General features: G+C 47.5%; 42 protein-coding genes (2 of these 42 cut by a window edge). 31 read left to right on the top strand and 11 right to left on the bottom strand.

Annotated elements, in window-relative coordinates; translation table 11 throughout:
• A protein-coding gene (locus LI015_RS03085) for an AraC family transcriptional regulator (protein ID WP_117625462.1) crosses the window boundary here: on the top strand, positions 1 to 551 show its 3' portion. Its footprint begins 550 nt before the window's first position; only the last 551 of its 1101 coding nucleotides appear in the window; its start codon lies beyond the left edge, outside the window; it ends in the stop codon at positions 549 to 551.
• A gap of 96 nt (positions 552 to 647) precedes the next feature.
• Here the strand turns inward: LI015_RS03085 and LI015_RS03090 are convergent, their stop codons facing one another.
• The gene (locus tag LI015_RS03090) at positions 648 to 2495 is read right to left on the bottom strand and encodes a putative bifunctional diguanylate cyclase/phosphodiesterase (RefSeq protein ID WP_118018369.1); all 1848 of its coding nucleotides are present in this window, start codon (positions 2493 to 2495) and stop codon (positions 648 to 650) included.
• A gap of 381 nt (positions 2496 to 2876) precedes the next feature.
• On the opposite strand from LI015_RS03090, the gene LI015_RS03095 reads away from it, so the two are divergent.
• The 3 genes from LI015_RS03095 to LI015_RS03105 all read left to right on the top strand — a co-directional run bounded on the left by LI015_RS03095 (position 2877) and on the right by LI015_RS03105 (position 9433).
• A complete protein-coding gene (locus LI015_RS03095) occupies positions 2877 to 4769 on the top strand; it encodes a sensor domain-containing diguanylate cyclase (RefSeq protein WP_002568695.1) in 1893 nt (630 codons plus the stop codon).
• 448 nt (positions 4770 to 5217) lie between these two features.
• On the top strand, positions 5218 to 8118 hold the full coding sequence (locus tag LI015_RS03100; RefSeq protein WP_227124123.1) for a response regulator: 2901 nt from the start codon (positions 5218 to 5220) through the stop codon (positions 8116 to 8118).
• Between the two features lie 16 nt (positions 8119 to 8134).
• Positions 8135 to 9433, top strand: a complete 1299-nt coding sequence (locus LI015_RS03105; protein WP_118018363.1) for an ABC transporter substrate-binding protein — start codon at positions 8135 to 8137, stop codon at positions 9431 to 9433.
• Between the two features lie 94 nt (positions 9434 to 9527).
• On the opposite strand, the gene LI015_RS03110 is transcribed toward LI015_RS03105, so the two are convergent.
• The 5 genes from LI015_RS03110 to LI015_RS03130 form a co-directional block, all read right to left on the bottom strand.
• Positions 9528 to 11087 carry an ABC transporter substrate-binding protein gene (locus LI015_RS03110; protein WP_227124126.1) on the bottom strand — a complete coding sequence of 520 codons (1560 nt, stop codon included), beginning with the start codon at positions 11085 to 11087 and terminating at the stop codon, positions 9528 to 9530.
• 5 nt (positions 11088 to 11092) lie between these two features.
• On the bottom strand, positions 11093 to 13675 hold the full coding sequence (locus tag LI015_RS03115; protein ID WP_227124128.1) for a hybrid sensor histidine kinase/response regulator: 2583 nt from the start codon (positions 13673 to 13675) through the stop codon (positions 11093 to 11095).
• 131 nt (positions 13676 to 13806) lie between these two features.
• Positions 13807 to 18621 carry a CheR family methyltransferase gene (locus LI015_RS03120; protein WP_227124130.1) on the bottom strand — a complete coding sequence of 1605 codons (4815 nt, stop codon included), beginning with the start codon at positions 18619 to 18621 and terminating at the stop codon, positions 13807 to 13809.
• 616 nt (positions 18622 to 19237) lie between these two features.
• Complete coding sequence (locus LI015_RS03125; RefSeq protein ID WP_227124133.1) at positions 19238 to 20710, bottom strand: GntR family transcriptional regulator; 1473 nt, start codon at positions 20708 to 20710, stop codon at positions 19238 to 19240.
• Between the two features lie 464 nt (positions 20711 to 21174).
• Positions 21175 to 22437, bottom strand: coding sequence for a Glu/Leu/Phe/Val family dehydrogenase (locus LI015_RS03130; protein ID WP_227124135.1), 1263 nt, complete (start codon positions 22435 to 22437; stop codon positions 21175 to 21177).
• Positions 22438 to 22618: 181 nt separating this feature from the next.
• Here LI015_RS03130 and LI015_RS03135 point away from each other — a divergent pair, with 181 nt between their 5' ends.
• The 7 genes from LI015_RS03135 (at position 22619) to LI015_RS03165 (ending at position 29699) form a co-directional block, all read left to right on the top strand.
• Positions 22619 to 23314 (top strand): GntR family transcriptional regulator, encoded by a 696-nt coding sequence (locus LI015_RS03135; RefSeq protein WP_227124137.1) that lies wholly within the window; start codon positions 22619 to 22621, stop codon positions 23312 to 23314.
• 103 nt (positions 23315 to 23417) lie between these two features.
• Positions 23418 to 24749, top strand: a complete 1332-nt coding sequence (locus LI015_RS03140) for an aminotransferase family protein (RefSeq protein ID WP_002568686.1) — start codon at positions 23418 to 23420, stop codon at positions 24747 to 24749.
• Between the two features lie 18 nt (positions 24750 to 24767).
• Complete coding sequence (locus LI015_RS03145) at positions 24768 to 25250, top strand: TRAP transporter small permease (protein ID WP_002568685.1); 483 nt, start codon at positions 24768 to 24770, stop codon at positions 25248 to 25250.
• The gene (locus LI015_RS03150) at positions 25251 to 26540 is read left to right on the top strand and encodes a TRAP transporter large permease (RefSeq protein ID WP_007036014.1); all 1290 of its coding nucleotides are present in this window, start codon (positions 25251 to 25253) and stop codon (positions 26538 to 26540) included.
• A gap of 66 nt (positions 26541 to 26606) precedes the next feature.
• A complete protein-coding gene (locus LI015_RS03155) occupies positions 26607 to 27680 on the top strand; it encodes a TRAP transporter substrate-binding protein (protein WP_002568683.1) in 1074 nt (357 codons plus the stop codon).
• A 73-nt stretch (positions 27681 to 27753) separates the two neighbouring features.
• On the top strand, positions 27754 to 29100 hold the full coding sequence (locus LI015_RS03160) for a four-carbon acid sugar kinase family protein (protein ID WP_002568682.1): 1347 nt from the start codon (positions 27754 to 27756) through the stop codon (positions 29098 to 29100).
• A 2-nt stretch (positions 29101 to 29102) separates the two neighbouring features.
• Positions 29103 to 29699 carry a class II aldolase/adducin family protein gene (locus LI015_RS03165; RefSeq protein WP_002568681.1) on the top strand — a complete coding sequence of 199 codons (597 nt, stop codon included), beginning with the start codon at positions 29103 to 29105 and terminating at the stop codon, positions 29697 to 29699.
• 195 nt (positions 29700 to 29894) lie between these two features.
• Here LI015_RS03165 and LI015_RS03170 read toward each other — a convergent pair whose 3' ends face one another.
• A complete protein-coding gene (locus LI015_RS03170; RefSeq protein ID WP_002568680.1) occupies positions 29895 to 30977 on the bottom strand; it encodes a threonine aldolase family protein in 1083 nt (360 codons plus the stop codon).
• A gap of 213 nt (positions 30978 to 31190) precedes the next feature.
• Between LI015_RS03170 and LI015_RS03175 the strand changes: the two genes are divergently transcribed.
• On the top strand, positions 31191 to 32069 hold the full coding sequence (locus tag LI015_RS03175; RefSeq protein WP_002568679.1) for a LysR family transcriptional regulator: 879 nt from the start codon (positions 31191 to 31193) through the stop codon (positions 32067 to 32069).
• 67 nt (positions 32070 to 32136) lie between these two features.
• Here LI015_RS03175 and LI015_RS03180 read toward each other — a convergent pair whose 3' ends face one another.
• Positions 32137 to 33204: a sugar diacid recognition domain-containing protein gene (locus LI015_RS03180; protein ID WP_002568678.1), complete on the bottom strand. Its 1068-nt coding sequence runs from the start codon at positions 33202 to 33204 to the stop codon at positions 32137 to 32139.
• A gap of 284 nt (positions 33205 to 33488) precedes the next feature.
• Here LI015_RS03180 and LI015_RS03185 point away from each other — a divergent pair, with 284 nt between their 5' ends.
• The 11 genes from LI015_RS03185 (at position 33489) to LI015_RS03235 (ending at position 46527) form a co-directional block, all read left to right on the top strand.
• Positions 33489 to 34604 (top strand): M20/M25/M40 family metallo-hydrolase, encoded by a 1116-nt coding sequence (locus tag LI015_RS03185; RefSeq protein ID WP_002568677.1) that lies wholly within the window; start codon positions 33489 to 33491, stop codon positions 34602 to 34604.
• Between the two features lie 26 nt (positions 34605 to 34630).
• Complete coding sequence (locus tag LI015_RS03190; protein WP_002568676.1) at positions 34631 to 36028, top strand: YfcC family protein; 1398 nt, start codon at positions 34631 to 34633, stop codon at positions 36026 to 36028.
• A 148-nt stretch (positions 36029 to 36176) separates the two neighbouring features.
• Positions 36177 to 37352: a M20 metallopeptidase family protein gene (locus tag LI015_RS03195; RefSeq protein WP_021894243.1), complete on the top strand. Its 1176-nt coding sequence runs from the start codon at positions 36177 to 36179 to the stop codon at positions 37350 to 37352.
• A gap of 196 nt (positions 37353 to 37548) precedes the next feature.
• Entirely contained in the window at positions 37549 to 38559 is a 1011-nt protein-coding gene (locus LI015_RS03200; RefSeq protein WP_227124139.1) for a LacI family DNA-binding transcriptional regulator, read from the top strand.
• 225 nt (positions 38560 to 38784) lie between these two features.
• Complete coding sequence (locus LI015_RS03205) at positions 38785 to 39987, top strand: CaiB/BaiF CoA transferase family protein (protein ID WP_002568673.1); 1203 nt, start codon at positions 38785 to 38787, stop codon at positions 39985 to 39987.
• A 30-nt stretch (positions 39988 to 40017) separates the two neighbouring features.
• Positions 40018 to 41070, top strand: a complete 1053-nt coding sequence (locus tag LI015_RS03210) for a TRAP transporter substrate-binding protein (protein ID WP_002568672.1) — start codon at positions 40018 to 40020, stop codon at positions 41068 to 41070.
• Positions 41071 to 41081: 11 nt separating this feature from the next.
• A complete protein-coding gene (locus LI015_RS03215) occupies positions 41082 to 41585 on the top strand; it encodes a TRAP transporter small permease (protein WP_002568671.1) in 504 nt (167 codons plus the stop codon).
• Positions 41582 to 42847, top strand: coding sequence for a TRAP transporter large permease (locus LI015_RS03220; protein ID WP_002568670.1), 1266 nt, complete (start codon positions 41582 to 41584; stop codon positions 42845 to 42847). Before LI015_RS03215 ends, LI015_RS03220 begins: the two co-directional genes overlap by 4 nt.
• Before the next feature lie 27 nt (positions 42848 to 42874).
• Positions 42875 to 44059: a CaiB/BaiF CoA transferase family protein gene (locus LI015_RS03225; protein ID WP_002568669.1), complete on the top strand. Its 1185-nt coding sequence runs from the start codon at positions 42875 to 42877 to the stop codon at positions 44057 to 44059.
• A gap of 1 nt (position 44060) precedes the next feature.
• A complete protein-coding gene (locus LI015_RS03230; RefSeq protein ID WP_002568668.1) occupies positions 44061 to 44843 on the top strand; it encodes an enoyl-CoA hydratase/isomerase family protein in 783 nt (260 codons plus the stop codon).
• Between the two features lie 25 nt (positions 44844 to 44868).
• Complete coding sequence (locus LI015_RS03235; protein ID WP_227124140.1) at positions 44869 to 46527, top strand: FAD-binding protein; 1659 nt, start codon at positions 44869 to 44871, stop codon at positions 46525 to 46527.
• Positions 46528 to 46553: 26 nt separating this feature from the next.
• Here the strand turns inward: LI015_RS03235 and LI015_RS03240 are convergent, their stop codons facing one another.
• Positions 46554 to 47933, bottom strand: coding sequence for an aminotransferase-like domain-containing protein (locus LI015_RS03240; RefSeq protein ID WP_227124141.1), 1380 nt, complete (start codon positions 47931 to 47933; stop codon positions 46554 to 46556).
• A 156-nt stretch (positions 47934 to 48089) separates the two neighbouring features.
• Between LI015_RS03240 and LI015_RS03245 the strand changes: the two genes are divergently transcribed.
• Positions 48090 to 49268, top strand: a complete 1179-nt coding sequence (locus tag LI015_RS03245; protein ID WP_054355058.1) for an aminotransferase-like domain-containing protein — start codon at positions 48090 to 48092, stop codon at positions 49266 to 49268.
• Positions 49269 to 49334: 66 nt separating this feature from the next.
• Here LI015_RS03245 and LI015_RS03250 read toward each other — a convergent pair whose 3' ends face one another.
• Together LI015_RS03250 and LI015_RS03255 are read right to left on the bottom strand one after the other, a co-directional pair.
• Complete coding sequence (locus LI015_RS03250; protein WP_227124142.1) at positions 49335 to 51314, bottom strand: sensor histidine kinase; 1980 nt, start codon at positions 51312 to 51314, stop codon at positions 49335 to 49337.
• A 28-nt stretch (positions 51315 to 51342) separates the two neighbouring features.
• Positions 51343 to 52029, bottom strand: coding sequence for a response regulator transcription factor (locus tag LI015_RS03255; protein ID WP_054355060.1), 687 nt, complete (start codon positions 52027 to 52029; stop codon positions 51343 to 51345).
• Between the two features lie 303 nt (positions 52030 to 52332).
• Here LI015_RS03255 and LI015_RS03260 point away from each other — a divergent pair, with 303 nt between their 5' ends.
• The 7 genes from LI015_RS03260 to LI015_RS03290 all read left to right on the top strand — a co-directional run.
• Entirely contained in the window at positions 52333 to 53067 is a 735-nt protein-coding gene (locus LI015_RS03260; RefSeq protein ID WP_227124143.1) for a LytR/AlgR family response regulator transcription factor, read from the top strand.
• 19 nt (positions 53068 to 53086) lie between these two features.
• The gene (locus LI015_RS03265) at positions 53087 to 53737 is read left to right on the top strand and encodes a sensor histidine kinase (RefSeq protein ID WP_119204960.1); all 651 of its coding nucleotides are present in this window, start codon (positions 53087 to 53089) and stop codon (positions 53735 to 53737) included.
• 161 nt (positions 53738 to 53898) lie between these two features.
• The gene (locus LI015_RS03270) at positions 53899 to 54147 is read left to right on the top strand and encodes a hypothetical protein (protein ID WP_227124144.1); all 249 of its coding nucleotides are present in this window, start codon (positions 53899 to 53901) and stop codon (positions 54145 to 54147) included.
• A gap of 16 nt (positions 54148 to 54163) precedes the next feature.
• Positions 54164 to 54460 (top strand): STAS domain-containing protein, encoded by a 297-nt coding sequence (locus LI015_RS03275; RefSeq protein WP_227124145.1) that lies wholly within the window; start codon positions 54164 to 54166, stop codon positions 54458 to 54460.
• A 25-nt stretch (positions 54461 to 54485) separates the two neighbouring features.
• On the top strand, positions 54486 to 56216 hold the full coding sequence (locus LI015_RS03280) for an MATE family efflux transporter (protein ID WP_227124146.1): 1731 nt from the start codon (positions 54486 to 54488) through the stop codon (positions 56214 to 56216).
• 51 nt (positions 56217 to 56267) lie between these two features.
• Positions 56268 to 56864 (top strand): cell wall hydrolase, encoded by a 597-nt coding sequence (locus LI015_RS03285; RefSeq protein ID WP_117625448.1) that lies wholly within the window; start codon positions 56268 to 56270, stop codon positions 56862 to 56864.
• An 18-nt stretch (positions 56865 to 56882) separates the two neighbouring features.
• Positions 56883 to 57671, top strand: partial view of a hypothetical protein gene (locus LI015_RS03290; RefSeq protein ID WP_227124147.1) — the start only. The gene runs 4494 nt beyond the window's last position; 789 of the gene's 5283 nt are visible here — the first part of the coding sequence; the start codon lies at positions 56883 to 56885; its stop codon lies beyond the right edge, outside the window.

A 57671-nucleotide genomic window follows, 5' to 3' on the forward strand; every position in this document is an offset into this window, starting at 1 on the left:
TTATTCCGGCCAGGGGTGACCAGGTGCTTAAGGAATATGTTCTTTCCATGTTTCTGGAATACCTGGGAAAGAGCCGGTACTATGAAAAGATACTCAGCAATCAGCTGATGATACTGTTTGCCAAAATACTTCAAAGCTACGAAGATCGTATTCAGCTGCCTTCCGTTATGCGCAGGGCCACAGAGGAGAGCATAAGAATCTTAAGCTATATTGAGGACAACTACCAGAGTGTCACCTTAAAGCAAACCGCTGCGCAGTTTCATTTTTCCCAGCCCTATTGTTCCAAAATCATAAAGGAATACACCGGTAAATCATTTACACAGATTGTACAGGAAATCCGATTTCAGAAAGCTGCCATCCTTTTGAAAAATACAAATATCAGCATAGCGGAGATAAGCAGCCGGGTGGGATTTGAGAATGTGGAGCATTTTAACAGGATGTTCAGGAAGCTGTATGAAATGCCGCCTGGGAAGTACAGAAAGGGGAATACAGGGAGCCGTCTTTTCACCGGGCCGGGCGGGGAGAGCCGGACAGGGCCGCAGGCACTGTAATACGCAGAGAGGATAAGATGACGGTTTTTCCAAAACATCATCTTATCCTCTCTGTTTCATGGTGGCAGCGCATATATAAAAATGTAGCTTATTTGCTCAGCATCCCTGTATAATCAGTGTTTCATAGTCAGACTGGGGCATGGGGCGGTAGAAAACATAGCCCTGTACATAGTCACAGCCAATCTGCTTCAGATATTCGACCTGGTCCATGGACTCGATTCCTTCTGCCACTGTGCGGATGTCAAATTTTTTCACCATATCAATAATACCCTCAACCAGTGCCATATCCTTGTTCTGGTCCGGTCCTTCATCAAAGAACAGGCTGTCAATTTTCAGTACATCAATAGGCAGATTTTTCAGCAGCCCCAGAGAAGAATAACCTTTTCCAAAATCATCAATTGAGCAGGAGAAGCCTGCCTTTTTAAGCCGGGCTACTGTCTGCAGCAGCAGGGCAGTGTTGTCAAATGCAATGGATTCCGTAAATTCCACTTCAAGAAGCTCAGGCGGTATGGCATACTGGTCGCGTATACTCACATAACGGTCAACAAAGTGCTGATCATAGAATTGAAGCCGGGATACATTGACCGACACGGGAAGGGGGGTTCTACCCGAGTCAAGCAGACTCCGGAGCCAACGGCAGACCTCCTCGTATACATACTGGTCAAGGCGGTCAATCATATATTTTCTCTCGAATACAGGGATGAAGCGGTCCGGAGGAATGATGGCGCCGGCCTGGGACTGCCAGCGGACCAAAGCCTCTGCACAGCCGATTTTTCCTGTTGCAAGGTTGACCTTTGGCTGGTAATAGACCGTGAACTCTCTGTTTTCAAGGGCAGTCAGCATTCTGTTTTCTATGTCTTTTTCTTCTCTGAGGTGGCTGCGGATACTCTCATCATAATAAACATAATTCTGCTTGTTTCCTGTTTTAACTGTTTTTCTGGCAAAATTGGCCCGGTCCAGAAGACCGTCGATGGTCAGTGACTCTATGACATCCTCTATGCAGCAGATACCGCAGTTTGTGGGGAGCATCTGGCCGTCATGGGCCGTATGCATGAAGCGGAGAATTTCGTAATCCGCGTCAGCCTGGCGGGCCGCTATCTCGCTTTTTTCGTTGTAATGGAGAAGCAGTACAAAGTTATCTGCTGATACACGGCCGCATAATTCATATTCATGCAGCCCCTTTAGCAGGAGTTTTCCGTATTGGGACAGCAGAAGGTCGCCGTAATCATAGCCGAACACATCATTAATATACTTGAAGTCAGAGAAATCAGTATAGACAACAGCAAACTTTTCCGGCCTGGTGTCCAGAAGCTGCTGGGCTTTTTCCTTGAAAGCGCTAAACAGGTAAACCCCGGTAAGAGTGTCGCGGGATGCCAGATCATTCAGCTGTTCATTCTGGACTTCAAGCTTCAATAGATTTTTAGAGTTGGCCCACAATATAAATATCCAGGTGAGTGACATGACTCCCATCATGACCAGACAGCCGGTCAGAAGAAAACGCATCTGCCGGGCTGAGTAGGCATCGGCGGAAAACACGGTATGATTGGCCTGTTCAAAAAAGTCCTCGCTGAGGGAAAGCAGTCTGGAACTGTCAGCGGACCCGCTGCGGTAGGCAGAGATTTCGTCCTTGACCTGACTCCACATCAGCTCCAGCTTTGCCAAATCCCTCTGATAGGCCGGATCGTCAGGTGAAGGAAGACCATATGTGGCCTCTCCGCCCTGTAATTCCAGAAGAATGCTGTCCAGATAGGCAATCATATCGTCATCGGGCTGGCCGGAAAGTTCTAACTTTATGAGCCGCTGGCTGGCACCGCGGACAATTCCTACATAGTTGATGAGCCTTCCGTTTGTCTGGGTTTGGATTACCGTTTGAATGGTAATACTGCCGAACAGGAAAAGTAAAATAAACAGGGAGATCAGTCCGCCTCTAAAAAACCGCTTCATATGGGGTGCCTACAACAGCTATTGCTGCCTTTCCGGATTCATTGTGCTAACCATACAGCGGGTTTGCAATGATATCAATAGCTCAATTGTATCAAACTATGCATTTTATTTCAATATACGAGAGATAAATAATATTATTTTGTAATTTATTACAAAAATTTAAAGGAGAAGCGGGGAACGGAAAAGAAAGAGTCTGTTCAGTCAGCATATAAGTGAAATAAAAGAAACTGGAAATAGGGTAGACGCGGGTGTATAATGTTCTGTATCAGGCAGACCCGTAGACGTTAACAGTAAAGCCGTGGCAGCGCGCCAGGAGAGGCTGAATCCGTCTTAAAATAGATAGTAAGAGTTGTTTCGCACAGAGAATAGAGGAGGTATCGAATGAAAAACAATAAGTTGTTTCAGACGAACCTGTTAGTCAGCAGTATACTGGTGGTAGGATTTATCCTTACAGCGTTTTTCAGCTACCGCGCCAATTACCGTGCATCATTAGAGAACATAGAACAAGTATCCTCCCTGACAGCGGAGGGAATTTATTACCAGCTGAAGGCAATGCTTACAAAGCCGGTGAACATTTCGCTGACAATGTCTCATGACAGCCTTTTGGTGGACCATCTTCTTGCAGAAAACAGCCGTATGGATGCTTTGGATTTTGCGGAGACTACAAAAACGTATCTGGAGACATACCAGAAGAAATATGGCTTTGATTCCGTGTTCCTGATATCCGCAAATTCCGGCCGCTACTATAATTTTAATGGCCTTGACCGTGTAATGGAAAAAGGGGATCCGGAAAACGAATGGTATTATGAACTTCTTGGCAATGATTTGGAGTATTCCCTTAACGTGGATAATGACCAGGTAGAGGGAGCGGATAACAGGATAACTGTCTTTGTGAATTGCAAGGTTACTGCGCCGGACGGGGCGGTGATTGGCATCGTGGGAGTGGGAATTCAGATAGATTATCTGGAAGAGCTGCTGCAGGAATATGAAGACAGCTATGGCAATCAGGCCAGCCTGATTAACCAGGATGGTTTTATAGAGATATCCACCACCTATAATGGATATGAAAAGAAGGACTGGTTTGGAGTATATGGCCAGGAACATATACGGGAACAGGTACTTGATTTCCGGGAGTCGGATAACAGTATGGAATTCTGGACTGATACAGGTCCAAAGGAAGGAAAGAGAAGCTTTATTGTGGAGCGGTATATTCCGGAGCTCTCCTGGTATCTGCTTGTGGAACAGAATACCGGACCCATTGTGGAGGCCATGAACCGCCAGCTTTATCAGACTGGTTTTATACTGACTGTGGTAATTCTCACTGTTCTGATTGTCATTACTGCTGTAATCCGGAAGTACAGCAGCCAGGTGACGGAGCTGGTTGAGGAGCGGCAGGCTCTTTTTAAAAAGGCCACGGAACAGCTTTACGACAGTATTTACGAATTGAATCTGACAAAGAACAGCTATGTGGGGAAACAGACAGAGGAATACTTTAAGAGTCTGGGAGCCGGAGGGCTTCCCTTTGACCAGGGATTGTGTGTCATTGCCCGGGAACAAATTAAAGAGGAGTTCCGGGAAGGCTATGTTTCCATGTTTACCCCGGAAAATGCCATCCGGGAGTATAACGCCGGAAATAACCATCTTCAGTATGACTTTATGATTTCGCAGAACGGTGAGGATTATCATTGGATTCGTGTAGAAACCTTCCTGTTTTATTCGGAAGAAGACAGTTCCGTCCACATGTTCTCTTACCGGAGAAACATAGATGCGGAAAAGAAACGGGAGTGGCAGGCTGCTATTGATGAAATGACAAAGCTTCTTTCCAAAAAGGCAACCGAGCGTCTGATTGATAAACAGCTGTCTGAGAGTCCGGACAAAATGTATGCGTTTTTTATTTTTGATATTGATGAATTCAAGATGGTAAATGACAGGTACGGCCATTCTTTTGGAGATTTCTGCATCTGCAGTTTTTCAGATATCCTTAAGAGTCATTTCAGGGAAGGGGATATCCTTGGCAGGATTGGCGGCGATGAATTCGCGGCGTTTATTCAGGTATCGGATACGGAATGTGTAGAAGAAAAAGTAAAGATTCTCTCCTCCGCCCTCCATACGGTAATTGGAAGGGGAGACATAAGATGCAGTGTCACGGCCAGCATCGGTATTGCCCTATACCCCAGGGACGGGGCAAACTTTGAGGATTTATACCAGCAGGCTGACCGTGCCCTTTATGAGACAAAGCAGCGGGGGAAGGACGGGTTTACCATTGTTTCTTAGGTCAGACATGAGAGCAGGATTGCTATAATGAAAGGGGATATCGGGACGCAGTAAGAACCCATCGGGTGAATATCAAACAATCAAATAAGCAGTTTTTAAATGCTCATGTTCCTTTTAGAGGGGAATTATGGGCATTTTTAAATTTGTTAAGCTTGTTGTGGCAAACATTTTCATAAGGTAATCAGAATAAGCAGCAGTTCAGTATTTTATGAAATACTGGAAAAAATACAATCCAATGATTGATTCATATAGTTTGTGGTGATATAATTATTTTGAATATATGGTTGAGGTACCAAGATTAGAAGGCAATCTATTTGATAACTATATAAACGATACCTCTGTGTCTGAACTGCTTCGTATTGATTATCGCAAACACATTATTTAGCAAAGTGTTGCGATATCTTTTTGGGCTTATAAAGCAGTATTTAGATATTTAAGGGAGATAAAAATGAAAACAAAGCCGAAAAAAAAATCAATTGCAATGTTGGCAGTTCCGGCTGGGATTTGTGTGACTGCTTTATCAATCTCTGTATTTTTTCTTGTGCAGATTACCGGCAGAATGAACCTCAGCGCAAACCAGAATCTTCTTACTTCCAGCAAGGTTATCAGCGAGGGACTGAATAATAAAATTAGTCTCGACAGGGAGCTTTTGTTTACCCTGGCCGATATGCTCGCATCGGAGCAGGAGAGTGCAGTTGGAGAGACTTTGCTGGGATATGTAAAATCCACTGATTTTTTTCACTTTACATATATAACCATGGATGGAGAAGGTGTAGATAGTGATGGGAATTTAGTCCATGTATCTGATCTGCCCTTTGACGATCTGGCCCTTTCCAGTGGAAAGGACGGGATGTCGGCTCCTTATTATGGTGCAAGCGGACGGCTTCAGATTACATACCAGTCCCCTGTCAGAAAGGATGAAAAACAGATAGGGGCAATTTATGCGGACCGGGTTATTAATGATTATAATCTTCCAACCTTATTTACCTTTAATAACGGGGAGGGGTATGCCTATGTGGTGGATAAGAACGGAAATTACATTATCGAATCCAGAGGTACAGCAGAACAGCCGGATATTTACAGCTATCTGGCAATGCAGGGGAACAGCAGGGCTGTACAGAATACGCTTTGTGAGGTGATTCAGGAAGGAATAAGCGGTACCCTTGTCGTAATAAACGAGAACCAGAAATCCCTTCTCGGCTTTCTTCCATTAGACGAGCCGGAAGGGAGCTATCTGATTACCATGATTCCACGGGCAGTCCTTCAGCGGGAGTCAACACCTATCATCATTATGCTTTATACTATGTTTACTTTTCTTCTGATTGGTGCGGTTGCGATTGCTAATCTTGTAACTGGAAGACAGTCTATGAGGGAGGAGGCAAGGCAGAGGGAGTATAGGGAAAAGCTGTTCCGAAATCTTTCCGCCAATATAGATTTTGTGTTTCTGCTCTACACACCGTCTACACAGAAGGTGGAGCTTGTGTCTGACAACCTGCCGGTGCTTCTTGGAATTACTGCAAAGCAGGTACAGGAAAGGCCTAAGCTGGTATTTAGTGCCAGCGGAATGGCGCCGGATGATCCTGCGGGAAACAGTTTCCTGGACGGAACATTGAATAAACAGGTGACCAGGGAAGCCATGGTGGGGGATGGCCCCAATGAAGTGAAGCGCTGGTTTGCAGTCCATATGATTCCGGCGGATTACGGCCAGTATCTTGCCGTGTTTCAGGAGACAACCAAAGAACATAATATGCGTGAGCATCTGGCAGATGCCCTCAAGCAGGCGCAGAACAGCAACCAGGCCAGGACCGCATTTTTTTCTTCCATGTCGCATGATATCAGAACTCCAATGAATGGTATCATAGGAATGACCAATGTCGCGCTGAACAGCCTGGACAATATGGAAAAAGTAGAGTCCTGTCTGAATAAAATTACAGCGGCTTCCGGTCATCTGCTGCAGCTGATTAATGAGGTGCTTGATATGTCCAGGATTGAGAGCGGGAAAATCAGCCTTAAGGAAGAAAATGTGCATTTACCCAGTATGATGGCGAACCTGATTTCATTCATCAGACCGGATATGGATAAAAAAAGGCAGTCATTTGAACTGAAATCACAGATTTTGGAACATGACACGGTTATCAGCGATGGGCTCCACCTGCAGAAAATACTGCTCAATCTTCTGTCAAATGCCATGAAATATACACAGGCGGGCGGTACAATCAGTATGCAGATTACAGAGACGAATGTTGATGCAGACACCATACGGCTGCGCTTTGTGGTTGAGGACAATGGAATCGGCATGACTCCTGAATTTCTGGAGCGCGTATTCGCGCCATTTGAGCGGGCGGAGGACAGCAGGATGAGCCAGGCAACGGGTACCGGGTTAGGACTTGCTATTACAAAGAGCATAGTGGACATGATGGAGGGTGATATATATGTTGAAAGTGAGAAAGACATGGGCTCACGGTTTACAGTGGAACTTCCACTTAAACTGCCAAAACTGCAGATGCAGGAATTACCGGATCTGGCCGGCTATTCTGTTCTGATTGTGGATGACGATCAGGATGCGTGTGAAAGCATCAGCTTAATCCTGCAGGAGACGGGTATCCGCGCGGATTGGGTTATGAATGGGATGGAGGCAGTGGAAAAAGCATGGCAGGCCCATGTAATGGAAGATGATTACTGTATCGTCATCGTGGACTGGAAGATGCCGGAGATGGATGGGGTGGAAACTGCCAGACGGATTAGAGCGCGGCTGGGCAGCGGAATGCCGATTCTTCTGTTGTCCGCGTATGATTGGGAAAATGTAAAAGAGGAAGCGATTCAGGCAGGGATTAACGGTTTTCTGACAAAGCCGATTTTTAAAGCTGACATTTTGGAACAGATGAAGCAATACATCCAGGGCGGATACCAGGAATACGAAGAACAGCAGATTCAGGAAACAGAAAATCTGGAAGGCGTCAGAAAACTGGAAGGTGTCAGGATTCTGGTGGCGGATGACAATGAACTGAATCTGGAAATCATGTTTGAGATTTTGAACAGCAGCGGGGCTGAAGTGGATTGTGTCCATAATGGCAAAGAAGCCTTAGACACCTATCTCAAGAGCAGTCAGGGATATTACCAGATCATACTGATGGATGTACATATGCCGGAAATGGATGGGCTGCAGGCTACGAAAAAAATCCGTAATTCGGGCCGGCCGGATGCCTCCATTGTTCCAATCATCGCCATGACAGCGGATGTATTTAAGGAAGATATACGCAGGTGCAAGGATGCAGGTATGGATGCTCATATAGGAAAACCTGTGGAGCTGGATAAGCTATATAGTATGGTCCGGAAGTTTATAAATTAAGACTGGGGGAGACAGAATGAAGAAGATTAGGACAAAAAGGGGATTATTGGGGACTCTTATGATAGCTGCCATTTTGGGGACTGGCTGCAATACGGAGCAGTCGGTTCCGGAGCTGTATGTAGACGATAACATCCGGGAAACACCGGTTACCGCCTTTACAGAGAATATTGAGGTTTCAAAGGCAATAGAGGAGCGCTGCAAAGCAGTGCTGAATCAAGACGGAAATACGAATATAGCGGTTTACAGCGACTCTGCGGATTATTATGCAGCGGAGGGATTATCATACCGGGAGCTTCTTTTGAAGCGCCTGGCTTCAGGAAATGCGGATGACTTATACACGATACATGCAGAAGATGTCCTGGAGTTTGATGAGAAAGGTTACATATATGATATGTCCTCTCTGGAGTTCACCGGTAACCTGTCCCATGATGCGCTGTCGCAGAGTACCTATAACGGAAAGGTATTTTCGATTCCATTATCTTATACTGGTTTCGGCTTTATATGGAATGTTGATATGCTGAAACAGTATGGTTTGAAGCTGCCGGAGAATCTGGATGAATTTCTCGATGTATGCGAAACACTGAAAGAAAATGGAATTCTTCCCTATGGAGCAAACAAGGATTTTGCCTTGACAGTTCCGGTTATGTGCGCCGGCCTTTATGATGTTTACCAGAGTGACGATTGTAATCAAAAGCTGGAAGCATTGTCAAATGGTACGGTGGCAATCAGTGAATATATGGAAAAAGGCTTTGACTTTCTTCAGATGATGATTGATAAAGGATATATGAATCCGGAGCGGGCACTTGACACGCTTCCAAAAAAAGAGGAGGAAAAGTCGTTTTTTGCCAATGGAAACTGCGCTTTTATTTGCGCAATCTACAGCGGCAAAGCGTTAGAAGGCTATCCGTTTGAAATCGCAATGACACCTTTACCTGTGCTTAAAAATGGCTCTATCTGTGTTGTGGGGGCTGATCAGAGAATGGCAATCAATCCAAAGTCAAAACATTTAGACTCGGCTATTGCCATTGTAGAAGCGCTGGGGCAGGCTGAAACACTTGATTCCCTGGCCAAAAGCCAGGGAAGAATATCCTCTTCAAAAAATGCCACAGCGCCTGATATACCTCAGACAAATTCATTTATTGCCTGTATAGCAGAAGGCAGACAGATTCCTAATCAGGATTTCAGCCTGAATTTCAATGTGTGGGAAAATGTGCGGGACTTAAGCCAGCAGCTCTGCAGAGGGAAGAGTGCCGCACAAGTGGCGGCAGAATACGATTCCATACAGATAGAGGAAATTTCAAAATACGGGAATTAACGATAAAAACGAGTGTACTTTGAATGATAAAGCGCTATATCTGCCTACTGGTAAAAATCCATGAGACCCTGATATGCATAAGTGCCAATCATTTTCAGTCTTTTGTAATATCATAATAGCTGACACATGTCTGATAAGCCGGGTTTTCGTATACACCGTGGATTGCATTATTTACAGCATAGTATTGAAGCGTGTTATAAGCAAAAATCATATAACATTGGTCCAGAATTTCCTCCTGCATCTCAATATAAAGTTTTTCCGCCTCGTTTTTATTGGTCGCTGTCAGCCTGACGGCGTCGCGATTCTTTTCACCAAATATATCATCATCCAGATAACAGAAGTTGTAGCCCACTGAATCCCCGCTGCTCATCAGCAGCGGAGAGAACCAGCCAGCCGGATCCGCGTAATCCGGCCACCATTTCATTAGTAATATATCCTGGCAGTCATCCGGATTGGGACTCTTTGCAAGAGCTAACTGGGCATCCCAGTCCATGTTGAGAAGTTTCAGGGTAACACCTATTTGGGCAAGGTTTTCTTTATACAGTTGAAGAATCTCACGATATACGGCATCATTTACTATGAAGGTAACCGTAACAGTAGCATCCATTAATCCTGATTTTTCAAGGTACTCCGCTGATTTTTTCAGGTCGCAGTGATACTGCGTTAAATTGTCTTGATGGCCCCAAAGGCCTTTCGGTATCATACCGCAGGATTGAGCCGCATTTCCCTGTAAAATATCATGAACCGCTTCTTCATATGGGAAAGCATATGCCAGCGCTTTTCGAAAATCTGCATTAGAACAGGGGGAGCTTTTTGTGTTCAGCATCAGGATTACATTGGTGAACGAATCAGCGGGCAGGATGGTGACTCCATCGTTCTCGCTTAATGCTCCAAGATCCTCTGCTGATAATTCAGAAGTAAGATGGGCCTCGCCGGCCTCAAGAAGTCTGCGCCGTGTACCTGAGTCGGAAATCTCCTGGATATAGACGTTCTTATACTGATTATCCTCCCAGCCGCCGCGATAGCCTTCATAGGAGGAGAGGGTAACCGCTCTTGCTGAAACCGTAGCAATGGTATAAGGTCCGCTTCCTCCGTCATTTCCTGCATTAAACCATTCGGTATCCTTATCAGCCGCATTCGGGCTCATAATATAAGCGGCATAGCCTGCTGACGCAATGAGGGGGATTGAGGCACCGTAGCGGAGATGAAAGGTCACTTCATATTCCCCGGTCACCTCGATGGAATCCACACTGTCCCAGATATAAGCAGCGCCTTTATTAAGGGCAATGGTCCGGTCAATGGATTTCTTGACGGCCTCCGCATTCATTTTTTCTCCATCATGAAATTGGACATCGTTGCGCAGTTTGAAAACCCATTCAGTGGCATCGGCATTGGATGACCACTCAACAGCAAGTTTAGGTATGACTTCTCCGGTCTTATCATCGTAATGCGTCAGGGTTTCATATACATTATACAGTATCCTGATACCATTCGACTGCTCTGCACTTGGGTCTAACGTCACGTATGGTTCTGAATAGCAGGCATGGTATAAGACGTCTGCGTCCCTGCTTTCTGTTTTCCTGATTTTTCCGCATCCGCAAAGCCAGGCCGCGGCCAGAATTGATACTGACAGAATGGTCAATGCCCTTTTCATAATCATCAGCGTTTCCTTTCATTCCCATTGGTAAGTCCTGCGTTTCTCAGCTCCTTAAACAGCTTTTTCATGTCAACCGGTTTGGCTATATGGCCATTCATTCCAGTATCCAGGCAGGCTCGGATATCTTCAGCGAAGGCATCTGCGGTCATGGCAATAATAGGAATATTCCGTATATACATGTCGGGAAATGCACGTATAGCTGCAGAAGCTTCATAGCCATTCATGACGGGCATCTGAATATCCATCAGAACTGCATCAAAAGTACCTGGTTCTGCATGCTTTAAAATGTCAATACAAACCTGTCCATTAACTGCTCTGACCGCTGTGATGCCTCTATATTTCAGCAGCTCCTGGATGATTTCCCAATTCAGATCATTATCCTCTGCGACCAGGAGATGTAATCCCTGTAATTCATCAGCGCTGCTTTCGGCCGTTTTTTCATTCTTTTCAGTGAATTGCAGGTACTCGTTTATCTTTTCATAGATGGTTGATTTAAACATGGGCTTATTAATGAAACCATTTATTCCGGCTGCCTTGGCAGCATCTTCCATCTCAACCCAATCATACGCACTGATAAGAATGATTGGAAAGTCCTCGCCAACCTTAGCGCGAATCGTTCCGGCAATTTCAATTCCATTCATATCCGGCATTTTAAGGCTCACAATCATAATGGGGTAATCTTCACCAGCATTGTGCTTTGCCTCTGCCATTTCGATCGCCGTATGTCCATTGTCTGCCGTATCGACCGCCACTCCCATGGATACCAGCATATTTTCTGCTGCATCAAGGGATGTTTTATCGTTGTCCGCCAGTAATAGATGAAGGGGCGGAAGCATTAAATTATCTGTAATTTCAGTGGCTGGAAGCGGCAGGGCGACTATGAATCTGGTACCTTTTCCAGGCTCACTCTCACAATTAATGGTGCCATTCATGAGCTCAACCATCTGCTTGGTAATCGCAAGCCCCAGGCCTGAGCCATGTACTTTATCAATACGGGAATCTACTGCACGGGTGAAGGTCTGGTACATATCCCTCATAAAATCGCTGGACATACCGATACCGGTGTCCTGCACGGTATAAGTTAAAACCACGTTACCCTTGTCACCTGGCTGCAGGGCCTCTTCAAATTCCACGATAATTTTACCGCCTGGATTTGTGTATTTTACGGCATTTGTAAGGAGGTTAATGAATATCTGGTTCATCCGGAGCTCATCTGCATATAGATATTCATATTTTAAATTGCGCACATGCACGTCAAATTGCAGTTCCTTTTCCTGGATTTGCGATTTTATTATATTAATAAGGTTTGCGCAGCATTCAGGAAGGGAGAACACAACCGGGTGTAATGCCATTTTTCCTGATTCAACCTGTGAAATATCCAATACATCGTTGACCAGAGTAAGAAGATGGTTTCCGGACAAGGTTATCTTGTCCAGACAGTACTGTACCTGTGCAGGATTATGAATCTGTTTCTTAGCTATTTCTGTCATCCCGATAATGGCATTCATGGGAGTCCGGATATCATGCGACATGGAAGAAAGGAATTTTGTCTTTGCCATATTGGCATTTTGGGTTTCCTCGATACTCCTTCTAAGCCGTTTGTTTATATGCAGGACATAGCTTCCGTCAAGCAGCAGGAGGAAGATAAATCCCATAACTATATATAAAGACATCTGCCAGTCATAGTCATAGCCCATGGCAGACAGTTTCTCGGATTGGATATAGCCCACAAATGTACAGTTTGGCGTGTTTTCTATCTGTGCGCTGACGTAATAGGCCGGTTTTCCATCCTGATCCATCAACTCAACCAGATAGTGGTCCTCTTTCTGAAAGGAACTCTGGTATTCACCTATGTCAACGTAAGACAGGTCGTTGTGTTGTTTGATGAAGGTCCAGAATGTATCACCTCCCATGGAGTCGGATTGAATGATATACTGTCCGTTGATATCCAGCAGAGAAACCTCTGCTTCACGGTATGCTCCTGGGAAAATCCATTGGGCATGCAGAATCTCCACAGGAATTGTTTTGACGAGTATGGCCTTTGCACGGCCGCCATGTTCGTCCCTGATAGTCAGAAGGCTGCAGAAACTGACACTATTGACCCCGTCCATGGGATTGATATATGCCGATGATATGTAAATGGTTCCTTCCCCCCTTGTGCCGTTTACCATTTTAGGGAGGATGTAGGAAAATGCATCTGTTAGCTGAGAATAGTCAACTTTGTTCACACTCTGTTCTAAGCCTGCGGATAACCCGGACAATGTATCATAATACAATATATGTACAGAAACATAATCGTTTATATTAACTTCCTTCAGATATTCAATGGCTTCATCCATCGAATATTCATGATTTTCCAAATAGGAGGCCCAGCTGTCACACTCATTTTGCAGACTGCTCATATAACCATAGGATAGCTGGGCTGTGGATTCCATTGCTGCGGTAAAAGATTCTTTTGCTGTTGCGGCCTTGTCACGCTGTACGTCCTGTACATAGCTTATTGAAAGAATCAATATAAAAGCAACGATAGCAATGTTTCCGATAGCAAGCGCGATGTATCTGCCTTTTCCCTGTTTGATTTTCATGCGCACTCCTCCTCTATCAATATAAGCAAGCCTATACCATATCCCAAATGTTCCGCTTGTTTTAAGGAATACTCCCATTGTACATGATTGAGAGACAGCAGAGAAGTGCATGCGCACTGCGGCATTAAGCTTTACTTTATATACTTGCCAATGACACTGAATAATGTCTCCATATCAATTGGCTTGGACAGATGTTCATTCATACCGGCGTCCAGTGAACACGCCACGTCTTCCTGAAATGCATTCGCGCTCATTGCCAGAATAGGGATAGATTTTGCGTCTCCATTTTCACAAGACCGAATCTGACGGGCAGCATCATACCCGTTCATGACAGGCATCTGAATATCCATTAAAATGATACTGTAGGTTCCCTCCGGTGAGTCGGCAAAGGTATCAAATGCCTCCTGGCCGTTCTTCACCAAATCCACTTCAAATCCAAAGGAGCGCAGAAAGGTTTCTGCGATTTCCCCATTTATAAGATTATCCTCCGCTACCATAACACGATGCCCCTGATAACAGGAGCAGGATTTTACCGGAGTATCCGTCTCTTTTTCTTCGTCCAACAGATCCATTGTGAGAGTAAATGAGAATTCCGACCCTGCATTTTCTATACTATCGACTTTCAGCGAGCCTCCCAGCATCGCCACCAGGCTCTTACAGATGGTCAGCCCCAGGCCGCTCCCTGAATTCCCGTATAAATGGTCATGAGAACCCTGGTCAAAGGCCTCGAAAATCCGTTCCTGATCTTCTTTGCTGATTCCTTTCCCATTATCCCGTACTTGGAACGTATACAGGGATTCCCGTTCTGCAATTACAGTTTCCTCTATATTCAGCAGAACCACCCCTGAACTGTCGGTGAATTTAAGGGCATTTCCAATCAGATTTGCCAGTATTTCATGGAGCTTTACCTTATCGGTATTCACATATTTATGATGCAGTTTTCCAGTCTGGGTTAGGCCGATTCCTCTTTCCTTAGCCATCGTACCAAATTCTTCAATGACATCGGACAGCAAAAGCTGCAGATTCACCGGTCCCATATTAACGTCCATTTTCCCGCTTTCAATTTTGGACAGGTCCAGCACTTCACTGACCAGCTGCTGCAGATGGAGAGAGGAGCGTTTCAGTTTGTTCAGGCTGTCCAGCAGTTTTTCTTTATCATGGCGGTAGAGCATCGCACTGTCAATCATACCCACTATTCCATTGAGGGGTGTACGGATTTCATGGCTCATTTTGGAGAGAAAATAGGATTTGGCTTTGCTGGATTTCGTGGCAATCTCCAGCTTCGTCTCTGCCTGACGCAGAAGCTCCCGTTCCGTATTGTCTAAAAATGTAAACTGAACCACCCTGACGCTTTTGTCTTCCATGATGTAATCCACAGCGCCTTCAATGGACATATATCTGTCTTTAAAATTGAGAATATGCGAAAAGCGCTTGTGTTCATTTTCCGCTGCGGCTTGCATCATTTCACCGATACTGCTTAAATCCGGAACACCTTTTTCGGCTTCCCGGCTAAATAACTGCGTTTCAAGGCCTGCCGCGTCTGTACCGAGAAGCTGCAAGGCCTCTTTGTTGACAGCAATTATTTTGTTATGTTTGACATCTGCCTGGATGACGCCGCACACGGCCATATTGTATGAGGTTTCGTAAAGCAGATCATAACGGTCCCTTTCCTCCTTAAGCTGTTCAAGCGTCCTTTTTTCCTCAGTTGTGTCAATAAAAGTACTTTGTATCAGCAGCTTTCCTTCTGGGGATGTAATAAGCTTGGAGGCACCGGTTACCCAGCGGATTTCCCCATCACTACGGACGATGCGGTGGTCAAAGCTGACGCAGTCACCCTCCTTTTTTAGGGTTTGCAGCATTCCCACAATTCTTTCCCTATCCTCTTTATATGTTATGTCCAGCATCGTAGGCCCGCCCTGGCCCTTAAATTCTTCCAGGGATGAATAGCCCAGTATGCGGAGCGATTCAGGATTGATACCAATAAAGTCCATTGCATCTTCGTCGTATGCATACTGCGCAATCCCGCAGAGCATGTTCTGATAGAGGGTGTTATAATAATCCCGTTCTCTTTGCAGACGCTGTTCATAGTCTTTCAATTTGGAGATATCCATGATGATGCCCTGGAGTTCAGTCAGGCCGTTTACCTGAAACACTGTGGCTTGGATGGAATACCACCTGGCTGACAGAGCATCTCTGCCTCCGCGGTACTCGTATTTTAAAATACCATTTCCAGCTGCCGCCGACTCAATCTGCTGTTCCATCTGTGTCCAGTCTTCAGAAAGTATCATTTTGCTGAGACGGTTGTGAAATCTATACCTTACATCCTCAGGACTGCAGCCGGTCATGGCATAAAAGCTGTCATTGGCATAATCAATGATCAGTTCTCCGTCATAATGCATCCGCACTACACCGCCCGGCACACTGTCCGTCAGGCGCTTTAACTCAAACTTCGCTGCCTCCAGGCGCCTGGTGATGTCAAACATAGTCACCAGCAGTCCGCCGACCTGCTCCGGCTTTTCATAATAAGGGCGGATTCGGACTAACCATATGGAGTTGCGGGCATCCGTCACTTCCCGTTCTATAATTGTCCCTGTTTCAGCCACTTTTTTAATATCTGAATTAAAGCTCTCATAGGAATCAATGAAATTGATATGATACACCGGGCGCCCTAAATCTGAGTTCAGGAGATTGGTGTTTTGCAGCATGATGGGGGTAATCTTACGGATTTTCATATCCCGGTCCACATAAAGTGCGCCAACTTCTGCATTTACCAACAGATTGTCAAAGTCTGAGTATGCCGTAGTCAGCTCTGTAATTTTACTCTGGTGCTCCGCGTTGATTGTGTAGAGTTCTTCATTGATTGACTGCATCTCTTCATTGGTGCTTTGCAGCTCTTCATTGGATGCCATCAGTTCCTCATTTGTTGCCTGTAACTCCTCGTTGCGGGATTCTGACTCCTCCATGGCCAGAGACAGTCTCCAGTTGCTTTCCCCCAGCTCATATTCAAGCTGGGCAATCCTGCTGTTTGTTAATTCGCTGATATCCAGGCTTTTATCGGCTGAGTCCGGCATGGCTGTCCGGCCAATTCCTATCTGGAACAAAAAATATTCGTCATTATCCAGGTTAAAATAATTGACCTTAATATTCAGGCTTTCATCCGGATAGTCCGCCACTCCTGTCACATTTTTTTCAACACATGAACAGCTGCTTTCCTTCATTTGTTCCATAATATGGTTCAGAAGAATCGTCAGGCTGGGGGCAAAACACGCACTGATGGAATTATCAAACTGTCCGTCCTGCAAGCGAAGATACCGGCCTCCGCTTTTAATAATTTGTACAATTTTTCCGTAACCGTCCACCAGGACTGACGGTCCTGCAAAATCAAAAAAAAGCCGTTCGAAGATATTTGTAGGCCGGACTTTTGGGCGCAGATTTCCAGCAGGTTCTTGCATTGCCTTCTGAGGGTGAGACAGGTTATCCCATAGATAAAAACCATTATTTTCTGTATGGAACTCTTTATTTTTGTGGAATATTTTCCATTTCCTGTCCAGGACATCAAACGCTCCTTCCAAATCGCCCAGTGATTCGCTGTTGCCCAGGAACAGGCACCCATCGTCATTGAGAAGATGGTGAAAATTTCCAATGGTACGCTGCTGAACTTCTGGTTTTACGTAGATGAACATATTCCTGCATACAATTAAATCAAGTTTGGAAAAAGGGGCATCTCTAAATATATTGTGTTTGGTAAAAACAATCATCTTACGGATCATGTCCTTGATGATGTAGCCGTCCTCTTTCTTATCAAAATATTTTTCTATCATGAGTTCATTAATGCTGGCCAGGCTGCCTTCGATATAGAAGCCTCTTTGAGCCGCAGCAATGGCATCCGGGTCTGTATCGGAGGCAAAAATTTTAACATCCGCATTGTAATTCAGCCGCTCCATATATTCGCAGAGTAAAATTGCAATGGAATATGCTTCCTCACCAGTGGAACAGGCAATACTCCATATACGGATTGATTTTTTTTCCCGAAGCAGCGGGGCCAGTACATGCTCGCCTAGACTTTTAAAAGCGGCTTCATCCCGAAAGAAAGAAGTCACTCCAATCAGAAGATCACTGCACAAAAGCCCCTTTTCCTCCTCTGATGCAAGCAGATGGTCCATGTAATCTTCAATACAGGTATATTTATTGATTGCAATGCGGCGTTCAATCCGTCGGTAAATTGTATTGGATTTATAGGCGGAAAAATCAATATCAGAATACTTTGATATGGCATCAATGATTTGATTGTAATATCCTGACAGTTCCTGATTCTCAACCCCGTCATCATAGTGAAGGTATTGGTTATTGGGATTTTTTAAATAGTCCCGTATTGCCAGTCCGATTTTGGATACATTTTCTGTCAGATCTACCAGGCCCGTGGCAATGGCGCTCTGCGGCATCGAAGCGTACTGTGCCTCCAGGGGTTTCTGTACAATAATAGTACCGCCGTTTTCCTTGACAGAGCCGATACCAATGGTACCGTCCGATCCGCTGCCTGAGAGAATCACGGCAATGGTGTGTATGTTTTTATCCGAAGCAAGGGAATTAAGCATTTGATTGATGGGCGCATAGCGCTGTACACGGTCATGTACCGGACTGAGATGGAGGTGTCCGCTCTCTACCTCCAGTATCATGCCAGGAATGTTTAAATAGACCTCATTAGGCCGGAGCTCCATGTTCTCTTCTGCCAGACGTACCGGCATTTTAACTGATTTCTGTAGAATTTTATCCATCATACTCACGGAATCAGGAGACAAGTGCTGTACAACGATGAAAGAGGCACCTGTATCCAGCGGCATATTCCGGAAAAGCTCCTGTAAAGCCTCCACACCTCCGGCAGAAGCCCCTATTCCAACACAATATTTTAGCTGGCATTTTACAGCACCATGGTTCATCTTATCCATTGCATTGATATCCCCCTTTACAATCGTATCATTTATTCTTACTATCATTTTAATTGAATATTGTCAGTCCGCTGATTCACTTTGCTCCACAGGTTGTAAATGCATACTCAAACAGATATATGAGGTTTCTTACCGTAAAAAAATGCTAATAACCATGTCCATGCAGCCAGTTTTCAGGTAAACAAAAATATACCTTACGCTTCAGATGAAGGTAAGGAAAAGAATACTATACTGCCGGATACTTTTAGCTGACATAAGAATCTTGGTACCTTAACCATATATTCAATAATTATATCACCGCAGTCCTTAAATATCAACAATACCTTCGTTTTTTTAGTCTTTGAGATGCAATATTTTACTTGCTATTGGAGGATGACAGTTCCGTTCCAGAAACAATTATCATCAATAAAAGGTTCCATCATATCTTCCACACAGCAGTGCAGAATATTACAGGGGTTATTACGAGTAATGGAGTATGAATTTACAGAGCCGGAAATTTACGGAATTGACTATATAGATGATAAAGATAGGATATAATGGCGGCAGCTGCTTCAGATGAAAAGGGAGCTGCTTCCGCCATGGACAGTTCCAGTTTAAAAATCGCGTGGGATGGCTGTTATTTCCACAACGCGCTACCATCATAGACAGCCATCGCAGAATCATAGTAGCCTAAGTTCTTACATTTTTCAGTTACATAATCGTAGATATACCGAAATGCTTTAGCGGTCCCGTTTGAGAAATCTTCCTGCCTTCCTGCGTAAAGCTGATTCAGTGCAGTGACACATTGCTCATACAGTTCATAGTCTTCAGCAGTTTTTTCTGTTTCGCGCAAGGCAGGAATACTTCTGCCTATCCCCAGATTTTGCCGTAAAAGTATATAGATAGCATTGAGTGAACCATCCCCGGTATGCTTAACTATAAGATTCAGAAGGAATGAAGGGGTAAGCATATATCGGTGGTCTTCATTCCAGCAGCGCTTAATTTCACTCATTGCCTCCTCAATTTCTTTCTGTGAGATATGTTCGGCAGCATAGGCGGAAACACCCTCAATCGTCAAGGCCAGCAAATCCAAAGTATCCAGATAACGGCGGACATGACATGCGATTAAGTGGGGAGGTATTTCGATTTTCTTTAGGGCCTGTATATCCATCATTACGAAGATCCCTTTACTACGGACTGCTTTTACAACACCCCACTCCTGCAAAATCTGTATTGCTTTAAGAGTAGTATCCACACTCACATTATAAAGTTTCTGCAATTCATTATGAGTTGGGAGCTTGTCTCCTGGCTGGTAACGTCCCATGGTGATAAGACCCAAAAGATCCATATAAACAGCTGAATATCTTACTTCTTCTCTTAGTAAGAGCTTTTCCAGCTGCTTTCTGCCAAGTACAGCCGCGGAGTCCACAGGAACATCGAAGGCAGGTTCGCTTCCATATGTGAGCCCGTACATTCCGGACAGGTCATCGAAATGGACACTATCAGTATCCCCTCTGTTTTCAATAACCCTCATCAGCTCCTGCATTTGTTCATAAAACCTGGTCCTGATTTCTAAATTGTCTTGCAGAGGTCTTAACTCCGCAAGCCCCAGACTATCCATTACACGCAGGCTTAAATCATTTTCATTTCGTCTGATAAAAAACCTCTGAAACTGTTTGGCTAACCGCCAGAACTCTGCGGAGTTATTAATATCCATATTTTCCACGATTTTCCGGGGAATTATAAAGTCTTCTTGTTTGCAGAGAGCAATTCCATTTTCAATCAATGGATACCCCAATAAAACTCCTGTTTTTAGAACCTCATCGGTAATTGAGGTATCTACTCTCTTCAATGCAAGATTTATCATTGGACGCCTGGTTTGCTGATGGAAACTTACAACGGGACGCTTTCTTTGGTGTGTCTCAATCAATCCATTTTCCTTCAGCATGGATAACACGCGGCGGATGGTTTTAGCCGATGTTCCAAATTCCCTGCATAAATTATCCCGTGACGGAAGTTTGGTGCCAGCGGGTAACACTCCGGATTCAATCCGGTCCTTTAATATTTCATATATTCTTTCATACATCAAGCCATCGTATATCAAGCCCATTTTCGTCTCTCCTAATAATACTAAAAGTTTAATATATGGTTGGGCAATCGGTGTGAATGACGCACAGTGTTCAAAAGCTTGAAACCTTTACCGCCTGCTCCAGATGCGATAACCCCATAGAAACTCTATTATAAACACAAAGACAGATTACTTCCTGGTTTTTAACCCGTATTATATGACAATTATAGGACAAGATTCTGGTATTTGCAATTAAAACGGTATTTATGGTTTCGGGATTGGGGGCTTTATAATCTGTCCATTATATAGCCGGGCTGTATCTGTGAGGAAATACAGAGTCCCATATTGGCAGCAATCACACCTTCATGGGAGTGCTAAAGCCCGCGTAAAGATGCTGTGTCACGGCCGGCATCGGTATCGCCCTATCCCCCGGGGACGGGGCAAATTTTGAGGATTTATACCAGCAGGCTGACCGCGCCCTTTATGATGTAATAAGAATGCCCATATTAAGGCCAGATTCCTCTCAGTTTTTTCGTATCTATTACCCTTTTGACAGCAATGAGGTAAGCCGCCTTGCGCAGGGAAATACGGCGTATTTTTGCAGTTTCCCAAACATCAGAGAAAGCGGCACCCATCTTTTCCTCCAGGGTTTGGTTCACCTTTTCTTCGGTCCACCACATTTCCTGGATATTCTGCACCCATTCAAAATAGGAGACAACCACACCGCCCGCATTGGCCAGGATATCAGGAACAATGAGGATTCCCTTATCATGCAGGAGGGCATCGGCTTCCATGGACACCGGGCCGTTGGCAGCTTCCACGATGTATTGGGCATGGATTGTTTCCAGATTGGTACGGTTGATTTGATTCTCCAGGGCAGCGGGAATCAGAAATGTTACAGGAAGTGCCAGCAGCTTATCATTGGACAGGAAGGTCACAGAGCTGTCTTTGACCGCATATTCCTTAAGCAGAGCTCCGGATTTGCAGAATTCCAGAATCTTTACTATCGGAAGACCACTTTCACAGAATACTCCTCCTGAGACATCGCTTACAGCCAGGATACGGACGCCGGATTCATACAGAAGCCGGGCTGTGGTACTTCCAACATTACCAAATCCCTGAATGGCGGCGGTACAGGATGAGATATCCAGGTCCAGAGCGCGAATCAAATTATGTACAGTGAACATCACACCCCGCCCCGTGGCTTCTTTTCGGCCAACAGCTCCGCCCAGCTCCAAGGGCTTTCCTGTCACGACACCCGGTATACAGTGACCGTTCAGCATGCTGTAGGTATCCATAATCCAACCCATGACAATTGGATTGGTTCCTACATCCGGTGCCGGTATATCCTGCTGCGGACCAATGATGGGAGCTATCATGGAAGTATAGCGGCGGGTAAGTCTGCGAAGCTCATGAATACTCAGAGTGGACGGGTCCACCTTGATACCGCCTTTTCCTCCGCCAAAGGGAATGTCCACTACCGCGGACTTAAAGGTCATCCAGGCAGCTAATGCTTTTACCTCATTTATGTTGACATCCTGGTGGTAGCGGATTCCTCCTTTGGCAGGGCCGCGTGACGTGGAATGCTGCACACGGTAGCCTTCAAAAACCTGGATGGATCCATCATCCATCTCAATGGGTATGGCTACCTTAAGTTCTCTCTCAGGATAGGCCAGGGCGATATAATCATCCCTCTCATACCCACACGCTTTCGCACAATCCTCGATAATCTGGAGCACATCCTGATAAGGGTCATATGTGTCTGACATTCGTATCCTCCTTTCATGAATAAGAAATGTAAAATGTAAAATTTCAGATTTTATAAAAATTATATTCTGATAAGTATTGTTTGTCAAGTATGAGATGTAAAAATATTTAGTTGACAAACATCCAATATTGCATTATTATAAATTTACAAACTAAAATTTTAGATATCAGTAAGCGAGGAACATGTTTAATAAAGTAAAATACAGCAGCTTGAATGAGCTGATATATGAAGAGATTAAAGCGAAAATAATTAATAATGAGCTCAAGCCCAATGAGAAGCTGGATGTGGATTTCCTGAGTAATTCTCTGGGAGTCAGCCGTACCCCGGTGACCAATGCCCTGAAATCTCTGAATAAGGATGGGTATGTTATCATTAATCCCAGAAGCGGAAGCTATGTAAGGGAGCTGAGCAAGGAGGAACTAAGCTGCATTTTTAATTTCCGCGAGGCACTGGAGAGCCAGGTAATACGGGAGGTCATAAGTATTGCGGACATGCAGGTGCTTGACGGTTTTGGAGATGAATTCAGGAAACTTCTGAATATTGAACCAGATGGGGGATTGGATGCCAAGAAGCGGCTGGTAGAGGATTTTTTTGACATAGAAATGAGATTCCACGAATACCTGATTGATTTATGTCCAAAAATCATAGGGGATGAAATCAAGAATCTGATTGATTTAACGAAACGGATACGCATACTCCATATTACATACAATGTGAATAGTGCGCCGCTGGAAAAATTTCATTATGAAATCAAGATACACTGCCAACTGATTGAGGCATTAAGGCGGCATCTGCTGGATAAGTGCATTGAGTTAATTGCACAGGATATCCGTAATACAAAGAATGAAATTATGGATTGCTTTGATGAGATTAATTAAATAAAATTACAAAAATGTAAATATGCATGAGACAGAATTTACATTTTTGTTTTTACACAATGTGAAATTTTAGATTTAACATTTCAAGGAGGTAAAGGTAGGTATGAGTAATGTATTCTATGCGAATCTGGACAAGAAGTACAAGTGTGTAGAAAGGGCAGAGGGGTCCTGGGTTTATGACACGGACGGAAAAAAATATCTGGACTGTGCGGCCGGGATAGCAGTTACCAATATTGGCCAGGGTATAAAAGAGGTTATTGACGCCATGTATCAGCAGGCTTCCAATGTTTCCTATGTGTATGGCGGAACTTTTACCAGCGAGGCGAAGGAGCGTCTGTCCCATCAGATTATTGAACTGTCACCTGAAGGTATGGATAAGGTATTTTTCTGCTCCGGAGGTTCCGAGGCCGTGGAATCCATGGGCAAGATTGCGAGGCAGTACCAGATAGAGGCAGGCAGACCGGGAAAATATAAAATTATCAGCCGCTGGCAGAGCTACCATGGAAATACAATCGCTACCCTGACATATGGAGGAAGGCCATCCTGGAGGGAGAAATATGATAATTACCTGATGAAGATGCCCCATATCGCACAGTGTAATTGTTACCGCTGTCCATACGGGCTGTCGTATCCGGAATGCGGGCTGCCCTGTGCCGAGGAGCTGGAACGCATTATTAAATATGAGGGTCCGGATACGGTGGCGGCATTTCTGATAGAGCCTATTGTGGGAACCACATCCTGTGCTACCATGCCTCCCATAGAATATATGAAGCGAATCCGGGAAATCTGTGATAAATACAACGTTCTGTTTTGTGTGGACGAGGTTATTACCGGCTTTGGAAGGACTGGAAAGAATTTTGCTATGGACCATTTTGGCGTTGTGCCGGATCTGATCAGCGTGGCCAAAGGTCTGGGAGGCGGATATGTGCCCATTGGAGCGGTCATTGCTCATAAGAAGGTGGTGGACGCGTTTGAGAAGGGCAGTAAAAATCTGATACATAGCTTTACGTTTGCCGGGAATCCTCTGGTCTGTGCAGGAGCCAGCGCAGTTCTTTCCTATACCGTAAATAACAACCTGGTGGAGAGGGCGGCAAAAGAAGGGGAAGTATTCCTGGGAAAATTAAAGGAAGCCTTAGGTGATTCACCGTTGATTGGAGATATACGAGGGGTCGGTATGCTGATTGGTGTTGAACTGGTGATGGACCGGGAGAAGAAAGAGCCCTTTGACCCGGAGAAAAATGTGTCCGGCTTTTTAGCGGGATACTGTTTTGACCATGGGCTGTTAATCAGTTCAGGCGTGACAGGGACCGCAGATGGCATTGCAGGGGAAGCGCTGCAGATTTCCCCGCCCTTGATTCTGGATGAGGAGGAGATGGACTTTGCAGTGGATATCCTGAAAACGGCTGTGCTGGAGGCAGAGCACAGGTTTCTGTAATGGTAAGGAGGAGCGGATATGAAAAAGTTCCATTTTGACCTGATAGTTTCTTCTGTTGTATTGGTGGCAATGATTGTTGTAATCCTTATACAAATCATTTTCCGGCTTATGGGCAATCCTCTGTCATGGACCGAGGAAGTGGCCCGCTGGATGCTTGTGTGGGCTACATTTGCCGGTGCCAGCTATGCTTTTAAAAACGGCGGTCTGATCCGGGTGGATTTCTTTGTAAAAAAGCTGTTTAAGAAAAAGGGAAGAAGGATTACTGATATTGCCGCCATGATGTTTATGATTGTGTACTTCGGCCTGTTGGGGGTATCTGCGGCTTCATATATGAAAATGACAATCAGTAAAGGACAGACATACCCGATTACACAAGTACCTTATGCAATCACGCTCATCTCTCTGGTATACTGTGGCTTGTCCTGCTGTATTTTTGCAGTGAAGGAAGGCTTGAAGGCATACCACAGTACAGATACACAAGAGGAAGGGGGAAATGCATAAATGTCTTCTTTGACCGTAACCTTAATTTTGTTTTCACTTCTGCTGCTTTTACTGTTTCTGAACGTCCCTCTGGTTGTCTCCATAGGACTGCCTACCGCACTTATAATGCTTGGCAGTGGGATGAAGGTGGCCACATTAGCCCAGAGAACGTATGCTTCTGTTGACTCCTTTACTCTTATGGCTATCCCCTTCTTCATGCTGGCCGGAAAGCTGATGGAGGTGGGGGGAATGTCCAAACGAATCGTGCGTTTGGCAGATTGCCTGGTGGGCTGGATGGCAGGAGGTCTGGCCCATGTAATCGTGGTAGCCTCTGCATTTTTCGGCGCACTGTCCGGCTCTGCCGCAGCGACCACAGCAGCTATCGGTTCCACATTGATTCCAGAGATGAAGAAGCGCGGATATCCTGCGGATTTTGTAGCTGGTATCCAGGCGGTTGCAGGCGCTTTGGGTGTTATTATCCCGCCCAGTATTACCATGATTATGTACGGTGTCTGCTCATCCACGTCCATCGGTAAGCTGTTCATGGCCGGGATCGTTCCGGGAATTGTGCTGGCCCTTTTCTTGATGGTAACAATCGCATACCAGGCAAAAAAGAGAAAAATCAGCCAGATGAACACATTCACCTTTAAGGAGCTGGGGACGGCGTTTCTGGACGCAATACCAGCACTTCTGGTGCCGACTATCATTCTGGGGGGCATTTACGGAGGTATTTTCACGCCTACAGAAGCCGGTGCGGTGGCAGCCACCTACGGATTTTTAGCGGGAGCTTTCTGGTATAAGGAAATAAATTTACAAAATATTGGAAATATTATGGGCGGCGCTATCGTGAATACGGTTCTTGTCATGATCGTGGTAGGCGCGTCCGGCGCATTCAGCTGGCTGCTGACCAGCGCAGGTGTATCCAGCCTTCTGGGGAAAGCCATCAGCGCCATTGCCGGCAATAAGTATATCTTCCTGTTGGTAGCAAATCTGATATTCATTTTTATTGGCATGTTCATAGAATCTGTAGCGGGTATTCTGATAGTTACTCCTATATTACTGCCGATTGCGACCTCCCTGGGGGTGGACCCGGTCCACTTTGGGATTATAATGGTAGTAAATCTGGCGCTGGGTCTTACGACACCGCCAGTAGGGGAAAACCAATATATTGCAGCAGCCATTGCGGAGATTCCTTTTGAGGAGGAGGTAAAGGCGTCCATCCCATTTCTGATTGCGGGTTTCGCTGCCCTTGCAGTCATCACATATGTGGAACCACTCTCTCTCTGGCTTCCGGGCATCTTGGGAATGTAACTATGTTGCTGGAAATGTAACTGTGTGGCACCGTTCAATGTTTAATTAGAATAGGAGGATTAAGGTTTGAAGAAACAATTGATTTCAATGGTTCTTATGGCTGCAATGACAGTATCCATGCTGACAGGCTGCAAAACGGCTGGAGGAAAAAAGGCAGAGGCACCGTCCTCTGGGAATCAGGCAGCGGCTGAGGCAAAGACAGAAGATGAGGAAAAAGCATCTGAAGGCGGAGAGGACTATTCTTACCACTGGAAACTGGCAACCACAGAGAGCAGTGATTACTATATGACCCAGCTCTCACAGGAATTCCTGGATATTGTGGAGGAAAAGACAGGCGGAAAGGTGACAGGGGAGGTATTTGCATCCGGACAGCTGGGAGGGCTGGTGGATGCCCTGGAAGGCCTGGAAATGGGAAATATTGATATTGTTATGGATGGTGTCAGTTCCCTGAGCGCTGTGGATGATATTTTCAATGTATGGTGTCTCCCCTTCCTGTATGACAACAAGGAACATCAATACAGGTTCTGGGATAATCATTTTGACGAGGTATCCGATATGGTGGCAGAGCAGAGCGGCTTCCGTCTGGTGTCTGTTATTGATGGAATGAACCGGGAATTGGCCAGCACGGTTCCGGTTGAATCCATGGCCGACCTGAAGGGGCTTAAGATACGCGTGCCCAATATCCCCGGCTATGTGAGAATCTGGGAATGCCTTGGCGCGGCCCCAATTCCCATGTCCTTAAGCGAGGTGTACACATCCATTCAGACCGGTGTGGTACAGGGGCAGGAAAATGATATTGCGCTGACCCTCAGCCTGAAGTTTTACGAGGTTGCGCCGTACTGTGTTATGACCGACCATGTTGCTTACGAAGGCTCTTTCTATTTTAATGAGGAAGAATATCAGTCCTATCCGGATGAGCTGAAACAGATTATTCAGGAGGCCGGTGAGGAAATCAAGTTAAAGAGCCGCAGCATCATAAAAGAACAGGAAACGGAATGTATGAAGCAGATTGAGGATATGGGGGTAACTATATGCCGGCCGGATTTGGAGGAGTTTAAGAAGGCAACGGCCGTTATGTATGATGAGTATGATATGTGCGCGCCCATCATTGAACTTGTGGATAAAGCAAGAAATGAATAGAAATCAGGTGTATAGAGTCCGTAAGCTTGCGGGCTCTATATTTAACAAAAAACAATGAGCGGAGGGTGAGAGTATGAAAAATAAATTTTATATTGGCTGTGTTGCGGATGATTTTACAGGAGCAGGTGATGTGGCATCCTTTTTTGTAAAAGCAGGACTCGTGACTGTCCTGTACAATGGGATTCCTGATGACAGTCATACAGTGGCTGAGGGGACCCAGGCCGTTGTAATTGCGTTAAAATCCAGAACCCAGGACAGGGAGCAGGCGGTAGCTGATTCCCTCCGGGCATTTGGGTGGCTGCTTCAGGAGGGCGCCCGGAAGCTGTATTTTAAATACTGTTCTACCTTTGATTCCACTAAGGAAGGGAACATTGGACCGGTGGCGGATGCCGTGATGGAAAAGTTTGGTTACCCATATACAATACTGTGTCCCGCGCTTCCGGTCAATGGAAGGACAGTAGAGAAAGGAAAGCTTTATGTCAATGGTGTCCTTTTGGAGGAAAGCTCCATGCGGAATCATCCCCTGACTCCCATGCGGGAGTCGGAACTTGGACGGCTGATTGAAATGCAGAGCCGGTATAAAGGAATCAGCATGGCGGGAAAGACGAAAGAACAATGGAAAAAGGAACAGGAAACTCTATGCAGGCAGGAAGGGCATTGCTATCTGATACCGGATTATTATGAGGAATCTCATGGAAAGGAGATTGCCCGGGAGTTTTGCGATATTATATTTTATACCGGTGGTTCCGGGCTTGCAGAGCATGTGGGAAGGCTGTTGGCAGAGAAAGCCATGGCTGACCGGGATGCAGATGTGGATGTGAGCGGAGAAGCATGCGGTAAAGAGGAAGCATGTGGCAGAGAGAAAGTGTGTGATAAAGAGGAAGAATATGGAAAAGAGAAGGCATGCAGCAGGCAGGAAGCCTTACTTCTGGCAGGGAGTTGTTCTGAGGCAACGCTGAGACAGATTCGCAGTTATGAAAAAGGCGGGTATCCGTGCTATAGGATAGATGCGGGGCGTGTTCTTAGAGGAGAGGAAACAGCAGAGCATGTATGGAATATTGTTAAGATGCATCCGGGTGAAAATATGTTAGTATACAGCTCGGACAGCCCGGAGCAGGTGAGAAAGATTCAGGAAGAAGGAAAAGAAAAAATTTCCTTTATGCTGGAGCAGCTGACGGCAGAACTGGCGGCAAGGGCAGCAGGAAGCGGGTACCGAAGGCTTATCGTGGCAGGCGGTGAGACATCAGGCGCGGTTATCCAGCGCCTGGGATACCAAGGGTTCTGGATTGGCCACAGCATCGCGCCAGGTGTACCGGTGATGGTTCCACTGGAGGATACCAGAATGCGTCTGGTACTGAAATCAGGAAATTTTGGCCAGGAGGATTTTTTTAGCCGGGCAGTGAAGGAATTGGAGGGATAGATATGGATATCATCACAGAGCGTCAGTTGGAGACAGCAGTAGAGATTGCACATTCCCTGTTTGAAAGGGGAAAGGTGAGCGGATCAACTGCAAACATCAGTATCAGGATAGGGGATTTTATCTATATTTCCGGAAGCGGTACCAGCTTTGGAACTCTGGAAAAAGAACAGTTCTCTACACTTTTGCTGGATGGTACACACGTGGAGGGGATAAAACCCAGCAAGGAATATCCGCTTCACGCTATGATTTACCGGTACAAGCCGGAAATGAAAGGGGTGGTACATACACACAGTTTTTATTCTGTCCTGTGGTCCTGTCTGGAACATGAAAAGAAAACAGATGTGATACCGGCCTACACTCCGTACCTTAAAATGAAAGTGGGAACCGTAGGGATAATCCCCTATGCAAAGCCGGGAAGCCAGGAGCTTTTTGGCTATATGGAAGAACGGATAATGAATAGTGATGCTTATCTTCTGAAACAGCATGGTCCTGTAGTGGCAGGCAGGACGATTCTTGATGCCTTTTACGGCTTGGAGGAACTGGAGGAAAGCGCTAAGACAGCATGGTATCTGAGAGGGGAACATGTTCAGGAATGCTGAGAAATCATTATGGAGCAATTTATTGAGCCGGTCAATGGAATGAGAAATGAATTGAGAGGGGGCAGATGACAAAAATGTGAAATTCTCCAATGAAAAGGCAAGGAGGGGAGGGCGGGAATCTTCCGAATATTCCCGCCCTGGGAGCGCGTTTTTATTCTCAAAGAAAACTTAGACCTGCCTGTGGTGCAGCGCCCTCTATGAAACACAGGCCAGCGTGGGATTACATTCCTGTTCCAGTATCTCAACCAGCATGTCCACATCCCTTTGCTGGGTTGCCCAATCCGTTACGAAACGCACCATGGTGTGAGTGTCATCATATTTCTCCCATAAGGTAATCTCTGCTTTCCGGGCCAGTTGGGCGGCGGCTTCATTTTCCATTACAATGAATACCTGATTTGTGGGTGAATCGAGGAACAGGCGGTATCCGCATTTTGTCAGGGTATCCCTGATTTGGTCGGCGGCCGCTATAGCGGAAGCGCCGATTTTCATGTAAAGGTCATCTTCAAAAAGGGTGTCAAACTGTATGCCCAGCATTCTGCCTTTGGCGAGAAGGGCGCCGTTCTGCTTAATGACGGTGAAGAAATGGGGGATCAGGTTCTGCTGCGTTATCACAACCGCTTCTCCAAACAAGGCCCCGCATTTGGTTCCGCCGATATAGAACACATCGCAGAGCCTGGCTATATCCTTGAGGGATACCTCATTACAGGGGCAGGATAGAGCATAGGCCAGCCGCGCGCCGTCCAGGAACAGCGGAAGACCGTTTTTGCGGCACACGCTGCTGATCTCCCGGAGTTCACTGAGCGAATACAGCGTACCGTATTCCGTTGGCTGTGAGATGTAAACCATGCCGGGCATGACCATATGTCCGCTGTTTGCGTCTTTTCTGTAATCCCCAATCAGGCCTTCGATATCCGCTGCCCTGAGTTTTCCTGACACATGGGGCAGAGTCAGCACCTTATGTCCTCCCAGCTCAATTGCGCCGGCCTCATGGACGCTGATGTGTCCGGACCCGGCTGCAATTACACCTTCATAGGAGTGAAGGAGTCCGCGTATGACAGTGGCGTTGGTCTGTGTGCCTCCTACGAGAAAATGTATTTCGGCATCCGGACAGCCGCAGGCTGCGCGGATTTTTTCACGGGCTGATTGGGAAAAGGGGTCGCTTCCATATCCCTGGGTCTTAAGCATGTTTGTCTCCATAAGGCGGGCCAGAATAGCCGGATGGGCGCCTTCCATATAATCGGAAGCAAAAGAAGGCCTGCTGTGCATACAAAGTTCCATTTCGTTATCCTCTTTTCTTATCTCCGGTGTGTGAAGATAATGGCACTTTCCGGGAGAGAACTCTCTCAAAGAGTCATCCTTTCCCACACCGAACGTAATATGTTTTTATTGTGTTTGACATGTCATTGGCACTATTGTACAATGATTTCATGTATGACACAAAACCTGATTTATCATATTAACCATGACAAATAATCATGGATGGAGAAAGATATGGATGTTACGAAATGCGAAGCCTTTCTGGCGGCCATTGACCATGGAAGTCTGACTGCAGCCGGTGTTTTCCTGGGATATACACAGTCCGGAATCACACGGATGATTAACGCCCTGGAGGAGGAGGTCGGGTTCCCGCTTTTTATAAGAACAAAAAAAGGCGTGTCTCCCACGGAAAACGGTAAGGCGATGATTCCGGCTTTCCGGGAGATTGTCCGTGCCCATAACCATGCCCTGGAGATAGGGGCGGATATCCGCGGCATTTTAAGCGGCGCCCTGACCATTGGAAGCTACTACAGCGTTTCAGCCATGTGGCTGCCGCCCATATTGAAGCGGTTCCGGCAGTTGTATCCCAATGTCAGGATTAACATGAAGGAGGGTGGAAACCGTGAGATGACACGGTGGCTGAACGAGATGTCCGTTGACTGCTGCTTTTTTGCTGAGCCTGCCGCCGGGACAATCTGCGACTGGATTCCCATTCGCCAGGACGAGCTGCTGGCCTGGCTTCCGAAGAATCACCCCGGGGCAGGGGAGGCATCATTTCCGCTGTGCGCCCTGGAAAACGAACCGTTTATCATAACCATGCCTAACCAGGATACGGAAATCGACCGCCTTCTTGGGTCCAGACATCTGACGCCGGACATACGCTTTTCTACAGCAGATGCATATACCACCTACTGTATGGTGGAGGCCGGACTGGGCATGAGCCTGAACAACAGGCTCATTACCCTCAGCTGGTCCGGAGATGTGGTCACCCTGCCCTTTGACCCTCCCCAGTTTGTCTCTCTTGGAATCGGAGTTCCGTCATGGAAGGAGGCGTCACCTGCCATGAAAAAATTTATTGAATGCGTAAAAGACATGCTGGAGGAGCTGCCATAGCATTTGCCATAGCACTTGCCATAGTGCCTGCCCAGTGCCTGACCAGTACCTGCCTCTGCCCTTCCCGCTACTGTATATCCGCTTCCTTCCCGGCATACCGTATGAACGACGCATAAAGACAGAGCATGTCATAGTAATCCATCAGGTTACGGCCGCAGATTTCATGGATGCGGCGGATGCGGTAGGGGATGCTGTTGCGGTGGATATGGAGTTTGTCGCAGATTTTCTGAATATCGCCGTTCAGCCGTATATAGGTTATGGCCGTATCGGCCAGCTGGGCGTTTCTGCCCTTTGCGACAAGAAGGGAAAAGGAGTCCTCCAGTCCGGGAATGGGGGTTTTAGACAGCGCAATTGCCAGCTTCATCTTCTCAAAGCAGTGGAGATGCTCGTCTGGAAACAGTATTTTACCCAGCTTAAGGCTTTCAAGGGCAGCCTGATACGCTGTGTGAAGGTGGGCGCTGCCGGAACAGATGCCGGTATGGCAGTTATGTCCGGCGGCAATTACACGGTTATATTTTTTTTCAAAATGCTCATTCTCCTTCAGGATAATCAGGTTCTGGTCCTGGGAGAGGGGAAGCAGGATATCACGATCGTCTAAAAGGTTCTGAATGATGGAGGTGGACGTAAAGAGGTCGTCCTGTTTGCGCTCCATCAGGATTATGGTGTGGTTTCCTGTGATATCAATACCCAGATGCTCCCCTCGCTTTATAAAATTTTCCGTATAATCGGACTGCAGGTGCAGCCATTCATAGAGAAACTGGTCCCGCTCCTGGGTCCGGTTTTGTTTTTTCTTGGAAAGGATAAGTTCTTCATACAATAGTTCAATGGTCTTGCTCAGCAGTTCAGCCAGCTGGGAGCTGGAGGAACCTGCGCCCTGGAGAACCACGGCGCCCATCCGGCTTTTCTGAAAACGCAGAGGCATGGCCGCGCCTGCCTTTTGAATCTTGCTGTCCATGGACACGGTTACCTTGGAATTTATATTAAGGGCCTCTATGGCAAGCAGATTCATCTCGCCCATGCAGGAAGAATCCGTGGACACAATGACGCGCCCGCTTACATCGCAGATACTGATGGAAGCAGAAAAGCTTTCGTGCAGTTTTTCTATAATTTCATACATAATCTTATTATCAATCACAGGTTACCTCCTTGCAGGCCGTCCGGGGCCGTTATTCATTGCCCTCTTTTTCATTTATTATAATAAATCCTGTAAAATACGCAATATATACATGGAAATTTGTGCATTTAAACAAAAAACGGAATAAAACTTACATGGTTTAAACAATAGTTTTTCACATACCTAAATGATAAAATGGTATCACTTGTAACAAGCAGCCTGTGGGGAAAATGAAGCCTGTGGGGAAAATGCAGCCTGTGGGGAAAATGCAGCCTGCGAGGAAAATACAGCCTGCAGGGTAAGGAATGGAAGGAGGGAGAAACGTAGACAGGACAGTTTCGCGGTTTATACGTTATGCGGAGTGCGCAAGCGAATCCCATAATGAAAAGGCATTTTGTGAATATATGGAGCAGGAGCTTGCCGGAATGGGGATTCCGTTTGAGCGCCAGGAGCTGGGCAATGAGGTGGTGACCGACGGCTGGAATATCCTGGCCAGAATTCCGGGCAGGTCCGGTAAAACCCCTTTTCTGTTCGTATTCCATCTGGATACGGCTGCGCCCAGCAATCAAGTGGAGGTCTGTGTGGAAGGCGGGTGCATCAGGAGTAAAGGCAGCAGCGTACTGGGGGCTGACGGCAAGCTGGCCATCGCGGTGGTCATGGAGGCTGTGGAGCGGCTTATGCAGGAGGGAGAAATAAACCGCCCCATAGAGCTTTTGTTTACCGTGTGCCAGGAGCTGGGGCTCCACGGAGCAAAATATGCGGACTATTCCAGGATAGAGAGCGAGGAGGCAATTGTCATCGACCACTACGTGACAGGGGAGGTATTGACACGCACACCTGCCAGGCTTTATATGAATGTGGAACTGATTGGGCGCGCCGCCCATGTTATCCGCAATGAGGAGCCGGGGGTCAATGCCCTGCTGACAGCAGTGGAAATCATTCACCAGATACCTGTTGGCAGGCTGAACGATAACCTGAGCATCAATGTATTTGATCTGGTATCCCTCTCGCCGTCCAATGCAGTGCCCAAATACGCCCGGTTTGATGTGGAAATCCGCTGCTTTGGCAATGATATCAAGCAGGAGATTCGGGATAGGATCCGCCGTAAGGCGGAGGAGACGGCTGAGCGCATGGGGTGCAAATGCAATATCAGGGAAGAGGAGGATGTTCCGGAAACAGATTTCAGTGAAAATACAGATATGCTGGAACGATTGGCTTCCATCTACAGCAGGTCCGGGCTTTCCATGATACCGGCCAGGTCATTTGGAGTCCTGGATGCCACCTGCACAAACCAGCTGGGAATCAGGACCGTGCCCATTGGCTTTAATATCTATCATTCACACAGTGCAAGAGAGTATGTTGTAATTGAGGACGTAAAGAAAATGTTGGAACTGGTGGAGAATATCATACGCTATTTTTAAATTCCTGCCAGGGAAAGGGGAAAACAATGACGAAAGATAAGCAAAAAGCAAACAAGCCTTTGAATCCGTTTGTGCCGCTTGTACTGATGGTACTTGCCTGCGCAATCGTATCTTATTTTGTGATACCGGGAGCCTATGACCGTGAAACCGTGGACGGGGTCACACGGGTCCTGGCAGACAGCTATCATGCCACGGAGCGCACGCCCGTATCGTTTTTTAACATATTCCGGTCCATTCCGGAAGGCCTGACAGCCTCGGCCAATATGATGTTCTGTGTCATGCTGATTGGCGGTATTGTGGAGATTTACAAAAGGACCAATACGGTAGGCGCTGCAATCAACAGTGTTTTAAAGGCTTCCGAGAGGATGAGCAGCCAGGTAATCATAGCAATTGTAATGATTGTGTTTTTCATTTTCGGAGGTATCCTGGGATGGAGTGAGCACATCATTCCCTTTGTACCCATTATCGTATCCCTGGCCCTCTCCCTTGGGTATGACTCACTGGTCGGAATGGCCATATCCGGATTTGCCTGTCTGATCAGCTTTGCGGTTGCGCCTTTTAATGTGTACACAGTAGGAATTTCCCATACCATTGCCGAGCTGCCCATGTTCTCCGGATGGGAGCTGAGGATTGCGGCACTGGTCTGCGTGTGGATACTTAGCTTGGTATGGGTTATGCGGTATGCAAAAAAGGTGAAGGCAGATCCGTCCAAGAGCCTTGTGAAGGATGTGGACACGTCCTCCCTGCGCATTCCGGTTGATCCGGGCCTTAAGTTTGACCTTCCCAAAAAGGTTTCAGTTATTTCCCTGACCATCTCCATCCTTGTAACGATTTACGGTATCCTGAATCTGAGCTGGTCATATACGGAAATGGCAGCCACCTTCATGATTGGCGGTATTGTGTCTGCTGCAATCAACCGGGTGAATCTGGACGATGGCATTAATATGGTACTTGACGGCGCAAGAGGAGCCTTCAGCGGCGCCCTGATCATTGGTGTGGCCAGAGCGGTCCAGTGGACCATGACAAACGGCGGTCTGGTGGACCCTCTGGTACACGGGCTTTCCAATCTGATGCGCAGCGCCTCCGCTTATGTGAGCACGGTGGGCATGTTCATTGTAAATTTCTTTGTCAATGCCCTGATTCCATCAGGCTCAGGACAGGCCACCGCGGTCATGCCAATTATGGTTCCATTGGCTGATATGCTGCATATTACAAGGCAGACAGCCGTACTGGCGTTCCAGTTTGGCGACGGTATATCCAATACCTTCTGGTTTACCAACGGAACGCTGCTTATCTACCTGTCGCTTGGCAAGGTACCGTTAAAGAGCTGGTATAAGTTTATCCTGCCTTTACATGGACTTTTCCTGATTCTGCAGTTAATCTTTCTGTTTGTGGCTGTTCAGATTGGTTATGGTCCGTTTTAACCGGCGTACCTGTGAAGCAGGTAAAATAAAAAGGTATAAATAAGGCATATAAAAGGGCATATAAAAGGGTATATAAGAGGGGATATAAAAAGGTATATAAAAAAGGGCAATCCTGTAAGAAGAAATTTAGTAAGAAAGGATTTTGACTGTGAACGTAATAGAAGAAGTTGGGAAATATCATGATTATGCCGTCAGTATGCGGCGGGAATTCCATAAGCATCCGGAGCTGAGCTGGAAGGAGGTGGAGACAGCAGGACGGATCCGGGATGAACTTGCCGGGATGGGGATTCCTTATGAGGAGGTGGCGGGAACCGGCACCATTGCCACCCTGAAAGGAAAAGAGGACCAGCCGGTGATTGGCCTGCGCTGCGATATCGACGCGCTTCCCATCCGGGAGGTTAAGAATCTTCCCTACTGTTCCCAGAACCAGGGCGTCATGCACGCCTGCGGACATGACGCACATATCAGCATGCTTCTGACAGCGGCCAGGGTTCTGGCAGAACATCAGGATGAGCTTAAGTGCACGGTAAAACTTATCTTCCAGCCGGCGGAGGAACTGACCAACGGCGCGGTAAAGGTGCTGGAGTCCGGAAAGGTGGGAAAGCTGGATACGGTGGCGGGCATGCACATATTCCCGTACCTGGAGAGCGGCACCATCTCCGTGGATCCAGGTCCCCGCTATACATCGGCTTCCTTCATGAATATTAAGATTATCGGGAAAAGCGGACACGGCGCCATGCCCCAGTACGCGGTGGATCCCATTTATGTGGGGGCAAAGGTAGTGGATGCCCTTCAGAGTATTGCCAGCCGGGAGACCAGCCCCATGGATACGGTGGTGGTCAGCATCTGTACCTTCCATTCCGGTACCATGGCCAATGTTTTTGCCGAGACAGCTGAGCTCAGCGGTACGGTGCGCACCTTCAATCCCAAGCTCCAGAAGGAACTGCCGGGTATGATTGAGCGTATCATAAAGAGCACCTGTGAAGCTTACAGGGCTGAATATGAGTTTGACTATTATTCTGATATCCCGGCAACGATCAATGACGAGTACTGCAGCGGGATTGCGGCGGAGTCCGTCAGGAAAATCCTGGGCGACAAGGGACTGGTAAAATATGCAGGCACGCCGGGCGGTGAGGATTTTTCCTACTTTCTGGAAAAATTTCCAGGGGTTTACGCTTTTGTAGGATGCCGCAACGAGTCAAAGGATTGCTGCTATTCCCTTCATAATGAACGCTTTGATCTGGATGAGGATGCTCTGGTGAACGGAGCTGCCTTCTATGTGCAGTATGTGCTGGATGCTCAGGAGAAGTTTGGGGCCGTGTAGAGGCGTGATACATATAATTTTATAACAGGCTGTCCTGAAAATGCCGGTTTGAGATTTTGGCAATTTCGGGACGGCCTTTTTGAACAATAAAATAGTTCAATATAAAATATCCCCCCCACAGCAGGGAAATTCTTGACAGTTTAAGAAACAAATGGTAGTGTTTAATTATAAACGTTTACAATTTGGGGGATGGAAGATGGCAACGATTAAGGATGTTGCAAAACTGGCTGGGGTATCTATCTGTACGGTGTCCCGTGCCCTTGCAAATAAAGAAAATATCACACCGAAGACCATGGAAAAGGTATTGTCCGCGGTCAGGGAGCTGGATTATAAGCCAAATTATTCGGCCAGAAGCCTTAAGATAGGAAGTACAGATACATTGGGGTTAATTGTACCGGATATTACCAACCCATATTATCCAAAGGTAGCTAAGAGCATTGAGGAATATGCAGAAAAAAAGGGATATATGATTTTGCTCTGTAATTCCAATGAAGATTTAAATAAGGAGAAGCGTCTGGTTGATACCCTTAAAAAGCGGAATGTGGATGGTGTGATTATATTGCCCTGTTCAAGGCATATAGAGCATTTTCGTGGGTTTGATAATGCCGGTATTCCGTATGTATTCCTGAATAGAAGCTTTAAAGGAATTGCAAATTGTATTCCCAGTGATAATTTTTATGGAGCATATACAGTGACGAAATATGTAATCGGAAAGGGCCATAAAAATATCTGCGCTGCTTACCTGGGCTTTGAGAATCAGATTTATCAGGAGAGGTTTGAGGGTACCATGGAGGCATTGAGAGAACATGGGTTGGAACAATGCGCCAAGCAGTTTATTTTTGATATAAAGGACATACAGGATTCCTATATGAGGATACGGAAGGTACTTGAAGGCAGGGACAGACCCACTGCTTTAATAGCAGCCAATGATATGCTGTGTTTTGGCGCATATAGTGCGGCTAGTGATTGCGGACTTTCGATCCCCGGAGATTTTTCGGTTACCGGCTATGATGATATTTCAATGGCCTCACTTATGATGCCGCCTCTCACCAGTTTTCGTCAGCCGGAGGATGTGATGGCTAAGGGAGGTGTGGATTATCTCCTTGAATGTATAGCTGGCAACAGCCCTGCTCCTCCCGCCCGTCTAAGAGGAGAGCTTGTTGTTCGGCAGTCAGTATGCGATATAAGAGGGGATACCTGTTTGTGAAACTTAGACAAAAACAGATAACCAAATATTATAAAAATAAAAAATCTGACAAAGAACTATTGACAATACAATCTATGTGTGTTATTTTAAAAACATAAAATTATAAACGTTTATAATTTTAAATGTTTGATTCGAAGCGTAGTGTTTATTCTTCGGATTTTTTTAAGAAAGAAATTATAAACGTTTATAATCTGTAAAAATATTAAAAGGAGGGGAATGTTCAGAATGTTAGAAGGAGTAAAGGTTCTTAGTTTTACCCATTATCTGCAGGGGCCGTCAGCAGCACAGGCATTGGCGGATTTGGGAGCCGATGTGGTAAAGGTAGAGTCTTGCAGGGGTGCTTATGAGAGGGGCTGGTCCGGTTGCAATACGTACAAAAATGGGGTCAGCGTTTTCTACCTCATGGCGAACCGCAATCAAAGAGGGGTTGCTTTGGATTTAAAGTCTGACGAGGGACGGGAGACCATCTACAGGCTGGTCCGTGATAAGGGGTATGATGTGATTTTGGAAAACTTCCGGCCTGGAGTTATGGATAAACTGGGTTTGGGATATGAAGAATTGAAAAAATTAAACCCTGGAGTCATCTATTGCTCCTGTACGGGTTATGGTTCCAGTGGACCCAAGGTGAGAAAGCCGGGGCAGGATCTTCTCATACAGGGAATGAGCGGACTGGCGGCATTGGCAGGACCGGGAGATCATCCTCCCATGCCTACAGGGACAGCGCTGGTGGATCAGCACGGGGCTATATTGGCAGCCCTGGGCATTACCGCTGCCGTGTATGACCGTGATAAGACCGGGAAGGGACACCGCATTGAGGCAAGCCTGCTGGGGTCAGCTCTGGATCTTCAGATTGAACCTATTGGATATTATCTGAATGGTGGGACGCTTACACCGAGAGCAGATACCGGTTTATCGACCAGGATTCATCAGTCACCCTATGGAATCTATAAGACAGCAGATAAATACATTACACTCTCCCTTACCTCCTTTGAGAATTTGGAACAGGCATTTACACCAGGCGCGCTGGAAGGTTTTTCGGCAAAGGATCAGATGGATAACCGCATTGAATTTGACAAGGTGGTATGCCGGGAATTGTTAAAGAGAACTACAAATGAGTGGGAGTTAATATTTGAGGAGTTAGGAATATGGTATGCGCCGGTTAATGAATATGAGGACGTTGTAAAGGATGAGCAGGTTGTTTATAACCAGTGTTTTATGACCATGAATCATCCGGTAGCAGGCGAGGTGAAAGTTCTCGGACATGCCAACCGCTATGATGGGCAACCAGTGCCTTTAAGACGGCTGCCGCCGGAGCTTGGTGAGAACACGATAGAGCTGCTAAAGGAGGCAGGATATTCAGATTCACAGATTCAGGAGATGATGAAGCAGGGAAAGGCTGTGTCACCCGAAAAAAAGCAGGACAAATAAAACAGGATAAAGCAGAAGGAGAATTTGATTATGAAGAAGATTGCAGTATTGTTGACAACAGTATTAACAGCCGGAATGCTGGCAGCCTGCGGGCAGGGTAAGAATGCGGAAACCACTTCAGCAGGAGTTTCAGATGTGAAAACAGAAGCAGATTCGGTCCCGGAGGCAAAGCCTGAGAAAGACGCCATTACGTTTAAACTGGGAATGGTGGACCCGGATGGAAGCAATTTCCATAAGGGAGCCCTGGCCATTGCGGAAGAAGTGAATAAGGCTACCGGCGGAAGAATAACCATACAGGTATTTGCAGGCGGGCAGCTGGGTAATGAAAGAGACATGTACGAGGGTGCGCAAATGGGTACCATTGACATGTTTACGGCCTCCAACGCAGTACTCACCTCTTTCATTCCTGAAATGGCGGTGCTTGACCAGCCATTTCTATTTGAGACAGCAGATGAAGCCCATCGTGTTATTGATGGAACAGTCGGAACACTGATTGCTGAAAAAACAGAAGAGCAGAAAATACATACAGTGGGTTGGATGGATGTAGGTTTCCGCAATATCTTCTCCACCCGTCCGGTCACATCCCTGGAAGATATGAAAAATCTTAAAATACGCACCATGGAGAATGATTTACATATTGCGGCGTTTAATGCCATGGGGGCAATTGCCACACCAATGGCATCCGGAGATGTTTTTACCGGCTTACAGCAGGGCACCATTGACGCGGCAGAGAATGCCATCGCCAATCTGATTGCCAATCGCTACTATGAGATAACCAAAAACGTAACATGGACCAATCATGTTTTTGGTTATATGGGCGTGTTTATGTCGGACAAGGCATGGAATCAGATACCGGATGACTTGAGGGAAGACTTTGTGGAAGGTGTAAAAGCAGGAGCACAGAGACAGAGGGATTATCTGGTGGAGGCAAATGAGGCGGCAGTAAAGGAACTGACAGAGCTGGGCGTGGAATTTTATGAGATACCTATTGATGATATGCGAAAGTTGGTAGAACCGGCAATGGAACAGTTTGCAGACCGAATGGATCCGGCCTGGGTGGAAGCGATTGAAGCTGAAAAATAGGAGGGATAAGGATGAAAAGGCTGTTTGCCAATTTACAGAAGATAGAGGATTTTATTCTGGTGGCCACATTTACGGTTATGGTGCTGGCGTCCTTTGCCCAGGTAGTTAACCGAAATATAATCCATGCAGGTGTTTCATGGCTGGAGGAATTAGCACGCTATTGCATGGTTTATATGGCACTGCTGGCAACAGAGGCAGGATTAAGGGACAATACACAAATTTCCATCACGGCTATTACGGATAAAATACACGGAATGACAGGAAGGGTAGTGCGGATTATTTCAAAGGCCGTGGTGGCGATTTTTTCCGGAGTCTGCTTTTTTTCATCCTTTACCATTCTTAAAACACAGCTGTCTTCCGGGCAGGTATCACCTGGTTTACATCTGCCCATGGCCATACCTTACTTTGCATTGACCCTCAGCTTTGGAATCATTACCGTAATACAGGCAGCAGCGCTGGTTTGCCTGGTTATGGAAAAAGCGGCGGAAGACCAAGGAAAGGAGGATGCGTCATGACTGCAATAATTTTGTTCGGAACCATGATTGTGTTACTGATAATCGGTGTGCCTATTTCGGTTTCTTTGGGAGCGGCGACCATGGCGTCTCTGCTGTGCTTTGACGTTCCTATGGCAGTGGTGCCCCAGCGAATGTTTACTGCCCTGGATTCAGTATCCATTATGGCGATTCCCCTTTTTGTGCTGGCGGGAAATCTTATGACAGAAGGTGGAATATCCCGCCGTCTGGTGGATTTCTGCAACAGTATTATAGGTAATATACGAGGGGGAATGGGGTACGCAATGGTACTGGCCTGCGCTTTTTTTGCCGCTCTGTCAGGTTCGGCGCCGGCCACGGTGCTGGCAATCGGCGGAATGCTTTATCCTGATATGGTGCGTCTGGGCTATCCAAAAGAACGGTGTGCAGGATTGCTGACAGTGTCCGGGGGGCTGGGTCCCATTATTCCTCCTTCCATTATTATGGTGGTTTACTGTACCATTACCAACAGTTCGGTAGGGGATATGTTTAAGGGGGGAATTGTAGCAGGACTTATGATTTCCATTGTACTGGTGGTAATCTGCATCTACTATTCCAATAAGGAGAAGTGGCCTAAAAATACGGAGAGGACAAGCGTCAGCCAGCTTGCAAAACATTTTATCCATGCACTGCCTGCCCTTTTTCTTCCGTTTGTTATTTTGGGAGGTATATATTCCGGGCTTATGACGCCCACTGAGTCAGCGGCCGTTGCAGTTATCTATTCTTTTATTGTAAGTGTTTTTGTTTACCGGGAACTGCATCCCCGGGATATTTACCGTATACTTCTGGCCTCAGGAAAGAGCAGTGCCATGATTTTATTCATCATTGCAACCTCCACAGCATTTTCATGGCTGTTTACATTCTCGGGGATATCAGGACAGCTGGTGGATGCAATTGTGGCCATGAATCTGGCTCCATGGATGTTCTGTCTGATTGTTGCCCTGGTATTGCTTGTGTTCGGCACATTCCTGGAGGGGATAGCTACCTGTGTGCTTCTGGTACCGGTTCTCTGGCCCATAGCACAGACCCTGGGAATTGGCGTCATTCATTTTGGAATGATTATGTGTATAGCGAATGTTATTGGATGTATGACTCCTCCTGTGGCAGTAAATCTGTTTGCGGCAGCCTCTGTCTCAAAATTAAAAATGGGTGATATAGCCAAAGGTGAGCTTCCCTTTTTTCTGGGATATACAGCGGTGTTTTTCCTGATTGTATTTGTCCCTGCATTAAGTACGCTGCTGCTGTGATGAAGCAGACTTAATCGGGAGGATTCTATGATGTTGGAGGGTATGAAGATACTCAGCTTTGTCCATGGGCTTTATGGCGGTTCAGCCAGTCAGATACTGGCTGATCTGGGAGCCGAGGTTGTGCGGGTGGAATGGGATATGACAGGCCGTATCCGGCCTGGAAGTGTTCTGGATGGGGAAAACGGTCTGTTTTTTCAGATGACAGGCCGGAATCAGAAGAGTATTTCCTTCAATCCGCAGTCACCGGAAGGCATTGATATATTACACCGCCTGCTGCAGGACTATGATATTGTACTGGATAATTCTCCTCCTGGACTGCTGGAGGGGTGGGGCATCCAATATGATGAATTGCTCAGGTCTCACAAACAGCTTATATGGTGCATCTGTACAGCGGATGGCAGCGGATGCTGCCAGAATCCGGATGATGAACTGCTGATGGAGGCGAAAAGCGGACTGGCCTCTTTGAACGGTCCAGGTTCAAAACCGCCTGTTCCGGCAGGGGCAGCCCTCATTGAACAGCATGCGGCAGTACTTATAGCTTTGGGAATTATTGCAGCAGCCCGCCACAGGAACATAACAGGACAAGGGCATAAGGTTGAGACCAGTCTGCTGTCTGCTTCCCTGGATTTGCAGATTGAAACAATTGGTTATTATTTAAATGGAGGGAGATTTATTGACCGGGCAGATACCGGCTTGTCCACCAGGATACATCAGTCCCCATATGGGGTATATCCTACGGCGGACGGATGCATAACAGTATCCTTGACACATCATGACCGGCTGTGCAGCTTATTTACTCCTGGTGTTATAGAGAACTTTACGGAACAGGATGCCATGGAGAGACGCGTGGAATTTGACCAGATGATAAATCAGGAAATGCAGAAAAAGACAACAGCGCAGTGGGTGGAGATATTTGAACGCATGGAGGATATGTGGTTTGCTCCGGTAAATGAGTATGAGCAGGTAATGAAGGATGACCAGATTCTTTATAATCGGCCGTTTATAGAGCTGGGGGAAAGTGAGGGCAGGACTCTGCGGGGATTAGGGCATGCCAATTATTACGACGGCGTACGTCCGGCAGTCCGTAATCTGCCCCCGGCTTTTGGCCAGCACACAGACGAGATATTAGAAAAAGCCGGGTATACCCAGCGGGAATTAAACCAGTTAGAGAGAAAGGGACTGATTGTTAGAAATCATGAAAGGAAGAATTGATATGGAGTATGAAAACAACCTGATTTTAGTAGAGAAACCAGCAGATAAGGTAGCGCTAATTACTTTAAATAATCCGCCGCTTAATTTGGTGACCCTGGAACTTAGCCGCGAGTTAAAGGAAACGCTGTTCCGATTGGAACAGGATGATGAAGTACGGGTGGTGGTGCTTACTGGCTCTGGAGAAAAAGCCTTTTGCGTAGGTTCTGATGTAAAGGAATTTCCTCTGGTTTGGGATGATGTAATTGGAAAAAAGCTGCAGAAGGAGAATGAAGTATTCAATGCAATTGAATTTCTGGATAAGCCGGTTATCGCTGCCATGGAAGGAAATGTATGCGGCGGCGGCTACGAGATGGCAATGGCCTGCGACCTGAGAATTCTTTCCGAAAGCGGAAGAATTGCACAGCCAGAGATTAATCTGGGGGTTTTTCCGGGAAGCGGAGGAATTTTCAGACTGCCTAAATTAGTTGGTGCTTCCAAAGCCATGGAGATGATGTTTTTAGGAGAATTCATTGATGCAGAGGACTGTCTGCGTCTCGGACTGGTCAACCGACTGGCTCCGGCCGGCAAGACAGTCAGTGCTGCGCTTGACCTGGCTGAAAGAATCGCTCATAAACCGTTTGAAGCTATCAAGCTGATAAAGAAGGGGGTACGGGAAATCGGCATGGTATCCTCAGATAAATGTTTCTATAAAAACCTGGAATTTAGCCGGAGCATATTCAAAACAGAGGACTGTAAAGAAGGGGTAGATGCGTTCCTTGGCAAACGTTCCCCGCAGTTCAGATAATCATATAGGCAGAGAGGAACTGAAAATGGACAGATTGGTGACAGATGTACTGGTTATAGGAGGAGGAGGGGCGGCCTTAAGGGCAGCCTTAGCAGCCTGCGACGCAGGAGCTGATGTAATCATAGCTGCTAAAATGCCGCTTGGATTAGGCGGGGCCACTACATATCCTGTGGCAGAGATGGCCGGATATAACGCAGGGGATCCCCATGTGCCGGGAGATGTGGAATGTCATTACCAGGATATAATGGCTGCCGGACAGGGAATGGCGGATGAAAAGCTGGCTGCAATCCTGGCTGAAGGAGCACCTGAGACAATTGATGAACTTGAATCATGGGGGGTCGAATTTGACAGGGAAGGGGACGGATATTATACATTTAAAAGTTGTTTTGCAAGCATTCCCCGTACACATGTCATACGGGGCCATGGAGAACCAATTGTACAGGCATTGATCCGGCAGATACGCAGACGTCCAGATATTCAGTCCCTGACAGGAGTTACTATCATAGAGCTGGCGAAGAAGAATGGAATATGCTGCGGAGCATGGGGGGTGGATTCGCGGGGGAAGCTAATCTATATCTCTGCAGGAGCAGTCATTCTGGCATCCGGAGGCGCATCCCAGGCTTTTGAAAAAAACCTGAATCCGGGGGATGTCAGCGGAGACGGATATATGCTGGCATACGAATCAGGTGCCAGATTGGTTAATATGGAATTCATGCAGAGCGGAATCGGATTTTCACACCCTCTTATGAATATATTTAACGGATATATCTGGGCAGCCCATCCTCTACTGACTAATTCGGAGGGAGAGAGTTTCCTTGAAAAGTACATACCAGATTCTATGCAACCGGAATATGTGATGGATGAACATAGAAAACACTTCCCGTTTTCATCCAGTGATGATTCAAAATATTTAGAAATAGCAATTCAAAAGGAAATCAGAGCCGGTAGAGGAGGACGCCATGGAGGTATCATTGCTGATTTAAGACATATGAAAGATGATTATATCTGTCATGTACCGGATGACTGCGGACTCCATCACATGTGGCCGGTGGCTCGCAACCATATGAAGGACAAGGGGGTGGATCTGTTAACGCAGAAGGTGGAGATTAATGTATTTGCCCATGCTATTAACGGCGGGGTATGCATTGATGCAGAAGGCAGCACATCGCTGCCGGGACTGTATGCGGCTGGAGAAGTGGCAGGCGGTCCTCATGGAGCGGACCGCCTGGGCGGGAATATGATGGTGACCTGCCAGGTGTTTGGGAAAATAGCGGGGACAAATGCAGCAAAGTGGGCAGGTATCCACCGTCCGCAAAGAGAAAGTGCTGCCATGTACCCGGATGACAGATTGTGGGAAATACTACACAGAAAGGCGGACACACAAGGTTTAATCCATGAACTGCAGTCGGTAAACCAGCATCATCTTTTAATCAGCAGAAATGAAGCCGGTCTTATGCAGGTACTTGGCACTGTGGAGCGGATTGGACGGCAGCTTGCAGAGTCTCCCAGGCAGGATGCAATTAATATGGAAGCCTTCCGGCTGTATTGTCTGATTACAGCTTCATGTCTTATGGGGGAGGCCGCATTGAGAAGACAGGAAAGCAGGGGGGCTCACTATCGGGAGGATTACCCCATAGTGAATCCCAAGCTTGACAGGCCAATGTTCTCAGATCAGAGTATATGATGGCGCTAGGAAAAGACTGATACGGCTCACCCCAGAATCCCCCTCAACCGTCTAATCCCTTCCTCCAAATCCCCCATGGACGGCGGGGTTATGACGGAAATGCGGACTGCCTTTTCCGCCGGTTTATTGCCAACTGAAAACCGTTCAGCCCCATAGACCTGCACCCCGGCCTGTTTTGCGCAGATTTCAAAGCTTTTGCCGGTAAAATAATCCGGCAGGCGCAGGTATCTCATGGGGCTGGTAGGCGGGCAGTCCAGTGCAAAGCCTTTTAAGGATTGGCTGATTATATGATTGCGCCTGCGCAGTTCCTCCTTCCGTCCCCTTATAATTTCATCTGCAGTCCCATCTGCAATCAGTCCCGCGGATACAGCTGCAAGCAGCGGGGAGATGGAAATATTCATGGAATAAAGGGTGGTGGCCAGGCAGCGGTGATACTGGTCCGGCACATGGACAAAAGCAGTCCTCAACCCGGCGGCAATGGTTTTGGACAGGCTTGACAGATAGATGACCTGTTCCGGGGCAAAAGAAGCAATGGGAGGCAGGGGATTTTCCGTCAGCAGGTTGTTGATTCCATCCTCAATTACCAGGATATGTTTCTCCCTGGCCAGTTCTGCAATCCTTTTCCTTGTCTCCAGGGACATGATATGCGAGGTGGGATTGTGGTAATCCGGAATTACATAGATGCCTTTTATCTTTTCATTTTGTACGGCATACCGGATCCCTTCCTCTGTCATCTCATAATCATGATTCTGAATGGATATCAGATGGATTCCCAGAAGCTTGGCCGCGGTTTTAACACCCGGATAAGTCAGGGGGTCTGTTCCCAGCTTATCCCCGCGTTCCAGCAATGCGCCCAGTGCCGCTGTCAGTGCGTTCTGGCCGCCTGCTGCCAGCAGAACATGGTCCTTATCGGTAGAAAAGCCTGATTTTTGAAGCCAGGCCACGCCGGCTTCACGCTGCCGTCCTGTTCCCTCCGGGTCACTGTAGGAAAAGAGGTTCAGGGCGTCAGGCCGCTTTAACAGCCGCTCTGTGTAGATTTTGACCAGCCGGTTCCCGGACACCTGGGGGACCAGTGCGCCCATTTCAATCATCCGCGGATTCTCACGTCCGCACAGAAGTATGGTCTCCGCAGAGACATCCGCACAGACGTAGGTACCGTTTCCTACGGAGGCAGACAGAAGGCCCTTCTGGCCGCACAATTTAAAGGCCCTGGATATGGTGCTTAGGTTTACATTCAGGTAATCCGCCAATTCTCTCTGGGGCGGCAGCTTTGTTCCTGCTTTCAGTGTTCCGTTCTTAATATCTTCTTCCATCAGGCTTACCAGCGCCAGATATTTTGGGCCTGATGTTCTGCTTAAATCCGGTTTCCAGCTCATGGGATAATTGTCAAATGAATTGATAGACATAATCTGTTTCCTCTGTATGATCTCTGTGGTTTGTTTGTATGGGTATTTGCAAAATTGTCTTGCATACAATTCTACTGTTGTTCGAGTCCTTTTGCAAGTTTATAATGATACCATTATAAAAACCACTATAAAGAAAATGGACAAAGGAGCAGCAGTATGGAACATTTATTATCTGAGCGGATTAAATCCACACCACCGTCATTCATCCGAAGTATTCTAAAAACCGCGGCTGACCCGCAAATCATCTCATTTGCAGGAGGACTGCCAAACCCGGTATCATTTCCCCAGGAGGAACTTCTGGTATCCATGGAGCGCATTGTAAGGGATTATGGGAGCAGCCTGTTCCAATATTCCATCACGGCCGGACTCCCGGAGCTGCGCCAGTATATAGCGGACCGCTACAACCGCAGATTCGGCCTGAAACTTGGCATTGAAAATATCCTGATTACCACAGGGTCCCAGCAGGCCCTGGACCTTATATCCAAGGTCCTGTTAAACACAGGGGACGGAGTGATTGTGGAAAAGCCCAGTTATCTTGGGGCCATACAGGCATTTTCCCAATATCAGCCGGTATTTTATCCGGTTGAGCTGACAGAGGAAGGGATGGATATAGAACAGTTACAAGATGCTCTGAAACATGATGTCAAATTTATATATGCCATTCCGGACTTCCAGAACCCCACAGGACTCAGCTATTGTGCTGAAAACAGAGCGTGTATCCGCGAGGTTCTGAGGGAGCGGGAAATCGTTTTGGTGGAGGACGACCCTTATGGGGAACTGCGCTTTGACGAGGGCGGCCGTATTCCTTATATCGGGGCAGGCCAGCTGCCGGGCAGCATTCTGCTGGGGACATTTTCAAAGACAGTGACCCCGGGCATGCGAACCGGCTTTATGATTTGCGCTGACACGGAACTTCTGAAACATATTTCGGTGGCAAAAGAAGCCAGTGATTTACATACAAATATCTTCTCCCAATACCTGATATGGGACTATCTGATGCACAACGACTATGACGCCCATATCGACCAAATCAGGCAGCTGTATAAGGAGCAGGCACAGGCTATGACAGAGGCGATGGACCGGTATTTTCCGGAGACAGTCAGGTACACCCGTCCCCGCGGAGGCATGTTCTTATGGGTGACACTGCCGGAAGGGGTCAGCGCCTTATCGCTGTTTCCCAAAGCCCTGGAGAAAAAGGTTGCGTTTGTTCCCGGTGATCCGTTTTACATCAATATGACTGATACCAACACCATGCGCCTTAACTTTACAAACGCGGACTGCAGCATGATTGATGAGGGGATCCGCAGGCTGGGAGAGCTTCTGCGGGAAATATAAAGCAAAAACATCCGGCTTATCATTTCATAGGGAAGGGACTATAAGGAAGGATCTGTAGGAAAGGATCTATAGGGAAGGGACTGTCCCCGCCAGGGGAATCCGTACCGTGAACACGCTTCCCTGTCCTTTCACGGATTCCGCGTGAATGCTCCCGCCCAGTTCTTCCACTGTGATACGGGCAATGTAGAGCCCCAATCCGCTGCTTTCTGAGGCATCGGGCCGTCCTGAATAAAAACGTTCAAAGATATGGGGAAGATGCTCAGGCTCAATCCCCATACCTGTATCGCTTACCCGTATCGTCACGCCGTCCTGGTCCAGGCAGGGGGAAATGGTGATAACGCCGTCCTCCGGCGTGAATGATATGGCATTGTAAATCAGGTTCTCAAAAAGCAGCAGCAGCTTTCTCTTCTGCGCCAGGATAAATGCCTGGTTTTCCAGTTTTTCCACCCGCAGTTCTATACCGGATATGCAGGCCTCAGGTTCATTATCGTGACTGACCTGGGACAGCAAGCCGTTTATTTCTATTAATTCCCTTGGCTCCGTAATCTTATCAAAAGCATTTAAGTCTCCCAGCACGTACATGCGTCTGCATAGTTCTTCATTTTCACTGCTGATTTTATCCAGATATTCCTTCAAATCATCATCCAGATACAAATTTCCCCTGAGAATCAAATCCGTAAATCCGTGAATGGCCACCACGGGCGCCTTCAGGTTGTGGGCCAGGTCCGAGAAAAATGCCTTGCGTTCATCCAGCACCGCATGGAGCTCCCTGGTGCGCTTCTGTACCTGGTCCTCCAGGTGCTCGGTGAGGGCCTGGTTCTGCTTCAGGACCCGGCTTATGTGCCGGACCGTGAGAATCCAGAAAACGATGACCAGGATAAAGCCGCTGTATTCCGTCTGCCATCCCGTATAAACAGGCTCGAACTGGTTATTGTCCAGAAGATTGGACACCATGGCGGCCCCCATGGTTAAACATCCGGCCAGCACCAGGCCCGCGCTGTCCCGGTTCATCCACAGGCCGTATACCGCACATTCCAGCAGATAGAGCCAGATAAGAAGCTTGTATCCGTCCAGGAAGGCGCCGTAAAGATTCACCAGGCGGGGGGAGGCAGGTATGAGGAAGAGGACAGACAGGCCGCATACGGCACAGGCCGCAGCCGCAGCCGGGCGGAGGAATCTCCTGTACCACAGTTTTCCGCTGAAACCGGCTTCCACGGAGGAAAGTACCATGACCTCATACAGCATAGCCATCCAGGAGACATCCTCCACAGCATACCAGAGCCTTCCGGACAGGCCCAGCTGGTGAATGAACGGATAAGCGCAGTGGATGGAAAAGAACAGGCATAATAAGCCGAAATGCAGCAGGCGCCTGTCCCTGTCCCGTATTCTCCAGGCAGCGGCCGCGTAAAGGCACAGGGCCAGGGGAAAGATACACAGTATGCCGTAGAACATATGGCGCAGAAATAACATCCTGTGGACAGCCTCAGGGGTGCCAAGGGCAGGGGGATAGGTCAGACCGCTGTAATAGTGGCTGCGGTTGTCTGTGTTTAACAAAATTTCGGCGGTGCCGTCCATGTAAAAGGTTGCAAAGGGGCTGCCCTGTTCCACTGGCTGTCCGTTTATCCAAAGTTGATAATCCGTAAACAGCTCCGGCACTTCCAGGGTCAGAAGCCTTGGTTCTCCGTCATATCGCAGCAGCAGGCGGTAGGTGGCCCTGCCAAAGGGCGAATGGCCGGAGGAGAGGAAGGAAAAGTTGGAATACTGTCCGATGAATATGAAGGACATGGATTGGTCCGGAACAGAACCAACGGTATCAGGTGTCAGCAGCTGGTCCGGATAGAATTCCCATCCGTCAATAAGAAACAGGGGCCTGCTGCCTGTCAGGTCACGGGCGGAGAATGCAAAGACACCCTGACTTCCATAGGGAGGCCCGTTTGTGTATTTGTTATCTTTCTGATACAGGAACTGGAACAGAATAAGGACAGCCAGAAGCAGGGCTGCCGCTGCCGTTAAATTGAGCCATTTTGAATTCCTGTACTGCGTCATGGCTTTTCACCGCCTCTCACGATTACTCTCAGCTGTTTTCCGGCAGGAAACGGTACCCCTGCTTCCACACGGTTCCGATGAAGCTGTGTCCCGGGCAGGCAGCTTCCATTTTATGCCGCATACGGGCCACATGCACCTTGACGGTCTGGGTGTTGTCCAAATCAGGCAGTTTCCAGATTTCACGGTAAATGGAGTCCGGGGAAAAGACATGGCCCGGAGAACGGGCCAGCAGCAGTAATATGTCGAACTCATAGGCGGTCAGCGGAACACAGACATTCCCTATGGACGCCTGGCGGGTGCCGGCGTCAATGGTTAAAGGCGGGAATTCCAGCCGTTCACCCTTAAGGGAACGGTTGGAACACTGGCTGATTCTGGTCCGGATCCGCATCTCCAGCTCCTTAAGGTCCCAGGGCTTGGTGAGAAAATCATCTCCGCCCAGGGAAAAGCCCTGATATAAATATTCCTTTTCTGTCAGGCTGGTGAGGAAAATCACAGGTGCTGTCATCTGGGTTTTAAAGCGGCGGCAGAGCAGGAACCCATCAAAGCCCGGCATCATAATATCCAGCACCACACAGTCTACTGGATACTTTTTCACATGGTCCAGGGCCTGGTCCGCTGTCTGGGCCACGGATACGGAAAAGCCCCTGGATTCAAAGTAATTACGGTTTATATTTAACACATTGGAATCATCGTCCACAAACAAAAGATACGGCATGGTCCCTTCCTCCCGTCAGATGCCTGTTATTCGAGCTGTACTCAATAACAGTATACCATATATTCCGGGAGCGGTCCGGGAAAAAGGTTACATTTTGGTTAAGAGTGGCCGGGATTCCACATGAACTGGAATCTTTCTGATAAAATCGGCATTAGAATCTGTCTGGTTTTGTGCAGAGAGTGACGGAATAGGGACATAATATGCCATTTATACAAAAAAATCCGTCATTTATCCCATAATCAGGTATACAGACCATATTATGGTAAAATACATCGTTAAGATACAAAAAGAGGATGGATGATCATGCTTCGTATTGCAATATGTGACGACCTGAAATCAGAAAGGGATATGGTAAAGGGTTTCCTGCGCTCCTTTTTTGCGGCCGTACCCTACGAGTATACATTGGCAGAATACAGCCGCGGCGAAACTATGGTGGATGATTACGATGACGGTTCCGTTGATTTTGATCTTATTTTTATGGATATTTTCATGGACGGCATGCTGGGAATGGAGGCTGCCCGCTGTCTGCGGCGGTACGCGCCCCATGTGTCCATTGTGTTCCTGACAACTACTCCGGCATATGCCCTGGAGAGTTATGATGTGTATGCCTACGGATACCTTGTCAAACCCTTGGACGGGAAGAAGACGGCAGCCCTGCTCAGACGTTTTTTGCAGGAGGAATACGAGGGAAACCAGAAAACACTTCTGCTCAAAAAGGGATGCAGGGGCCGCAGGATTGCCTACCGGGAGATTGAATACATAGAGAGCCGCAGGAATGTGCTTCTGGTATTTCTGGAAAACGGAGAGGAGTACCGGGTATACGCAAAACTGGACGATGTGGAAAAGGAGCTGAAGGGACACGGATTCCTGCGGTGCCACCAAAGCTTTATTGTGAATATGAACCGGGTGAGAGTAGCGGAGGAGGATTTCATGATGATGTCCGGGGCCCATATTCCTATACGGCAGCGGGGCAGCCGCGCAATCCGGGACGCGTATTTCGGATATCTGCTGGAACGGGCTGAGCTGACCCGTATTTAGTACAGGAGGAAGATTTGTTATGTCTGCAGATAAGAGACAGTTGGAACAGTATTATGCCTTCCTGGCAGGCCATATAGATGAGGTGCGCAGGATGCAGCATGACATCCTGCACCATCTGCGGGTGATGAGCGGATACGCCCAGGCCGGGAACTATGACCGTCTGAAGGAGTACCTGGATGCCCTTGTTGAACAGATGCCGGACATGGACGGGTTGTATTACTGCGGGGACCATGCGGCCAATATTCTTTTAAAATATTACGGGGAACAGGCCAGAAACGGGGGGATCAGGTTCAATTGCGACGCCCAGATTCCTCCTGACCTGCCCTGTACTCCCGTGGATTTGTGCACGGTGCTGGGCAATGCCATGCAGAACGCCGTGGAGGCATGCCAACGCCAGGGCCGTGGAGCCGGACGGTATATCTCGCTGCTGGCCCGCCTGGTAGGGCATAACCTGATTATGGAAATCAGAAACAGCTATGACGGAAGGGTAAAATGGGATGGGGACCGGCTGGTTACCCTAAAGGAGGAACACGGACACGGACTGGGACTGGACAGTATCCGGCATGTGGCGGAGCGTTACCACGGCTACTGTGCGGTCAGCCACACCGATGATGAATTCACGGTCAAGGTGGTACTGGCCCTGGAATGGAAGGAAGCCACACCGTGTTAAAGGCAGGGTTGTGCAGTCCGGTGTCAATTATCCCGGAAAAACCGTTTTTTGTCCTGCATCCCTCATTCCTTTTAAAGGCTGTGATATGTTTGTTCCGTGGTCAGATGATGCTGTTTCACATTTGGCTGCAAATCATGTTTATGAAAGAGGAGTGTGCGGCCATGTCGGAAAAGAAAATCCGGGGAGCGGTGATTGGCGTGACAGATGACGGCTACCCGATTGTGACAGAGGATTACAGCTGTCCGTATTTTACCGGGACCAGCCGGAGCATGCCTGCTGTGCGGGAGTGCTGGTACTGCAGGTATGCCGACTTCCGTAAATCCACAAAGCTCCATATACGCAGCAGTATCTGCCGCTGCATGGAAAACAGAGTGGATACCAGGTTCGGTTTTATGAAGAATGAAGAATGACAGGGAGGAAATGATAATGAAAATTACAACCACAAAAAATAACGGCTGCCTGACTCTGGAGCTGGAGGGACGTCTGGATACCACAACAGCACCGGAGCTGGAGACTGTGATTAAAAACGGATTAGAGGGTGTGGACAGACTGGTGCTTGATATGGAAGGCCTGGCATACCTGTCTTCCGCCGGCCTGCGGGTGATTCTGGCGGCCCAGAAGCAGATGAACAGGCAGGGAACCATGACGGTACGCAATGTGTGCGGGACAATCATGGAAGTATTTGAGGTCACAGGATTTACGGATATCCTGACCATTGAATGAGAGAAAAGGGAGTGGAAAAAGGGAAATGAAAAACAGGGACCGCTTTACAGGCAGAATATTCCGGCGCATGTGGGGACCCGCCATCATTTCCTCCGCAGGATGGGCGCTCAGTGATATTGCGGACGCGGTTGTGGTGGGCCAGAGAATGGGAGCCGTGGGTCTGGCTGCCATCGCGCTGATTCTTCCGGTTTACATGATTAACTGCATGTTTGCCCATGGGCTGGGGCTGGGAGGTTCTGTCAGGTACTCCAGGCTTTTTGGGGAGGGAAAGCCCGGGGAGGCAGTGGACAGCTTTAACCAGGTGGTGACAGGGGCTCTGGCATTTAGTATCCTCACAGGAATACTGGGAAATGTTTTCATGACGCCGTTTCTGGCTGTCCTGGGCACTGTGCCGGATGACGGACCGCTCTTTGAAGCCACCAGAAGCTACCTGGCGGTGCTGGTTTCAGCCACACCTCTTTTTTATATGTCTAATATTCTCAATTACTATCTGCGTAATGATGACAATGAGAAGATAGCCGGTCTTGGTTCGGTTGCAGGCAACCTTACTGATATCGGCTTCAATATCCTGTTTGTGCTGATACTGGGATACGGCACAGCGGGAGCAGCCTTGTCCACCATGATTGGCCAGGCAGTTGCCATCCTGTGCTATCTGCCATGTATCCTGGGAGGAAGGCATATACTAAAATTCCGGCCTGTCCGTCCTGCGCCGGGGGCCGCAGCCAGGGCCTTTAAAGACGGATGTTCCAGTTCCGTCCAGTATCTGTACCAGCTTATTTTCCTGCTGCTGTGCAATAACATCCTAATCCGTGCCGGGAATGAGGCGTCTGTAGCTGTTTTTGACATGCTGCAGAATGCCTCCTATCTGATTCTCTATCTTTACGAGGGAACCACCAGGGCTATGCAGCCCATGGTGAGCACCTATTGCGGAGAGCACCGCGGGGAGGGAATGAGGAATGTGCGCAGATACGCCTTTCGGTATGGATGCAGCGCGGGATGCCTGGCAGCTCTTTTGATTTTCCTGTTTCCCCAATTCATATGTGTCCTGTTCGGGCTGCGTGAGGCAGCGGCTGCCGCCATGGGGGCAGGAGCCCTCAGGCTTTACTGCGCAGGTACGGTGTTTGCCGGTATATCCATTCTTTTGGCCGGATATTTCCAGTCCTGTAATCAGGAGCGGGAGAGCCTTATCATTTCGTCGCTGCGGGGCGCCATCGTGCTGATACCCGGCGTATTGTTCTTCTCATTCCTGAGAATGGACCTGTTCTGGTGGATGTTCCCGGCTGTTGAGGTACTTTCACTGGGATTGTGGATAATACGGTTTTTAGCGGGCCGGGGCAGGACGGAGGAATTTGACGGATCCAGGGTTTACACCTGCACGGTCAACCAGGGAAACCAGGATATGACCCTGGTCACAGGGGAGGCCGGGGCATTTTGTGAAAAATGGGAGGCCAGTCCCAGACAGACGTATTACGTGACCATGACCATCGAAGAATTATGTGTTGTAATTCTGCGGGACGGAGGCGGGGATGACGTATGCATCGAGATTACACTGGTGGCCGGGCAGCAGGGGGAATTTGTCCTCCATATCCGGGACACTGCAAGATATTTTGACCCCTTTGCCCTGGAGACGGGCCGTGTCAGCCAGGAAGGCGGTTTTGATATGGATGCCATGGGAGTGAGGGTTATCAAGAGTAAGGCAAAGGAGTTCTTTTACCGGCGTTACGGCGGTTTTAATTCTCTGGTGGTGAAAATATAGGTCTTCGGGCCGGTGAAACATACAAAAGACAGAATACCGGGGGAATAACCGATGAAAAAGTTTGTGGGAGTCAATCTGTTTTTCATAGTGATTTTGTCATTCACAATTCATGCTATGACGGTGTTTGGGCTGGACGGGGCGGATGTGAATGGCCAATATGGGAAAATGGTGACCGGGATCCGTGTTCCGGAGACAATTTGCTCTATAGCAAAAGGAGAATTACAAAAGAAAAGAGAGAAACCTGCGGGAAACAAAGGAGGTCCACAAAACAGGTGGGGAATACAGCTTGATGAGATAGAGCTGGACATGATTGCAAGAATCACCATGCTGGAGGCAGGCGCGGAACCGGACAGGGGACAGCAGGCTGTAGTGGAGGTAATTCTGAACCGGATGTATTCCGACCAGTTTCCTGATACGGTTTATGAGGTGCTCAGCCAGAAAGACAATGGGTGCAGTCAGTTCGTCACATGGAAGAACAGGAATATGGACGCTGCGAAACCTTCGGAGCGTGTGAAACGGAATGTAAAAGCAGTGTTGGATGGGGAAACACAGATTCTGCCTTTTAAGACCATGTATTTTTCCCTGGAAAAGGAAAATGGACATATACAGTGCGTGATTGGAAACCATGTATTCTGTAATCAGACTTAAATGATAGGGAGAGCCGCGATGCGTATTTACAACAGAAAGAAACGAGCTATTAGTTTGGTAATGGCCATTATGGTAATGAGCAGCAGCATTCAGATAACAGGCCTGGCAGAGGGCGAAAAAGAGGAAGGAAAGAAAATAATTATTTCCGAGTTCCAGGAACTGCCGGAGGAACTCTCCTCTATGAAGGTGCCTGAAGGAACCAGCCAGGAGGAATTTGAAAAGCTGTTTCCCGATACTTTGATGGTAAAGGCATACCGGGATGATGCTGAGGAACAAAAACCGGAACAGCCAACGTCAGCCGTAACACCGACCGTACCGGATGGGGTCCAGAAACCGTCAGAGGGGGAGATGCCCGAAGGTAACCTGAATCCATCGGAGGGAGAGAAGCCGGGAGAACCCCAGAATCCGTCGGAGGGGGAGACTCCGGGAGAGAATCAGAGTCAGCCGGAAGGTGAGAAGCCGGGAGAGAACCAGGGGCCGTCGGAAGGTGAGAAGCCGGGAGAGAATCAGGGGCCGTCGGAGGGAGAGACACCGGGAGAGAACCAGGGGCCGTCGGAAGGTGAGAAGCCGGGAGAGAACCAGGGGCCGTCGGAAAGTGAGATGCCGGGAGAGAATCAGGGGCCGTCGGAAGGTGAGAAGCCGGGAGAGAATCAGGGGCCGTCGGAAGGTGAGGAGCCGGGAGAGAATCAGGGGCCGTCGGAAGGTGAGAAGCCGGGAGAGAATCAGAATCCGTCGGAGGGAGAGGATCCGGGAGAGAACCAGGGGCCGTCAGAAGGTGAGACACCGGAAGGAGACCAGAGTCCGTCG

The organism is Enterocloster sp. 210928-DFI.2.20 (assembly GCF_020554465.1).
Taxonomy (GTDB): domain Bacteria; phylum Bacillota; class Clostridia; order Lachnospirales; family Lachnospiraceae; genus Enterocloster; species Enterocloster bolteae.

Excerpts from the sequence above, each read along its gene's own strand:
- LI015_RS03090 (WP_118018369.1), bottom strand. The coding sequence starts at position 2,495 with ATGAAGCGGTTTTTTAGAGGCGGACTGATCTCCCTGTTTATTTTACTT.
- LI015_RS03095 (WP_002568695.1), top strand. The coding sequence starts at position 2,877 with ATGAAAAACAATAAGTTGTTTCAGACGAACCTGTTAGTCAGCAGTATA.
- LI015_RS03100 (WP_227124123.1), top strand. The coding sequence starts at position 5,218 with ATGAAAACAAAGCCGAAAAAAAAATCAATTGCAATGTTGGCAGTTCCG.
- LI015_RS03105 (WP_118018363.1), top strand. The coding sequence starts at position 8,135 with ATGAAGAAGATTAGGACAAAAAGGGGATTATTGGGGACTCTTATGATA.
- LI015_RS03110 (WP_227124126.1), bottom strand. The coding sequence starts at position 11,087 with ATGAAAAGGGCATTGACCATTCTGTCAGTATCAATTCTGGCCGCGGCC.
- LI015_RS03115 (WP_227124128.1), bottom strand. The coding sequence starts at position 13,675 with ATGAAAATCAAACAGGGAAAAGGCAGATACATCGCGCTTGCTATCGGA.
- LI015_RS03120 (WP_227124130.1), bottom strand. The coding sequence starts at position 18,621 with ATGGATAAGATGAACCATGGTGCTGTAAAATGCCAGCTAAAATATTGT.
- LI015_RS03125 (WP_227124133.1), bottom strand. The coding sequence starts at position 20,710 with ATGGGCTTGATATACGATGGCTTGATGTATGAAAGAATATATGAAATA.
- LI015_RS03130 (WP_227124135.1), bottom strand. The coding sequence starts at position 22,437 with ATGTCAGACACATATGACCCTTATCAGGATGTGCTCCAGATTATCGAG.
- LI015_RS03135 (WP_227124137.1), top strand. The coding sequence starts at position 22,619 with ATGTTTAATAAAGTAAAATACAGCAGCTTGAATGAGCTGATATATGAA.
- LI015_RS03140 (WP_002568686.1), top strand. The coding sequence starts at position 23,418 with ATGAGTAATGTATTCTATGCGAATCTGGACAAGAAGTACAAGTGTGTA.
- LI015_RS03145 (WP_002568685.1), top strand. The coding sequence starts at position 24,768 with ATGAAAAAGTTCCATTTTGACCTGATAGTTTCTTCTGTTGTATTGGTG.
- LI015_RS03150 (WP_007036014.1), top strand. The coding sequence starts at position 25,251 with ATGTCTTCTTTGACCGTAACCTTAATTTTGTTTTCACTTCTGCTGCTT.
- LI015_RS03160 (WP_002568682.1), top strand. The coding sequence starts at position 27,754 with ATGAAAAATAAATTTTATATTGGCTGTGTTGCGGATGATTTTACAGGA.
- LI015_RS03165 (WP_002568681.1), top strand. The coding sequence starts at position 29,103 with ATGGATATCATCACAGAGCGTCAGTTGGAGACAGCAGTAGAGATTGCA.
- LI015_RS03170 (WP_002568680.1), bottom strand. The coding sequence starts at position 30,977 with ATGGAACTTTGTATGCACAGCAGGCCTTCTTTTGCTTCCGATTATATG.
- LI015_RS03175 (WP_002568679.1), top strand. The coding sequence starts at position 31,191 with ATGGATGTTACGAAATGCGAAGCCTTTCTGGCGGCCATTGACCATGGA.
- LI015_RS03185 (WP_002568677.1), top strand. The coding sequence starts at position 33,489 with ATGGAAGGAGGGAGAAACGTAGACAGGACAGTTTCGCGGTTTATACGT.
- LI015_RS03190 (WP_002568676.1), top strand. The coding sequence starts at position 34,631 with ATGACGAAAGATAAGCAAAAAGCAAACAAGCCTTTGAATCCGTTTGTG.
- LI015_RS03200 (WP_227124139.1), top strand. The coding sequence starts at position 37,549 with ATGGCAACGATTAAGGATGTTGCAAAACTGGCTGGGGTATCTATCTGT.
- LI015_RS03205 (WP_002568673.1), top strand. The coding sequence starts at position 38,785 with ATGTTAGAAGGAGTAAAGGTTCTTAGTTTTACCCATTATCTGCAGGGG.
- LI015_RS03210 (WP_002568672.1), top strand. The coding sequence starts at position 40,018 with ATGAAGAAGATTGCAGTATTGTTGACAACAGTATTAACAGCCGGAATG.
- LI015_RS03215 (WP_002568671.1), top strand. The coding sequence starts at position 41,082 with ATGAAAAGGCTGTTTGCCAATTTACAGAAGATAGAGGATTTTATTCTG.
- LI015_RS03220 (WP_002568670.1), top strand. The coding sequence starts at position 41,582 with ATGACTGCAATAATTTTGTTCGGAACCATGATTGTGTTACTGATAATC.
- LI015_RS03225 (WP_002568669.1), top strand. The coding sequence starts at position 42,875 with ATGATGTTGGAGGGTATGAAGATACTCAGCTTTGTCCATGGGCTTTAT.
- LI015_RS03230 (WP_002568668.1), top strand. The coding sequence starts at position 44,061 with ATGGAGTATGAAAACAACCTGATTTTAGTAGAGAAACCAGCAGATAAG.
- LI015_RS03235 (WP_227124140.1), top strand. The coding sequence starts at position 44,869 with ATGGACAGATTGGTGACAGATGTACTGGTTATAGGAGGAGGAGGGGCG.
- LI015_RS03240 (WP_227124141.1), bottom strand. The coding sequence starts at position 47,933 with ATGTCTATCAATTCATTTGACAATTATCCCATGAGCTGGAAACCGGAT.
- LI015_RS03245 (WP_054355058.1), top strand. The coding sequence starts at position 48,090 with ATGGAACATTTATTATCTGAGCGGATTAAATCCACACCACCGTCATTC.
- LI015_RS03250 (WP_227124142.1), bottom strand. The coding sequence starts at position 51,314 with ATGACGCAGTACAGGAATTCAAAATGGCTCAATTTAACGGCAGCGGCA.
- LI015_RS03255 (WP_054355060.1), bottom strand. The coding sequence starts at position 52,029 with ATGCCGTATCTTTTGTTTGTGGACGATGATTCCAATGTGTTAAATATA.
- LI015_RS03260 (WP_227124143.1), top strand. The coding sequence starts at position 52,333 with ATGCTTCGTATTGCAATATGTGACGACCTGAAATCAGAAAGGGATATG.
- LI015_RS03265 (WP_119204960.1), top strand. The coding sequence starts at position 53,087 with ATGTCTGCAGATAAGAGACAGTTGGAACAGTATTATGCCTTCCTGGCA.
- LI015_RS03270 (WP_227124144.1), top strand. The coding sequence starts at position 53,899 with ATGTCGGAAAAGAAAATCCGGGGAGCGGTGATTGGCGTGACAGATGAC.
- LI015_RS03275 (WP_227124145.1), top strand. The coding sequence starts at position 54,164 with ATGAAAATTACAACCACAAAAAATAACGGCTGCCTGACTCTGGAGCTG.
- LI015_RS03280 (WP_227124146.1), top strand. The coding sequence starts at position 54,486 with ATGAAAAACAGGGACCGCTTTACAGGCAGAATATTCCGGCGCATGTGG.
- LI015_RS03285 (WP_117625448.1), top strand. The coding sequence starts at position 56,268 with ATGAAAAAGTTTGTGGGAGTCAATCTGTTTTTCATAGTGATTTTGTCA.